This window comes from Streptomyces cinnamoneus, from assembly GCF_014650495.1.
Lineage (GTDB): Bacteria > Actinomycetota > Actinomycetes > Streptomycetales > Streptomycetaceae > Streptomyces > Streptomyces cinnamoneus.
The window spans coordinates 1-54,136 of the sequence record NZ_BMVB01000029.1 but is presented as its reverse complement, the minus strand read 5'-3'; the positions used below and the strand labels follow the sequence as shown (position 1 = coordinate 54,136).

The 54,136-nt window shown below is 72.7% G+C and carries 60 protein-coding genes (1 of these 60 cut by a window edge); 22 read left to right on the top strand and 38 right to left on the bottom strand.

What is annotated here, in order from left to right; all coding sequences use genetic code 11:
* The 9 genes from IE182_RS28020 to IE182_RS27980 all read right to left on the bottom strand — a co-directional run.
* Positions 1-294 carry the beginning of a hydroxymethylglutaryl-CoA lyase-like TIM-barrel protein gene (locus IE182_RS28020; RefSeq protein ID WP_190112755.1) on the bottom strand. The gene continues 636 nt to the left of window position 1, outside the view, so the window shows 294 of its 930 coding nt (coding positions 1-294); it begins with the start codon at positions 292-294; its stop codon lies off the left edge, out of view.
* Positions 295-337: 43 nt separating this feature from the next.
* Entirely contained in the window at positions 338-1,774 is a 1,437-nt protein-coding gene (locus IE182_RS28015; RefSeq protein WP_190112754.1) for an FAD-binding protein, read from the bottom strand.
* A gap of 60 nt (positions 1,775-1,834) precedes the next feature.
* The gene (locus tag IE182_RS28010) at positions 1,835-2,425 is read right to left on the bottom strand and encodes a YciI family protein (RefSeq protein WP_190112753.1); all 591 of its coding nucleotides are present in this window, start codon (positions 2,423-2,425) and stop codon (positions 1,835-1,837) included.
* A gap of 51 nt (positions 2,426-2,476) precedes the next feature.
* On the bottom strand, positions 2,477-3,472 hold the full coding sequence (locus IE182_RS28005) for an NAD(P)H-dependent flavin oxidoreductase (protein WP_190112752.1): 996 nt from the start codon (positions 3,470-3,472) through the stop codon (positions 2,477-2,479).
* Between the two features lie 245 nt (positions 3,473-3,717).
* Positions 3,718-4,680 (bottom strand): LysR family transcriptional regulator, encoded by a 963-nt coding sequence (locus tag IE182_RS28000; protein ID WP_190112751.1) that lies wholly within the window; start codon positions 4,678-4,680, stop codon positions 3,718-3,720.
* Positions 4,681-4,718: 38 nt separating this feature from the next.
* A complete protein-coding gene (locus IE182_RS27995; RefSeq protein WP_190112750.1) occupies positions 4,719-5,363 on the bottom strand; it encodes a TetR family transcriptional regulator in 645 nt (214 codons plus the stop codon).
* A 113-nt stretch (positions 5,364-5,476) separates the two neighbouring features.
* Complete coding sequence (locus tag IE182_RS27990; protein WP_190112749.1) at positions 5,477-6,238, bottom strand: HAD-IB family hydrolase; 762 nt, start codon at positions 6,236-6,238, stop codon at positions 5,477-5,479.
* The gene (locus tag IE182_RS27985; protein ID WP_229845178.1) at positions 6,235-7,398 is read right to left on the bottom strand and encodes an acyl-CoA dehydrogenase family protein; all 1,164 of its coding nucleotides are present in this window, start codon (positions 7,396-7,398) and stop codon (positions 6,235-6,237) included. Before IE182_RS27985 ends, IE182_RS27990 begins: the two co-directional genes overlap by 4 nt.
* Entirely contained in the window at positions 7,392-8,411 is a 1,020-nt protein-coding gene (locus IE182_RS27980; protein WP_190112748.1) for a ScbA/BarX family gamma-butyrolactone biosynthesis protein, read from the bottom strand. The genes IE182_RS27985 and IE182_RS27980 overlap by 7 nt, the downstream gene beginning before the upstream one ends.
* 173 nt (positions 8,412-8,584) lie before the next feature.
* Here IE182_RS27980 and IE182_RS27975 point away from each other — a divergent pair, with 173 nt between their 5' ends.
* Positions 8,585-9,235, top strand: a complete 651-nt coding sequence (locus IE182_RS27975; protein WP_190112747.1) for a ScbR family autoregulator-binding transcription factor — start codon at positions 8,585-8,587, stop codon at positions 9,233-9,235.
* 112 nt (positions 9,236-9,347) lie between these two features.
* On the opposite strand, the gene IE182_RS27970 is transcribed toward IE182_RS27975, so the two are convergent.
* Positions 9,348-10,193, bottom strand: coding sequence for a helix-turn-helix domain-containing protein (locus IE182_RS27970; RefSeq protein ID WP_229845177.1), 846 nt, complete (start codon positions 10,191-10,193; stop codon positions 9,348-9,350).
* Positions 10,194-10,822: 629 nt separating this feature from the next.
* Here IE182_RS27970 and IE182_RS27965 point away from each other — a divergent pair.
* On the top strand, positions 10,823-11,521 hold the full coding sequence (locus tag IE182_RS27965; protein ID WP_190112745.1) for a hypothetical protein: 699 nt from the start codon (positions 10,823-10,825) through the stop codon (positions 11,519-11,521).
* A gap of 28 nt (positions 11,522-11,549) precedes the next feature.
* Complete coding sequence (locus tag IE182_RS27960) at positions 11,550-12,170, top strand: hypothetical protein (protein WP_190112744.1); 621 nt, start codon at positions 11,550-11,552, stop codon at positions 12,168-12,170.
* A 492-nt stretch (positions 12,171-12,662) separates the two neighbouring features.
* Here IE182_RS27960 and IE182_RS27950 read toward each other — a convergent pair whose 3' ends face one another.
* The 5 genes from IE182_RS27950 to IE182_RS27930 form a co-directional block, all read right to left on the bottom strand.
* Positions 12,663-12,851, bottom strand: a complete 189-nt coding sequence (locus tag IE182_RS27950) for a hypothetical protein (protein WP_190112743.1) — start codon at positions 12,849-12,851, stop codon at positions 12,663-12,665.
* 61 nt (positions 12,852-12,912) lie between these two features.
* The gene (locus IE182_RS27945; protein ID WP_190112742.1) at positions 12,913-13,761 is read right to left on the bottom strand and encodes a helix-turn-helix domain-containing protein; all 849 of its coding nucleotides are present in this window, start codon (positions 13,759-13,761) and stop codon (positions 12,913-12,915) included.
* Between the two features lie 21 nt (positions 13,762-13,782).
* The gene (locus IE182_RS27940) at positions 13,783-14,301 is read right to left on the bottom strand and encodes a DUF6879 family protein (protein ID WP_190112741.1); all 519 of its coding nucleotides are present in this window, start codon (positions 14,299-14,301) and stop codon (positions 13,783-13,785) included.
* Positions 14,270-14,524, bottom strand: coding sequence for a hypothetical protein (locus IE182_RS27935; protein WP_190112740.1), 255 nt, complete (start codon positions 14,522-14,524; stop codon positions 14,270-14,272). The genes IE182_RS27940 and IE182_RS27935 overlap by 32 nt, the downstream gene beginning before the upstream one ends.
* Positions 14,525-14,722: 198 nt before the next feature.
* Entirely contained in the window at positions 14,723-15,886 is a 1,164-nt protein-coding gene (locus tag IE182_RS27930) for an MFS transporter (RefSeq protein ID WP_229845179.1), read from the bottom strand.
* 245 nt (positions 15,887-16,131) lie between these two features.
* Between IE182_RS27930 and IE182_RS27925 the strand changes: the two genes are divergently transcribed.
* Positions 16,132-16,515, top strand: a complete 384-nt coding sequence (locus IE182_RS27925; protein ID WP_190112739.1) for an ArsR/SmtB family transcription factor — start codon at positions 16,132-16,134, stop codon at positions 16,513-16,515.
* Positions 16,516-16,610: 95 nt separating this feature from the next.
* Entirely contained in the window at positions 16,611-17,750 is a 1,140-nt protein-coding gene (locus tag IE182_RS27920) for a competence/damage-inducible protein A (protein WP_190112738.1), read from the top strand.
* On the opposite strand, the gene IE182_RS27915 is transcribed toward IE182_RS27920, so the two are convergent.
* Positions 17,635-20,814, bottom strand: coding sequence for an ATP-binding protein (locus IE182_RS27915; RefSeq protein ID WP_190112737.1), 3,180 nt, complete (start codon positions 20,812-20,814; stop codon positions 17,635-17,637). The two genes, IE182_RS27920 and IE182_RS27915, sit on opposite strands and share 116 nt — an antisense overlap.
* A 107-nt stretch (positions 20,815-20,921) precedes the next feature.
* On the opposite strand from IE182_RS27915, the gene IE182_RS27910 reads away from it, so the two are divergent.
* Positions 20,922-21,686, top strand: a complete 765-nt coding sequence (locus IE182_RS27910; protein ID WP_190112736.1) for an SDR family oxidoreductase — start codon at positions 20,922-20,924, stop codon at positions 21,684-21,686.
* A gap of 37 nt (positions 21,687-21,723) precedes the next feature.
* Here the strand turns inward: IE182_RS27910 and IE182_RS27905 are convergent, their stop codons facing one another.
* The 4 genes from IE182_RS27905 to IE182_RS27890 all read right to left on the bottom strand — a co-directional run bounded on the left by IE182_RS27905 (position 21,724) and on the right by IE182_RS27890 (position 25,560).
* Positions 21,724-22,317, bottom strand: a complete 594-nt coding sequence (locus tag IE182_RS27905) for an NADPH-dependent FMN reductase (RefSeq protein WP_190112735.1) — start codon at positions 22,315-22,317, stop codon at positions 21,724-21,726.
* Positions 22,318-22,479: 162 nt separating this feature from the next.
* Entirely contained in the window at positions 22,480-23,727 is a 1,248-nt protein-coding gene (locus IE182_RS27900) for a GNAT family N-acetyltransferase (RefSeq protein WP_190112734.1), read from the bottom strand.
* 145 nt (positions 23,728-23,872) lie between these two features.
* Positions 23,873-24,877, bottom strand: coding sequence for an asparaginase (locus IE182_RS27895; protein WP_190112733.1), 1,005 nt, complete (start codon positions 24,875-24,877; stop codon positions 23,873-23,875).
* A 56-nt stretch (positions 24,878-24,933) separates the two neighbouring features.
* The gene (locus IE182_RS27890; protein ID WP_229845176.1) at positions 24,934-25,560 is read right to left on the bottom strand and encodes an RsiG family protein; all 627 of its coding nucleotides are present in this window, start codon (positions 25,558-25,560) and stop codon (positions 24,934-24,936) included.
* A 153-nt stretch (positions 25,561-25,713) separates the two neighbouring features.
* Between IE182_RS27890 and dtd the strand changes: the two genes are divergently transcribed.
* Positions 25,714-26,139, top strand: a complete 426-nt coding sequence (gene dtd / locus IE182_RS27885; protein ID WP_190112732.1) for a D-aminoacyl-tRNA deacylase — start codon at positions 25,714-25,716, stop codon at positions 26,137-26,139.
* A 7-nt stretch (positions 26,140-26,146) separates the two neighbouring features.
* On the opposite strand, the gene ygfZ is transcribed toward dtd, so the two are convergent.
* The 6 genes from ygfZ to IE182_RS27855 all read right to left on the bottom strand — a co-directional run bounded on the left by ygfZ (position 26,147) and on the right by IE182_RS27855 (position 31,391).
* The gene (ygfZ, locus tag IE182_RS27880; protein ID WP_190112731.1) at positions 26,147-27,127 is read right to left on the bottom strand and encodes a CAF17-like 4Fe-4S cluster assembly/insertion protein YgfZ; all 981 of its coding nucleotides are present in this window, start codon (positions 27,125-27,127) and stop codon (positions 26,147-26,149) included.
* Positions 27,128-27,178: 51 nt separating this feature from the next.
* Positions 27,179-27,625 (bottom strand): Fur family transcriptional regulator, encoded by a 447-nt coding sequence (locus IE182_RS27875; RefSeq protein ID WP_190112730.1) that lies wholly within the window; start codon positions 27,623-27,625, stop codon positions 27,179-27,181.
* 19 nt (positions 27,626-27,644) lie between these two features.
* The gene (locus IE182_RS27870) at positions 27,645-28,673 is read right to left on the bottom strand and encodes an ABC transporter substrate-binding protein (protein ID WP_190112729.1); all 1,029 of its coding nucleotides are present in this window, start codon (positions 28,671-28,673) and stop codon (positions 27,645-27,647) included.
* A gap of 8 nt (positions 28,674-28,681) precedes the next feature.
* Positions 28,682-29,449, bottom strand: coding sequence for an ABC transporter ATP-binding protein (locus tag IE182_RS27865; RefSeq protein ID WP_190112728.1), 768 nt, complete (start codon positions 29,447-29,449; stop codon positions 28,682-28,684).
* Complete coding sequence (locus IE182_RS27860; RefSeq protein WP_190112765.1) at positions 29,449-30,546, bottom strand: FecCD family ABC transporter permease; 1,098 nt, start codon at positions 30,544-30,546, stop codon at positions 29,449-29,451. The genes IE182_RS27865 and IE182_RS27860 overlap by 1 nt, the downstream gene beginning before the upstream one ends.
* Before the next feature lie 245 nt (positions 30,547-30,791).
* Complete coding sequence (locus tag IE182_RS27855) at positions 30,792-31,391, bottom strand: heme-binding beta-barrel domain-containing protein (RefSeq protein ID WP_190112727.1); 600 nt, start codon at positions 31,389-31,391, stop codon at positions 30,792-30,794.
* 246 nt (positions 31,392-31,637) lie between these two features.
* Here IE182_RS27855 and IE182_RS27850 point away from each other — a divergent pair, with 246 nt between their 5' ends.
* Positions 31,638-32,003, top strand: a complete 366-nt coding sequence (locus tag IE182_RS27850) for a DsrE family protein (protein ID WP_190112726.1) — start codon at positions 31,638-31,640, stop codon at positions 32,001-32,003.
* Positions 32,004-32,023: 20 nt separating this feature from the next.
* On the opposite strand, the gene IE182_RS27845 is transcribed toward IE182_RS27850, so the two are convergent.
* The 7 genes from IE182_RS27845 to IE182_RS27820 form a co-directional block, all read right to left on the bottom strand.
* On the bottom strand, positions 32,024-32,344 hold the full coding sequence (locus IE182_RS27845) for a DUF3099 domain-containing protein (protein ID WP_190112764.1): 321 nt from the start codon (positions 32,342-32,344) through the stop codon (positions 32,024-32,026).
* Between the two features lie 80 nt (positions 32,345-32,424).
* Positions 32,425-32,712 (bottom strand): DUF1416 domain-containing protein, encoded by a 288-nt coding sequence (locus tag IE182_RS27840; protein WP_190112725.1) that lies wholly within the window; start codon positions 32,710-32,712, stop codon positions 32,425-32,427.
* A 25-nt stretch (positions 32,713-32,737) separates the two neighbouring features.
* Positions 32,738-33,580 (bottom strand): sulfurtransferase, encoded by an 843-nt coding sequence (locus tag IE182_RS27835; RefSeq protein WP_190112724.1) that lies wholly within the window; start codon positions 33,578-33,580, stop codon positions 32,738-32,740.
* A gap of 156 nt (positions 33,581-33,736) precedes the next feature.
* Positions 33,737-33,817 carry a putative leader peptide gene (locus IE182_RS32880; RefSeq protein WP_359364022.1) on the bottom strand — a complete coding sequence of 27 codons (81 nt, stop codon included), beginning with the start codon at positions 33,815-33,817 and terminating at the stop codon, positions 33,737-33,739.
* 242 nt (positions 33,818-34,059) lie between these two features.
* A complete protein-coding gene (locus IE182_RS27830; protein WP_190112723.1) occupies positions 34,060-34,758 on the bottom strand; it encodes an LmeA family phospholipid-binding protein in 699 nt (232 codons plus the stop codon).
* A 178-nt stretch (positions 34,759-34,936) separates the two neighbouring features.
* The gene (locus IE182_RS27825) at positions 34,937-36,205 is read right to left on the bottom strand and encodes a hypothetical protein (protein ID WP_190112722.1); all 1,269 of its coding nucleotides are present in this window, start codon (positions 36,203-36,205) and stop codon (positions 34,937-34,939) included.
* Positions 36,206-36,215: 10 nt separating this feature from the next.
* A complete protein-coding gene (locus tag IE182_RS27820; protein WP_190112763.1) occupies positions 36,216-36,503 on the bottom strand; it encodes a MoaD/ThiS family protein in 288 nt (95 codons plus the stop codon).
* A gap of 166 nt (positions 36,504-36,669) precedes the next feature.
* Between IE182_RS27820 and IE182_RS27815 the strand changes: the two genes are divergently transcribed.
* From IE182_RS27815 to IE182_RS27775, 9 genes are all read left to right on the top strand, one after another.
* Positions 36,670-38,403 carry an ABC transporter ATP-binding protein gene (locus IE182_RS27815; protein WP_190112721.1) on the top strand — a complete coding sequence of 578 codons (1,734 nt, stop codon included), beginning with the start codon at positions 36,670-36,672 and terminating at the stop codon, positions 38,401-38,403.
* An 83-nt stretch (positions 38,404-38,486) separates the two neighbouring features.
* A complete protein-coding gene (locus tag IE182_RS27810) occupies positions 38,487-40,391 on the top strand; it encodes an ABC transporter ATP-binding protein (RefSeq protein ID WP_190112762.1) in 1,905 nt (634 codons plus the stop codon).
* 482 nt (positions 40,392-40,873) lie between these two features.
* Positions 40,874-41,674: a response regulator transcription factor gene (locus IE182_RS27805; RefSeq protein ID WP_190112720.1), complete on the top strand. Its 801-nt coding sequence runs from the start codon at positions 40,874-40,876 to the stop codon at positions 41,672-41,674.
* 24 nt (positions 41,675-41,698) lie between these two features.
* Positions 41,699-42,724 carry a LacI family DNA-binding transcriptional regulator gene (locus IE182_RS27800; RefSeq protein ID WP_190112719.1) on the top strand — a complete coding sequence of 342 codons (1,026 nt, stop codon included), beginning with the start codon at positions 41,699-41,701 and terminating at the stop codon, positions 42,722-42,724.
* A gap of 286 nt (positions 42,725-43,010) precedes the next feature.
* Positions 43,011-43,436, top strand: coding sequence for a hypothetical protein (locus IE182_RS27795; RefSeq protein WP_190112718.1), 426 nt, complete (start codon positions 43,011-43,013; stop codon positions 43,434-43,436).
* Between the two features lie 29 nt (positions 43,437-43,465).
* The gene (locus tag IE182_RS27790; protein ID WP_190112717.1) at positions 43,466-43,873 is read left to right on the top strand and encodes a hypothetical protein; all 408 of its coding nucleotides are present in this window, start codon (positions 43,466-43,468) and stop codon (positions 43,871-43,873) included.
* A 190-nt stretch (positions 43,874-44,063) separates the two neighbouring features.
* A complete protein-coding gene (locus IE182_RS27785) occupies positions 44,064-45,068 on the top strand; it encodes a trypsin-like peptidase domain-containing protein (RefSeq protein ID WP_190112716.1) in 1,005 nt (334 codons plus the stop codon).
* Between the two features lie 72 nt (positions 45,069-45,140).
* Positions 45,141-45,890: a response regulator transcription factor gene (locus IE182_RS27780; protein ID WP_190112715.1), complete on the top strand. Its 750-nt coding sequence runs from the start codon at positions 45,141-45,143 to the stop codon at positions 45,888-45,890.
* Positions 45,887-47,287, top strand: coding sequence for a sensor histidine kinase (locus tag IE182_RS27775; protein WP_190112714.1), 1,401 nt, complete (start codon positions 45,887-45,889; stop codon positions 47,285-47,287). Before IE182_RS27780 ends, IE182_RS27775 begins: the two co-directional genes overlap by 4 nt.
* A gap of 31 nt (positions 47,288-47,318) precedes the next feature.
* Here IE182_RS27775 and IE182_RS27770 read toward each other — a convergent pair whose 3' ends face one another.
* Both IE182_RS27770 and IE182_RS27765 read right to left on the bottom strand, forming a co-directional pair.
* Positions 47,319-48,629 carry an LmeA family phospholipid-binding protein gene (locus tag IE182_RS27770; protein ID WP_190112713.1) on the bottom strand — a complete coding sequence of 437 codons (1,311 nt, stop codon included), beginning with the start codon at positions 48,627-48,629 and terminating at the stop codon, positions 47,319-47,321.
* Positions 48,630-48,922: 293 nt separating this feature from the next.
* Complete coding sequence (locus tag IE182_RS27765) at positions 48,923-49,408, bottom strand: ATP-binding protein (protein ID WP_190112712.1); 486 nt, start codon at positions 49,406-49,408, stop codon at positions 48,923-48,925.
* A 226-nt stretch (positions 49,409-49,634) separates the two neighbouring features.
* On the opposite strand from IE182_RS27765, the gene IE182_RS27760 reads away from it, so the two are divergent.
* From IE182_RS27760 to IE182_RS27740, 4 genes are read left to right on the top strand one after another with little or no spacing between them, the layout of a single operon-like run.
* Positions 49,635-50,489, top strand: a complete 855-nt coding sequence (locus IE182_RS27760; RefSeq protein WP_190112711.1) for a helix-turn-helix domain-containing protein — start codon at positions 49,635-49,637, stop codon at positions 50,487-50,489.
* Between the two features lie 19 nt (positions 50,490-50,508).
* Positions 50,509-50,700 (top strand): DUF397 domain-containing protein, encoded by a 192-nt coding sequence (locus IE182_RS27755; protein ID WP_190112710.1) that lies wholly within the window; start codon positions 50,509-50,511, stop codon positions 50,698-50,700.
* Positions 50,694-51,068, top strand: a complete 375-nt coding sequence (locus IE182_RS32670; protein ID WP_308432174.1) for a DUF397 domain-containing protein — start codon at positions 50,694-50,696, stop codon at positions 51,066-51,068. The genes IE182_RS27755 and IE182_RS32670 overlap by 7 nt, the downstream gene beginning before the upstream one ends.
* Positions 51,065-51,259 carry a DUF397 domain-containing protein gene (locus IE182_RS27740; RefSeq protein ID WP_190112709.1) on the top strand — a complete coding sequence of 65 codons (195 nt, stop codon included), beginning with the start codon at positions 51,065-51,067 and terminating at the stop codon, positions 51,257-51,259. Before IE182_RS32670 ends, IE182_RS27740 begins: the two co-directional genes overlap by 4 nt.
* 36 nt (positions 51,260-51,295) lie before the next feature.
* Here the strand turns inward: IE182_RS27740 and IE182_RS27735 are convergent, their stop codons facing one another.
* Positions 51,296-51,814, bottom strand: a complete 519-nt coding sequence (locus IE182_RS27735) for a hypothetical protein (protein WP_190112708.1) — start codon at positions 51,812-51,814, stop codon at positions 51,296-51,298.
* On the opposite strand from IE182_RS27735, the gene IE182_RS27730 reads away from it, so the two are divergent.
* Positions 51,734-52,822 (top strand): GNAT family N-acetyltransferase, encoded by a 1,089-nt coding sequence (locus IE182_RS27730; RefSeq protein ID WP_373303628.1) that lies wholly within the window; start codon positions 51,734-51,736, stop codon positions 52,820-52,822. The two genes, IE182_RS27735 and IE182_RS27730, sit on opposite strands and share 81 nt — an antisense overlap.
* Here IE182_RS27730 and IE182_RS27725 read toward each other — a convergent pair.
* Both IE182_RS27725 and IE182_RS27720 read right to left on the bottom strand, forming a co-directional pair.
* Positions 52,816-53,352, bottom strand: coding sequence for a hypothetical protein (locus IE182_RS27725; RefSeq protein ID WP_190112706.1), 537 nt, complete (start codon positions 53,350-53,352; stop codon positions 52,816-52,818). The two genes, IE182_RS27730 and IE182_RS27725, sit on opposite strands and share 7 nt — an antisense overlap.
* 80 nt (positions 53,353-53,432) lie before the next feature.
* Positions 53,433-53,948 (bottom strand): GNAT family N-acetyltransferase, encoded by a 516-nt coding sequence (locus tag IE182_RS27720; RefSeq protein WP_190112705.1) that lies wholly within the window; start codon positions 53,946-53,948, stop codon positions 53,433-53,435.
* Between the last annotated feature and the right edge of the window lie 188 nt (positions 53,949-54,136).

The following is a 54,136-nucleotide window of genomic DNA, read 5'->3' as shown; positions in this document are numbered from 1 at the left end:
CCGGTACATGTCCGGGAGGTCGTCGTCGTTGATGTTCTTCGGGTGGAGGATCAGGGCGACCTTGTCGGCGCCGATCTCCTCCGCCACCGCCGCGATGTAGTCGTCCTCGCCGCGCCCGGTCAGGCCGAGGTCCGGGATCGGGGCGAACGAGCCCTTGCGGTAGCCGATCTCGACCCAGTCGAATCCCGACTCGACGCTCAGTTTCGCGTGCTTGAGGGCGTAGTCCAGCGGGAAGTTGAACCCGTTCCGGTATCCGCCGTCGCGCAGGGTGACGTCGATGTTGATGATGGACATGGTGTGTTTCCCCCTAGTGGAATGACGTGGCGGGCGGGCCGCTTCACGCGGTCTGCCGCGCCGCCGCGTGGGTGGCGGCGATCCGGCCGAAGACCAGCGAGCGCAGGACCGAGGTGGCCGGCGGGTAGGAGTGGTAGTAGAGGCCGGTGGCCTCGCCCGCGGCGTACAGGCCGGGGATGGGTGCGCCGGACGGGGTGACGACCCGGCCGTCGAGGTCGGTGCGGATGCCGCCATAGGTGAAGCAGACGGCGGAGGTCACGGGGACGCCGATGAACGGCGCGGTGTCCAGCGGCGTGGCCCAGTTGGACTTGGGCGGGGTGACGCCGGTCGTGCTCTTGCCGTCGAGGCGGGTGTGGTCGAACTCGCCGGGGCCGCAGGCGGCGTTGAACTCGGCGACGGACTTCTCCAGGCCCTCCGGGTCGACGCCCAGCTTCGCGGCGAGTTCGCCGAGGGTGCCGGCCTGCTCCGGCGGGACGTCGCTGAGCAGGGAGTTCATGATGCCGGGAATGGCCAGGGTCTTGGCGTCGGCGATCCAGTACGCCTCCTGGTCCTGGTTCTTCCAGATCTCGTAGCCGACGTGCTCGAAGGTGTTGTCCCAGGTGTCGCGGCCCTCGTCGAAGAAGCGCTCCAGCTTGCCGTTGAGGAAGATGCCGCAGGCGAAGCCGTAGAGGACGGCGTCGGCGGCCTTGGTGCGGCGGTCGACCGGCTCGGCGTGGATCATGTCGAACTGGCCGGCGGTGTCGGCGCCCAGCTCCATCGCCATGCGCAGCGCGTCGCCGCGGTTGTTGGCGATGCCCGACGCGATCAGCGGCAGGTCGCAGGCGCGCTCGCCGACGTAGCGGGTGAGGGCCTCGACGCTGCCCTGGAAGCCGCCGCAGGCCAGGACCACGGAGCGGCCGCGCAGCTGCTGGGTGCGGCCGTCGCGGCCGCGGACGACGACGCCGTCGACGGCGCCCTCGTCGGTCGTGGTCAGGCGCAGCGCCTCGGTCTCGTAGCGGATGTCGACGCGCGGGTCCCTCTCCAGGGCGGCGCCGAGGTGGGAGACGATCGAGGCGCCGCCGCCGAGCGGGCTGGCGGGCGGGGTCATCGACGGGACGCCGCCGTCGAACGTGTGCGGCAGCGGGAATGCGTCGTACGAGATCTCGACGCCGTGCCGTTCGACGAAGGCGAGGGTCTGCGGGGTCTCCTGGGCGAGCCGGGCGACGTAGGCGGTGTCGACCAGGCCCTTCGACTCGCGGGTGAGGTGGTCGGCGTAGTCGGTGTCGAGCTGCCGGTCCTCGTTGACGCGCAGGAAGGCTCCCGTCCAGCGGGTGGCGCCGCCGCGGTCCTCCTTCGCGGACCTCTCCAGCACCGCGATGCGCACGGGCGTCCCGCGGTCCGCGGTGGCCTCGGCGTAGGTGACGGCGGCGGACAGGCCGGCGGCGCCGAAGCCGATGACGATGAGGTCGTATTCCTCCGGCGTTGACGGCGTTGACGACATGGAAGTCTCCTGTGGGAAGAGTGTGCGAGAAGTCGAGGGGTGGGGGGTGGGGAGCGCGGGTCAGCGGGCGGGGGTGATGACCCGGCTGGTGCGGTAGAGGCGGTACTTGGCGCCCGTGGTGGTCTTGGCGAACGCCTGGTAGCGGGCGGTGAACTCCGGGTCCTCGAAGATCGCGTCGAATTCCTCCTGGCTCGACCAGGCCGCGAGGTTGACGATGGCGTCGCCCTCGACGCTGGTCAGCAGGCGGGAGCCGCGGAAGCCGGCGGCCGTGGCGGAGACGTGCTCGACGGCCTCGGCGAGCGCGTCGACGGACTCGCCGGCGGAGTCGGTGGTGGCGACGTTGATGAGGTAGACGGAGTCGTCCGGCGTGGGGGAGAGGGTGACGCCGGGGGACGCGAACCGGGCCTCGAAGGCGGCGGTCTCGTACGAGGCGATGCCCCGCTCGTGCCAGGGGTCGCTCTCGATGAGCGCGGTGACCTGCTCCTCGTCGAGGTCGGCGGTGACGATCACCGCGCCGCCCCCGGCCTTCGGGCCGCTGAGCAGGATGCGGCCCTGGTCGGCGTGGGTGCGCAGCCACTCCTTGTGCCCGGCCATGTGGGCGTCCACGACGTCGCGGGGCTGGAGGTAGGTCAGGGTCAGGACGTGAATCATCGTTTCCTCTTCGGGGTGGGTGCTCGGTGGGGGAGGGGGGTGCCGGGGCCGTCAGGCGCCGGCGGGGGCCGTGATGCCGTGGACGAGGCGGCCGAGGGCGTCTTCGGCCTCGGTCACCAGGGAGCGGACGACGTCGCCGGCGGGGCGGATGTCGTGGACGAGGTCGAGCACTTCGCCCGCGAACATGGCGCGCTGCGTGGTGTCGTCGCGGGCCACGGCGGCGAGCCAGGCCGGCTCCACCTCGGCGCGGCGCTCGGCCAGTTCCTCGTCGCGCCCCTCCCAGGTGCGGGTGAAGTCGTTGGCGACGGTCCGGGCCGTGTAGACGGCGTCCCAGGGGATGCCGCGGACGACGTCGAAGGCGCGGCTGTCGACGGTGTCGGCCGTACGGGCGCTCACCATCGTGGACTTGAAGCCGGCCGAGGCCAGCGACTCCTCGGTGGCGGCGAAGCGGGTGCCCACCATGGCGCCGTCGGCGCCCAGGGCGAGGGCGGCCGCGAGGCCCCGGCCGTCGGCGATGCCGCCGGTGGCGACGACGGGCACGGCGCCCTGGACGATGTCGAGGACGGCGGGGACCAGCGGCAGCGTGGCCAGCCGGCGCTTGTGGTGACCGCCCGCCTCGGCGCCCTGGACGACGATGACACCGGCGCCGGCCCGCAGCGCGACGGCCGCCTGCTCGGGGTCGTGGACCTGCACCACCACGTGCGAGCCCGCCTCGCGGGCCCGGCCCACGTAGCGGTGGACCTGCTCCTCGTCGCCGAAGGAGAGGGCGACCACCGGGGGTGCGTAGCCCATGACCTGCTCCCACAGGCCGGGGCGCTCGTCGAACGTGAACATCACGCAGCCGACGCCCCAGACGCCGCCGGCCTGCGCCGCCTGCTCCACGTGCTCGTCGATGAAGGCCGCGTCGCCGTAGCTGACGCCGACCAGGCCCAGTCCGCCGGCCGCGGTGACGGCGGAGGCCAGCCGGCCGCCGGCCACCGACCCCATCGGTGCGCTGATCACCGGGTGGTCGATGCCGAGCAATTCGGTCAGCTTTGTCTTGATCACGCATTCCCCCTGGGAGATGAGCACGGGCGGACTGGAAGTCCGCGACGCTGCGGAGCAATTCCGGGAATTCGGCGGCCGTTTGTCGTTCAAGCGCCGTGGACACCACGCTAGTTGGCTTGTTCGGACTGCGTCCAAGACGAAAAAGATGTAGCCGCCATGCTGTATTTCCTATGGCTGCAGGACGGTCATAAGCAAAAAAGGATGGCGGCAATAGCCGCCATCCTTCGGTCCGTTGCCGCCCCGGGTCAGTGGCCGACCGGCCAGTAGCGCGCGGCCGCCACCCGGCGCAGGGTGCGGGCGTGCGGGCCGCCGTCGAGCGCGGCCAGCGCGAGCCGCTCGCGGGGTGCGCCGTGCGGGGGCAGCGGACGCCAGGTGAGCTGCGGGTAGCCGTGCACGGAGGGCTGGGGACGCAGGGCCACCAGGTCGGGGGTGGACTGCAGGGCGTGGACGAACAGGGCCTGCTGGTCGTGGTCCATCGGGTGCACCTCCGGCTGCCAGCCGAGCGCCGCGAGCTGGGACAGCACGGCCTCGGCGTAGCCCGGCGCGCACCCGGTGTCGAACCACAGCAGCCGCTGGGCGGCGAGATCGGCCCAGGTCAGCGCCGGCCGGGCGGCGAGCGGGTGGCCGGAGTGCAGGACGACGCCGAGGGGCTCGTCCCAGACGGTGGCCAGGACGAGCCCCGGGGCGTCGATGGGGATCCGTACGACGCCGAAGGCGAGCTCCCCGTGCTGCAGCAGCTCCAGCTGGCTCGCCGAGTGCACGCTGCGCATCGTCAGCCGCGGCGCCGGGCCGCCCTCCGCGCCGTCGGGCCGGGCGCTGCGGCCGGTGAGCCCGCACTGGATCTCGGCGAGCACCTCGGCGGGCACGCCGTGGCAGACGCCGACCGGGAGGTCGGCGGGGGCGGGCGCCGCCGCCGCGATGGCCGACCTGAGCCGGCCGGGGATGTCCCGGACGCCGTGGAGGAACGCCCGCCCGCCGGCGGTGAGTTCGACACCGCGTGAGCTGCGGTGGAACAGCGGGGCGCCGACGCGCCGTTCCAGCCGGCGGATCTGCTGGCTCAGGCTGGGCTGGGAGATGTGCAGCTCCTGTGCCGCCGCGGAGACCGTGCCGGCGCGCACGACCGCGAGGAAGTAGCGAAGGTGGCGCATGTCGACGTCGTCGACGTCGTCCGTGCCGGGCGCGGGCTGGAACTCGTCTACCACGGTCATCTGATGTCCTCCGTTGTCGTGGTGCCGGGCGGTGGCGGTCAGGATTCCTTCGGGAAGGTATGTTTTTGGGTGCGGCTTCCGGCGCGTTCCTTGCCGGCGTGTTCCTTCACGGAAAGCGCCTCGATCAGAACCCGCCACGCCTCCTCCCATCCCGGCAGCGGTTCGTCCTGTGCCCCGTGCCGCGAGGCGTGCAGGGTGCCGTAGACGAAGACCAGCAGCAACTGGGCGAGCACCTCCGGCGGATGGGGCCGCACCGCGCCCTCGTGCTGGGCCCGGTGGACGAGGGCGATCAGGCACTGCCGGGCGTCCTCGAAGACGTCCGGGACGTCCGCGTCGTGCGGGCGCCGGTCCGCGGTCAGCCGCAGCGCCGCCCGGAAGCGGACGTCCGTGCACAGCCGGTCGGCCAGGCCAAGGGCGAGCGCTTCGAGGGCCGCCGCGGCCGTGCGGTCCGGCGCCTCGCAGTGCCGGCGCAGCGCCCGCCACGCCTCCAGCGCCTGCTGCACGAGCGCGCCGGCGATGTGTTCCTTCGAGGGGAAGTGCCCGTAGAGCGCCCCCTTCGTCATGTCGGTGCGCGCGACGACCGCGTGCAGGGTGGTGTCCGCGTAGCCCCGCAGGGCGAACTCCTCGGCCGCCGCGTCCAGGAAGAGCTCGCGCGTACGCCGGGCTCTCTCTTGCTGTGCCACCTCTTCCCCTTCCGTCCCGTCGGAGGATGATCACTGCGCACAACATACCTTCTGAAAGGTATGTTTTTCTGTCCGGGAGGGGCCGGGCCCTGGGGCCCGGCCTGCGGAGCGTCCTACCCGACGGCCGCGGCCCGCGCGGTGCGGGGCCCGGCGGTCGCGGGGAGGACGGGCCAGCCGTGGCGGCGCGCCTGCGCCAGCAGGGCCGGGTCCCCGCCGACCACCGCCGGCCGGCCCACGGCCCGCAGCATGGCCAGGTCGCTGGTGTGGTCGCCGTAGCCGAAGCAGTCCTCCGCGGCCGCCGGCAGCTGTGCGAGCAGCGCGGTCACGGCCCGGGCCTTGGCCTCGCCGATCATCGGGTGGTGCACCTCGCCGGTGAGGACGCCGTCCGGCCCGGTGATCTGCTCGGTGCACAGCACCAGGTCGGCGCCCACGTCCCGGGCGAGGGGAGCGAGCAGCGCGTGCGTCGAGCCGGAGACCAGCACCACGCCGTGGCCCGCGTCGCGGTGCCGGTCCAGCGCTGCGAGGCCGGCGGTCACGAAGGCCGCCCGGTTGCGGCGGTAGGCGGCGTACCACTGTTCGCCGGCCCGCTGCAGCCGGGCGAGGGGGACACCGGCGAACCGGCGGTAGTAGGCGCGGTTCCGCTCGGCCCGGTCGGCGCCGGCCGGCAGCGCCCGTGCCGCGGGGCCCGGGTGGCCCCCGTCGCTCAGGAAGCCGCCGGGCTCGGACTCCAGCGTCCAGTAGCTCCAGAAGTCGAGCATGCTCTTGGCCGCGAGCACCGTCTCGTCGACGTCGAAGAAGGCGATGTGCCCTGCGCGGGCGAGCCGTTCGGGCGGGGAGTGCGGGCCCGCCGTCCGCTCGACGGCGGGCGCGGTCATGCGTGCCCCCCGTAGGCCGCACCGGCGTACGCGGCGGACGCCGCCTCGAAGCCCAGGGCGGCGTGGCCGGCGGCGGCGCCGACGTCGCGCCACCGGCGCTGCAGCGAGTCGCTCTCCATCTGGCCGCGGATGCCGGAGGTGCGGAAGAGCCGGTCGACGGCCTCCACGCACAGGTCGGCGGCCATGGCCGCGTCCCGCTGGTTCTCGGCCGTGCTCAGGGGCGTGACGGCGCCGCCGTCCGCGCGCTGCGCGGCCTGCAGGAGGAGCAGCCGGGCGGCCTCGATCTGTGCGGAGGAACGGGCCAGCACCTGCTGGGCGGAGGGCGTCTCGCGGGCCGGGCGGCCGTCGACGCGCCGTCGCACCGCCGTCGCCTCCCGCCACTCGCGCAGGGCGCCGCGCGCACCGCCGAGCACGGGCGCGGCGAACATCAGCGCGGCGACCATCGGGTACGGCACCTGGTGGCAGCGCGCTGCACCGGGCTGGGCGGGCAGCAGGTCGGCGAGGGTGAACGAGCGGTGCGCGGGGACGTGGACGCCCTCGCAGGTGACGGAGTTGCTGCCGGTGCCGCGCAGCCCGAGCGTGTGCCAGGTGTCCAGCACGGTGACGTCCGCGCGGGGGACGGCGAAGATGCGGTGCTCGCGGGGGTCGGCGCCCGTGGGGCGGCTCGCGAGGAGCACCCAGTCGGCGTGGTCGATGCCGCTGGCGAAGGACCACTGCCCGTCGATGCGCCAGCCGTCGCCCTCGGCCACGGCCGTGCCCTGGGGCGGGACGATCGAGGCGGCGATCCGCACGTCGGGGCCGTCGGCCCACAGGTCGCGCTGGCCGGCCTCGGGCAGGTACGCGGCCAGCCGGCCGTGCGCGGCGTAGAGCGTCGCGCACCAGGCGGCCGACGCGCAGGTCTCCGCGATCTGCACGGCGCTCTCCAGCAGGGCGGTGAACGTGCCGGCGCTGCCGCCCCAGCGGCGGGGGACGAAGTGGCGCGCGAAGCCCGACTCGCCGATCTCCGCGGCGAGTTCCGGCGTCAGGCGCCGGCCCTCCTCCACGGCGGCGGCGTCCCGTCCGGCGAGCGCGGCGACCTGTTCGGCGGCGACGGCCAGCGGGGAGAGCTCGGGCATGCCGGGCGGCGGGGTCGGGGGGGTGGAGGGTGCGGTGCTCAGCATGCCGTGCTGCCTTCCGTGCCGGGGAGGGCCGGCCGTACCAGCGCGGAGGCCAGGGTCCGGTCCTGCTGTGCGGCGGTGACGTTCAGGTAGGGGCCCGCCCGGAAGACGGGCTGGGCGGAGATGGTGACGGGGGCGTCGAGTTCGCCGAAGGAGTGGAAGGCGGTGCTCGCCGAGGCGAGGGACACGGGGCGGTGCGCTCCGGCGCCGGCGTCGTGGGCCGCGAGGACGTGCGCGGCCTGGCGGAACGCCTCCATGAGGACCATGCCGGGGATGTGGTCCGAGGCGTGGTCGAAGAGGACGGGGTGGTTCTGGTCCATCCGCAGCTGCCACGTGCGGTGCCCGGCCGTGGCGGCGGTGCCCGGCACGGTGGCCAGCAGGACGTCCGAGGTCCGCTGGTAGCCGACGGCCGCGGGGTGCAGGGGAGTTGCGTGCTCCCACGCGCCGGGAGCGGCGGGGGAGACGGGGTGGCGGTACCGGATCCGGTCGTACCGCTCGGGGGTCACCGCCTGCCAGCTCTGGCACGCCGTACCCAGGCGCCGTTCCCCGTGGTGGACGGTGGCCTGCAGCCGCATCCCGAAGCGTCCGGGACCGGTGGCCGTGGGCGCGAGGGAGACGTCGAGGGTCAGGGGTAACGGGCTGCCGTCCCCGGACGGCAGCGGCTCGTCGAGGTCGAAGCCGAGGTCGCACAGGACGAAGGGGCGGTCGGCCGGGACGCCGTAGAAGCGGTGCGACAGGAAGATGGTGGTCTGCCGGACGGTCTCGACGAGGAGCATCGGGTCGGCGTGGCCCCCGCTCCCGCGGTGGGTCAGGAACCGGTCGCGCGGCCACAGCGCGGCGACGGCGAAGCGGTCCTCGGCCAGCCGCCGGGCGTCGGTCAGGAGCACTTCGGTCGCAGCGGCCTTGTGGACGGTGTGGCGCGGGACGCGATGGGTGTGGCTGAGCCCCCGCCCCAAGCCCGGCAGCGGGCTCCCGGCCCAGGTGGACGACGGCGAGGATGCAGTGGTGGCAGGCATGTACGAACTCTCTCCCCCAAGGAGCCGACAGCTGTCCGGCAAGGCCCGGACCTGCGGTTCCCATGATCAGTATGACCGCAAATCGAAAATATACCGTCGGGAAGGTATATTGCAATGGCCTTCCGGAGTCCCCTCGCGCGGAAGGGCAGGTCAGGGAAGAGACGGAGACCCAGATGGCGAACGAGGCACCACCGACGTCCGCGTTCTCGGCGAAACCCATCGCCGTCACCCGGGGGCCCGCCCCCAAGCAGGACCGCTCGATCCGGACCAAGGCCCTCGTCCTGCGGGCCGCCGCGGAGCTCTTCGCGGCGCAGGGCTTCCGGCGGACCTCGGTCAAGGACGTCGCCGACCGGGTGGGCATGACCAAGGGGGCGGTGTACTTCCACTACCCCTCCAAGGAGGTGCTGGCGGTCGCCGTCGTCGAGCACCTCTACGCCCGCTGGCCCGTCCTGCTGGAGGAGATCCGGGCGGAGGGCCTCGGCCCGCTGGAGACCGCCGAGGAGATGCTCAGCCGGGCGGCCCTCGCCTTCCGCGACGACGTCATCGTCCAGGCGGGCGCCCGGCTGCAGATCGAACGCCCGGAGATCGACGCCGAGGTGCCCACCCCGTACGTCGACTGGACGCAGCTGCTCACCGAGCTGCTGACGGCCGCGGCCGCGGACGGGCTACTGCGGCCCGGCGTGGTGCCCGAGGCCGCGGCCCGGTCGCTCGTCGCCGGGTTCTTCGGCATGCAGCACATCTCCGACGTGCTGGAGCACCGCGCGGACATCGCCGAGCGCTGGCGGGAGCTCAGCGACCTGCTGTTCCTCGCCGTCCGTGCGTAGAGCCTGCCCGTACGTGGGACAGCGCGCCGCGGGCGGGTGCCGCGTCGCCACCCGGCGGCTCGGTGGCTCGGCGGGCGCGTGCCGGGCGCGTTGATCGCGGACTCCCCTGGGGTCAGGCGGCTGTGCCGGCCGCCGGTGGTCCGTCGCGGCAGTCGCGGCACAGGCCGGGCCGGGGGGCCCGGAAGGCCCGTTCGCAGCCGTCGCAGGTCTGGAACGGCAGTGGACGTCCAGGGCTCTCGGGGGCGGCGGACGGACGATGTCCGACCGGCCGTGTCGGCAGGGCGGGTGGCAGCCACGTGGACAGCCGGTGGGCGAGCAGACGGGCGGGCCAGACGATGGGGTCGACGGGCAGATCGGCGGTCAGTGTCCTGGTGACCTGCGCGGGCCCCACGTCCCGGTCGAGCCACGTACGGACGGCGGGGGCGAGACGCCGCACGTCCGCCTCGGAGAGCAGCAGCCTCGGGTCCCTGCGCCGCAGCCCGGCGAGCAGCTCGGCGGCGGGCCGGTCGACCGGCCCGCCCGCCGGTGACGGCTTCGCCGATGGTGGCTCCACAGGTGACGGCGGGCGCACGATGGTCCGTTCACGCTTCGGCGCCCGTGCGGGCGGCTCGGGCGCGCGTACGGGCGCGGGGCGCCGCTTCACGAGGTCGACCGGCGGGGGCGGGGCGCCGGGACGCTCGAACCAGCGCGTCCGCGTGGAGACCCGTCCGTCGCCGCTGCGGACGCGTCGGCGCTCCAGATAACCGGCATCCTCCAGCTCCTTGAGGGCGCGGCCGATGACGAGCTCGCCTTCACGGAAGCGGCGGGTCAGATCCTTGATGCCGACGCACGCCCCGTCGGGCAGCGACTGGATGTGGACGCCGATGCCGATCGCGACGAGGGAGAGATCGGGGTGCTGGGCGAGGTGATTGCCGACGACGGTGAAGTGGGCGTCGTGCCGGTGCCGGATGTGGATCACTCCGGCTCGCGGAGGTTCCGTGCGCGCGGACGCGTGCGCGCTAGACTGCGCTTCAGTCATTGGGAAGGTTGCTGCTTCCTGGATGATCAGGCCCTCGATCGGGATGCCAGTCCCGGCCGGGGGCCGTCGTCTGTCTGGGGTTGTCGGCGCGACCGTACCGCGCCGTTCTCCGCATCCGCCATGAGTGTCACCTGATGGGGTGACGCATGCGCGGTTGGGTGGGTATTGGTTCTTTCCCAGTTCTTTGACTGGACGTCGCGAGCGCCCGGTTGGCGGCCCACCGGGTCCCGTGGACCCCGATCCGGTGCGGCGTGCGGAAGCCTTGGCTCGCCCTGGAGGCGGCCACTGCCTGAGCGTGGCCAAAACGTTTCGGTCACATTGCGGGCCCCGGCCTGCTGAAAATGGAACCACCCCCCGGTCCGCGACCCCCGGCGCGTGAGCTGTGCGGCACGCAACTCCCCTGTTGCAAATGGTGATTGCTGACGACAGCGATCGAGGCTGGCCGATTCGCCCCCGCAGGGGTCGACGCGTCGCGCATGGTCTCCCTAGCTTGCTGGTGGCCGGATCGCATCGTGAGGATCCGGCAACGGAAGGACACGGCAGTCACCTCAAGGGGGACCATGCGTAAGGTGAATGCATCCCGGTACGCCGTCGCCTCGGCGGCCCTCGGCCTCGCGGCCGGGCTGTTCGCAGCGGCACCGGCGTCCGCAATGGCAGCAGCGCCCTCCGCCCGGGGCCCGTCCGGAGACGTGGAGTTCTCCCTCTTCGACAACGGGTCCGGAATTCCGCGGAATTCCTCGTTCTCGCTGGCCGACCTCGGTCGGCACGGGATCCCGGATTCCGCGGTGAAGCAGCTCGGCGCCGGGAAGGCGCCCAGTACCGCCGGGGAGGAGAGCGCGGCGCTCAGCGGGCCCGACGACCTGGTGGGGCAGTGGAAGGAACGTGACGGCTGGACCGTCTATATGCGACGGGGGTACTACGACCCCCGCCGGGACAAGGGCTTCGGGCTCGCCAAGATAGAACAGAAGCACAACCTCACCATGAAGGCCGTCCGGGCCACCACGCAGTACCCGCGGCCGGGAGCCGCGGGGAAGCAGAAGTTCGCCGGATATCCGGACACCTGGAACTACTTCACCGACGTGCTGCACGTGAAGTGCAGCGGCTGGTGGATCTTCAGGACATGCCGCGTCGACAAGGTCCAGCCCGTCCGTGCGGGAGTAGACTTCAGCATCAAAATCCCGCAACTGCCCAAGGGCGTCATCACCGCCTACTGCGAGGGCGTTCAGGGGCGTTGTCCCGACTGGGTCAAGAACGCCATCAACATCTGATCCACCCCGCGCCAGGAGGGTGACCCCGATGAGCCGACAGCCTGTCCGGCCGTCCCGCACACTGCCCGCGGCCGAATGGTGGGCGCCGTTGCTCGTCGATCTGGGTGCCGTGCAGCGCGGGAGTGCCGGACTCGGCCTGTGCGTCCGGAGCGTCGACCTCACCTCCGGCCGTGCGCGGGTGGCCGTGCGATGGCCCGGCGTCCCCGCCACCACCCTCATGCCCGACCCCGAGGCCGGCCGCGACGCGCTCCTGCAGTCGATCGCCGCGGTCGGCCCCGCCCGGCTCGCCGACGACGAGCCGGCCGACTCCACGTCCTCACCGCTCGCCGGCCACGGCTGGCTGCTCGACGAACTCGGCCGGCGAAGCGACGCCTGGTACGCGTATCTCGCCGAACCGGTCGAGCTGCTCCGGGTGGAGACCGACGGCCACCGGACCACGGAAGTCGCCGTGGGGCGCACCTCGCGCGGCGACGTGGTGGAGGTCCGTGTCCCCGTGGCCGGGCTGGGGGCCGACGGCATGGACGTCGGTCTCGCCTACACCATCGTCGAACGCGCCGTGACCGTCGCAGCCCACGCCCTCCGGCCGACCGGCCCGGTGCAGGGCCGTCCCACCTTCTCCACCGGCCTTCCGGGCGAGGAGCCGGGCTAGGCGGTTGCCCGCTCAGACCGGGCCGATGCCGGCCTGAGCCTTGATCGTGTCCACGGCTTCCTGCGTGAGCAACCGCAGGGGGACGACGGTCCAGCGGTCCTTTTTGCGTATGATCACGGCTTGCCCGTCCTCGGTGCGGCCGACGTGGACGAACCCGTGATCGCGCCGCAGGTCCTTGCCAGGTTCTCGCCGTGGATCACCGCGCGGGTACCTCGCCCCGTCCGGGGGCCCAACCCATCTCGGACACTGGACCAGCCTGCTCTTTGCCGCGCCTTGCGCTCTCGCAACTGCCCCTCGATCAACGAGTCAGCCAGCTTGTCGGCAGCCTGCAGGGAGAGCGCTCCCACCACCACGCGGGAATATCCGGAGGCAGTTACTGTTCCCCGGATATCCCGAACGTCCGCCTCTCGAACCCCAAGGCTCTTGAGCGCCTCGCGCAAGAGCCGGGCGGTGTCATCGGCTCGCTTCCTCGCGGCCTTGTAGGTCGACATCTCAGTCATGAGCAACGGCCTTCCAGTGGGCCTCTGCGAGGTGTTCGCGTGCCTCGGCCATGGCGCTGGCGACCTTGGTGCGGTCGAGCGTCTCCCTCGCCTGCCGCATCCGCTCCCTGAGCCATGGGCACGTCATGCAGCCCTCCTCGCCGCTGAGGCGGGACCGGGAGGCTCCGGTGTCCTTCGTCATGACCAGACGCTAGAGATGCGGACCGGCTGGGAGCCATGAAGTTGCAGTCTGTTGCAGCGCTTCACCGCAGGGCGCGAATGGCCTCCCTGATCAGTGCCCGTGCGTTCGGCCCGTATACGGCCAGTTGTTGCAGTTCGGCGTAGGCTCGCGAGTACAGGTCGATCTCGCCGGGGGCGGTGACCGTGATCGCGGCGGACACCAGCTCCACGGTCACCCGGTCTTCATCGAAGATCGAAAATGTCTCCACCGGCCACATGTGACGATCGGCCGTGAAGGGGATGACGCCGAAGGACACGCGTGGCAATGACATGATCGTGAGGAGGTACTCAAGCTGTCCTCGCATCGTCGCGGCGTTCCCCATGCGGTGTCGTAGTACTTCCTCTTCAACGAGCAGACCGAATCGGTGATTGCCTTCCTCGACGACGCGGGAGCGGGCAAGGCGCGCTGCCACGGCTTCGGTGACGTCGTCGGGGGTTCCCCGGAACGCGGTGATCGCGGACAGCAGGGCCGTCGCGTACGCCTCCGTCTGTAGAAGGCCCGGGATGACGTTCGCGCAGTAGATCCGGAAGAGTCGTGTCCGCTCGTACAGGGGTACACGGCTTTCCTGGCTCCGGCGCAGGCCGGTCCGGTGGAGCCTGCGCCACTCCACATACATCGAGTCGGCGCTGCGGGACGCGGCGATGAGGTCGGCGGCCTGGTCGTCGACTCCACACGCGGCGCACCATGCACGGATGTCGGCAACGGAAGGCAGCGTCTTCGTGTTCTCGATGCGCGACGACTTCGACTTGTGCCACCCGCACCGGTCCGCCAGGGACTCCACGGTCAGTCCAGCGTCCAGCCGCATCTCCCGCAAGCGGGCCGCGATGGTCTCACGGGCTCTCTGGACGCTGGACGACGGCGAGGTGGGCATGGTTCTCGTGATGCCGATGGCTCAGACTTCGTAGGCGACGTGCGGAGTGGCGCGCTCCCACACCGACTCGAACGCCGAAGAGAGCTGCTTGGTGAGTTCCGGGTCCGAGCTGAGCTCGTCGACGACATGGGAGCCGTCACCGGCGAAGTGATGGATGCGTGTCAGCCGCTCATCGAACACCCAGAAATCGTTGGGCGGGAGCAGGAGGTCCGTCGCCAGCCGTCTCGGCAGCCAGCGAACCTCTTCGCCTGCCTCCACGTTGCTGCGTGTGACGTAGTGCTCCCACTGGATGTACTCCGACACCGGTTCACTGATGACGCGGGCACGGCGCACGGCCACCCCGCGACGCACGGCCTGGGCGATGTGCTCATGGAAGCCCTGCCACCACGACGCCCGGTCGTCCCAGTCCGTGCGGTGGCCCTCTCGCCAGGCGGCGAAGCGCGGGTTGTCGCCGTACGCGTCCCGCAGCTCCAAGTGGACAGCGCTTCTCTGTGCGGATGCCAGTAGCTCAGCGAAGCTGGGAAGCTCGTTCTGCGGCATCGCATGCCTCCCTGATCAGTGGCACCATCCGTGCCGGAATGCGGATGACGGCTTCCGTGTCGGGCTTGGGGCTGTTCTCGGAGCACTCGGCCTGTGTCGCTTCGTCGGCCAGCCACCCTTGCACGATCAGATGAGCTTCCGGTTTCGCTTCGGCGTCGACCCACACCGCCGGGCAGTGCTCCTGGTCCGTGTCGGGGTCGATGCCGATGAACCGTAGTGCCATGACTGCCTTCGTCGCCGAGCCAGTTGCGCTTGGTTGCACGACCCTGGTCCTCGGCGGGCGGCGCCGTCAAGAGGGCATGCCGGGCGAGGGCGCGTCCTCCCACCCACAACGCGACAGCGCACCGCGTCGGGGGTCGCGGTGCGCTGCAGAGGGCGGGGGTTCCCTCTTCTCGTGGGAGCTCGTGGGGCTGGTGCTTCCTTACGCGGCCCCGGCCGTCCGGCGCCGGCCGGTGAGGACGACGAGGCCGCCGGCGACCGCGAGGCCGATCAGGACCACCGCGAAGGTGGTGGCGCCGCTGGTCAGGCCGATCGCGTCGCTGAGGTAGCCGGCCGAGACGGGCAGCGCACCGGCGGGGAGGTAACCGCCCACGTTCAGCGCCGCGTTGGCCTCGGCGAGGCGGGCGCCGGGGACGGAGGAGTTCAGCAGGGAGAGCCCGCCGAGCTGGCCCATGCCCTGTCCGGCGCCCGCCAGGACGGCGGCGACGACCAGGAAGGCGACCGAGGAGGTGTGCACGGCGGCCATCAGGGCGGCCATGCTCACCACGATGCTGGCCGCACCGCCGAGCAGGATCGTCCGCACCGCGAGCTGCTTGACCGCGAACTGCACGCCCGTGGCGGCGAGGAACATCACGAAGGCCATCGCGCCGGCCACGATGCGGCTGGTCGTGCCCAGCAGGCCGGAGAGCAGGGACGGGCCGAGCGAGAGCACGAACGACGTCGAGGTGATGCCGGGGGCGAAGACCGCCACGCCGAGCAGGAGCTGGCCGCCGTTGCCCTGCGGGACCTTGGACAGCCGGATCCAGGCACCCTTGCCGACGACGGCGGGACGACGCACCGGCATGCGCAGGACGGTCACGAACGCCAGGGCCAGCAGGGCGAGTTCGACGAGGAAGACGGTGACGGTCGGGGCGGGCAGCGTCTCGGAGAGCACGCCGGCCAGCAGCGGGCCCAGGCCCGCGCCGAGGACCATCGCGCAGGAGGCCAGCAGCGCGCCGAGCCGCTTGCGGTCGGGCCCGGCGACGTCCGTCACCGCGGCCATGCCTGCGGAGACCACGGCGCCGACGGCGATGCCGGTGAACAGCCGGGCCACGATCAGGGCGGCCACCGAGGTGGCCGTGGCGAAGATGCCGCAGGCCAGCGCCGCGAGCACCAGCGCCGGTATCAGGACGGGCTTGCGGCCGACCCGGTCCGAGACCACGCCCGACACCAGCAGCGAACCGATCAGCCCGACGATGTAGAAGGCGAAGACGACGGTCAGCGTGCCCTTGGAGAAGCCGATGTCGCGCTGCCAGAGCCCGTACAGCGGGGTCGCCGCGTTGGAGAGGATGAACACCGCCGTCACCGGCCAGGCCGCCAGCCAGATCCACCACCGCGGAGCGAGCGCGGGGGCGGCGGCCTCCGTCGGTGCGGGTGCCGCCGTGCGGGCGCCGGCCCGGCGGGTCGCGGCTTGCTCGTCGGTCTTGTCCGTACCAGGCTCCGCAACAGCGGGCGCAGGGCGGGTGAACGTCACGGGGGTCTCCTTGGGCGAGCTCCATTACGAGTTGAGTCGAACATAGCATGTAGTACGATTGAACTCGTACATAGGAATTGCGTTATAAGGGGGCGCCAATGGCACCGACAGCCGCTACCCGGGCGACCATCAAGGTCCTTCCCGTACCCGACGACCTGCCCGAACCCCTGCCGGAGCCGGCGGTGGAGGACATCCGCCTGGAGGCGGTGATGGGTGCGCTGAGCGACCCGCTGCGCATGGGCATCGTCCGCAAACTCCTCCTGGAATCCGAGCGGTTCGACCACCCGTGCGGCTGGTTCGGACTGGACCGGCCCAAGTCCTCGCTCACTCACCACTTCAAGGCCCTGCGCGAGGCCGGCGTCACCCGGCAGCGCCAGTACGGGCTCGAACGACGCAGCCACGTCCGCGTCGACGACCTCGACGCCCGCTTCCCCGGGCTGCTCGCACTCGTCGCCGACTGGACGCCGCCCCAGGCGTCCTGACGCACCGGCAGCGGCGCCGGCCGCCCGCACGCGGCCCGCGCCGCCGCACGTCAACTCCCCCGTCCGCCCCCACCGTTCCACCAGGAAGCCGTCGCATGAGCATCGAAGAGATCGTTCCGGCACCGGTGCCGGAACCCACGGCCGCCGTCCTCACCGTCGGCGACGAACTGCTGTCCGGAGAGGTGGCCGACACCAACAGCGCCGCCGCGAGCATCGCCCTGCGGGGCCGCGGCTACCGCGTGGCCGAGCACCGCACGGTCGGGGACTCGCTCGGCGCCGTCTCCGCCGCCGTCCGCTCCCTGCTCCACGCCGACGCCGTCGTCGTCATCGGCGGGCTGGGCCCCACCTCCGACGACGTCACCCGCTTCGGCCTCGCCGACGCCCTCGGCCGCGAGCTCGAACACCGCGCCGAGGCGTGGGACGCCGTCGTCGAGCGGCTCACCCGCTTCGGCCTCGCCGTGCACGAGAGCAACCGCCGCCAGGCCCTCTTCCCCGTGGGCAGCGAACTGCTGCCCAACGCCAACGGCACCGCCTGGGGCGCCCTGCTGACCGCCGGCGACACCCGCGTCGTCCTGCTGCCCGGCCCGCCCAAGGAATGCCGGCCGATGCTCACCGACGCCCTGGACCGCTTCGCGGCCGCCGCCCGGCCCACCGACCGCGCCCGCTGGCGCACCCTCGGCCTCATCGAGGGTGACGTGGCCGCCGCCGTCGACGAGGCCGTGGCCGGCAGCGGCACCGGCGTGACGCCCTCGTACCGCTGGCACTACCCCTTCGTCGACATCGGCCTGTCCTGCCCGCCCGGCGCCCACCCCGCGCTCGAAGCGCACATCGACGGCATCCTCGACGGCCATGTCGTCAGCCGTGCCGGGCGCACCGCCTTCGAGGAGCTCGCCCTCGCCGCCGAGGACGCGGCCCTGACCCTCGACGACCGGCTCACCGAGGGCCTGCTCGCCGAGCGCCTCGGCCGGCTCGTAGCGCCCGCCCCCACCGGGGCCGGCACCCCCGTCGAGGTCGACGCCTGGGCCGAGGAGCCCGGCCCGGACGCGGCGCAGCAGCACGCCGGCACCTGGGACCTGCGCTGCGCCGTCCGGACGGCGGCCGGCAGCCGCGCCTTCGCCCTCACCGTCCCCCGGCGGGGGCCGGAAGTGCTGGAGTACGCGGCGGAGTTCGTGGCGTGGAGCGTTCTGCGAGCCCTCCGGGCCCCTGCGCCGCACCCTGCGCGAACGCCTTCCTGAACGCCGCCGCGCCCAGTGCCGCCCGCGCCGCCGCGGTGATCCGGTCGACGTCGCCGCGCTCGGCCGGCGGCAGCGGCGCGCCCGCCGTGGCGCGGGCCGCCGCCGCGGCGCCCAGCAGGAAGGCTGCCCGGCCGGGGTCCCCGGACAGGGCCGCGGCCCCTGCGAGGCCCTCCACGGGCAGCGCCACCGCCCGTGGGTCGCCCAGCACGCCGGCCGCCCGGAGGGCCTGCTCGTGCCAGGCGTGGGCGGTCGCTGCGTCGCCGCGCAGCTCGGCGACGAAGCCCAGCTCGGCCAGGACCAGCGGGTTGCCGCACTCCGAGGAGACCTCGGCGTACCAGTCGCGGATGCGCAGCAGCAGGGCCTCGGCGGCGGCGAGGTCGCCCTCGCGGCGGGCGGCCAGGGCCTGGCCCAGCTCCGCGTGGATCTCCCCGAACGTGAAGCCCTGCTCGGCGGCGCCGCGCCGGGCCCGTTCGTGCAGCTCGCGGGCGCGCGGGCCGTCGCCGGTCAGCAGGGCGACGCGGCCCAGACGGGAGAGGACGGTGCAGACCTCCGTCGCCAGCCGCAGCTCCTCCGCGATCACCAGCGCGTCGCGCAGCAGCCGCTCGGCGCGGGCGTAGTCGCCGCCGATCTCGGCGAGCGTGGCGAGCGGCCCGACGCTCTGCAGCTCTCCCCAGCGGTCGCCCAGGTCGCGGAAGAGCGCCGCGCTCCGCTCGCCGTCCCGCTCCAGGGCGGTCAGGTCGCCACGGATCATCTCGTGGGTCGCCCGCAGGGCGAGGGCCGCCGCGACGCCCCACCGGTCGCCGTGCGCCCGGAAGCCGGCCAGGGCGCGCCCGGTGAGCTCTTCGCTGGCCGCCACATCGCCGGTGTTGAACAGGGCGTAGGCCCGGAACCAGCGCGTCCTGGCCCGGACGGCCGGATCCGCGGCCTCCGGATACTCCACGGGCGTGGCACGGTGGCCGGTCAGCAGCGCGAAACCGTCGTGCAGCGCGCGGACTTCACCGGTCGCCGCCCCGTCGCCGGCGACCTCCAGCGCGGCCCGCGCGCTGCGGCGGCCCTCGCCCAGCCGGCCGCGCAGCAGCCAGTACCAGGACAGCGCCGCCACCAGCCGCAGCGCCTCCTCCGCCGCGCCGTCGCGCACCGCCGTGTCGAGCGCGGCCCGCAGATTGCCGCTCTCCGCGTCGAGCTCCCGCAACGCCTCGCTCTGGCCCGGTCCGTACAGCCGCGGGCGCGCCCCCTCGGCCAGCTCCGTGTAGTGGCGCAGGTGCCGCCGGCGGACGCGGGCGGCGTCCTCCATCTCGTGCAGCCGCTCCGTCGCATAGGCGGCGACCGACTCCAGCAGGCGGTACCGGGGGCCCTGCGGGCCGTCCGCCATGACGACCAGGGAACGGTCGACCAGGCGGGCCAGCAGGTCGAGCACGTCCGCGCCGGCCACGCCCTCGCCCGCGCAGACGGCCTCCGCCGCGCGCAGCGTGCAGCCGTCGGTGTGCGCGGCCAGGCGGCGCAGCACGATGCGCTCCGGGGCCGACAGCAGCTCCCAGCTCCAGTCGATGACCGCCCGCAGCGTCTGCTGGCGCGCCGGGACGCCCCGGCGGCCGCCGGCCAGGACGCGGAAGCGGTCGTCCAGCCGCGCCGCCAGCTCCCGCACGCCCAGCGCCCGTACACGGGTGGCCGCCAGCTCCAGGGCCAGCGGCAGCCCGTCGAGCCGCCGGCAGATCACCTCGGCGGCCTCCCGGGTGCTGCCGTCCAGGACGAAACCGGGCGCCGCGGCCGCCGCCCGGGCCGCGAACAGCAGCACCGCGTCCCGGGGCGGCAGCGGGCCGACCGCGTGCACCGCCTCCGCGGGCAGCCCGAGCGGCTCCTGGCTCGTGGCCAGGACGTGCAGGCCGGGCGCGGCCCGCAGCAGCCGGTCCGTGAGGACGGCGGCCGCCTCGACGACGTGCTCGCAGTTGTCCAGCACCAGCAGGGCCGTGCGGTCGCGCAGCGCCGCCGCGAGCCGCTCGCCGGCGGGCACGGGGGCCGTGCCCGGCGCGCCGTCGTCGCGCACGCCCAGCACGCCGGCGATCACCTCGGCGAGCGCGTCGGCGTCGCCGTGCCGGCCGGCCAGCTCCACCAGCCACACCCCGTCGGGCCACGCGTCCGTGCTGCGGGCCGCCGCCTCGCCCGCCAGGACGGTCTTGCCGACCCCGCCGGGGCCGGTCAGCGTCACCAGCCGGCCCGCCCGCAGCAGCGCCCCGACCTCGGCCACGGCCCGTTCCCTGCCGACGAGTTCGGTCAGCGGCGCGGGCAGGTTCGTGCGCGGGGCGGCGGCGGGGGAGCCGGCCGCCAGCTGCGGGGCCTGGGTGAGGATCGCCTGGTGGAGCGCGGCCAGCTCGGGGCCCGGGTCCAGGCCCAGCTCCTCCGCGAGCCGCTCGCGCAGCTCGGCGTACGAGGCGAGGGCCTCGCTCTGCCGGCCCGCCCGGTACAGGGCGCGCAGCTGGACGGCGCGCAGTCGCTCGCGCAGCGGGTAGCGGGCCACGAGCGCGGTGAGCTCACCGGCCAGGCGGCCGTGCTCGCCCAGCTCCAGGCGTGCCTCGGCCTGCTCCTCCAGCGCGGCCAGCCGCAGCTCCTCCAGGCGCAGCGCGGCCGCGCGCACGGCATCCCGCCCGGCCTCCCCGTCGGTGAAGTCGGCGTACGCCGGGCCGCGCCACAGCCCGAGCGCCTCGGCCAGCAGCCCGGCCCGCTCCCGGGGGCCGGCGGTGGCGCGCGCCCGCGCCAGCAGGGCCTGGAAGCGGTCGGCGTCGCTCTCGCCGGCGGACAGGCGCAGGCGGTAGCCGGACGGCTGGTGCAGGACGCGGTCGCGGCCGAGGACGCGGCGCAGCTGGGAGACCTTGGACTGCAGGGCGTTGGCGGGGCGGCCGGGCAGCGCCTCGCCCCACAGCTCGTCGAGGAGCCGGCCCGCGGGCACCGGCCGTCCTTCGCGCACCAGGAGCAGGGCCAGCAGCGCCCGGACCTTCGCCTCGCGCACCCTGACCGGATCCCCCGCCTCGTCCCACACCGTCAGTGGACCGAGCACCCCGAACCGCATGGCACGACCGTAACCCAGGCCACCGACAGCGCACCGTCAGGCCGCCCGCAACGGACCGTCAGCCGACCGGAAGTGAACCGTCAGCGCCGCTCGGCAGAGTGCGGGGCATGACGAAATACGCGAACAAGAAGGCCGTGATCACCGGCGGCACCATCGGCATGGGCCTCGCCATCGCCAAGCGCCTCGTCGAGGGCGGCGCCGAGGTGCTGCTGACGGGCCGCAACGAGAAGAACCTGCAGGACGCGCAGAACGAACTGGGCGCCGCCGCCCACGTGGTGCGCTCCGACACCGCCAGCCTGACGGACATCGCCGCCCTCGGCGCCACCGTGGAGGAGACGCTCGGCCACGTCGACTACCTCTTCATCAACGCCGGCGTCTCGGAGCTGGGTCCGGTGGCGGAGGTCACCGAGGAGTCCTACGACGCCCAGTTCTCCGTCAACACCAAGGGCGCCTTCTTCACGGTGCAGCGGATGCTGCCGCTGCTCCGCGAGGGCGGTTCCATCGTCTTCACGACCTCCGTCGCGGACGAGACGGGCCACCCCGGGATGGCGGTCTACTCGGGGACGAAGGCGGCCCTGTGGTCGTTCGCGCAAGTACTGGCGTCCGAGCTGGTCGGGCAGGGCATCCGCGTCAACGCGGTCAGCCCCGGCTTCATCGACACCCCGACGATGGGCGTCGCCGGCTTCACCCCCGAGGAGCAGGCGTACTTCCGGGCGATCGGTGACGCCAGAACTCCGATGAAGCGGCACGGCACCAGCGACGAGGTGGCCCGCGCGGCGCTCTTCCTCGCGGCCGACGCCACGTTCACCACCGGTGTGAAGCTCCCCGTCGACGGCGGCCTCGCGCAGCACGTGGCCGCACCGGCGGAGTAGGCCGGGCCTGCCCGTCGTACGGCGAGCGGGACGGGGGCTACTTGCCGTACGGGCGGGTGCCGCGCGCCTCGCGCAGGGCCACGGCCCACCAGCTGAGCTGGTCGAGCAGCGCCTTCGCGGCACCGGCCGCGGAGGTGCCCGCCTCCTCGTCGAGGTGGCGGCCGGTCTCGTCCAGCTTGCCCCAGGGGCTGTGGAAGCTGACGGTCTCCCGGATGGTGACGGCGTGCAGTTCGGCGAAGACCGGCCGCAGGTGCTCGACCGCCCGCAGGCCGCCGGAGAGCCCGCCGTAGGAGACGAAAGCCACCGGCTTGGCCTGCCACTGGGTGTAGTGCCAGTCGATGAGGTTCTTCAGGGCCGCCGGGTAACTGTGGTTGTACTCGGGGGTGACGACGATGAAGGCGTCCGCCTCGGCCAGCCGGGGGGTGACGGCGGCGAGGGCGGCGGCGTCCTCGGGGCCCGGCTCGCGGCTGAGGTGCAGCGGCAGCGGGTGGTCGGCGAGGTCGATGACGTCGACCACCATGTCGTCGCGGCGCGAGGTCTGTTCGGCGAGCCAGTTGGCGATGGTGGGGCCGAAGCGGCCCTCGCGGGTGGAGGCGACGACGACGGCGAGGCGGTACGGGCTGTTCGACATGGCGGCAGGTCTCTTCTCAACGGGCGTGACGGCACTGGGCTTCAGCGTCCCGGGGCGGTGGGCCCCGGGGGCTGTTGAGAAGAAGCCTCTTACCTCAACCTAGCTTGAGGTCAAGCCCTGATTTTTTTCAGCCGCGTACGAGGGTCTGGGGCACGGGGGTGCTCAGAACTTGTCGAGGCACCACGGCCGGCGTGCCGTGCGCAGCATGAGCTCGGCCCGCTGCGCCGCGCCGGCCCGCTCCTCGTCGAGCCGGCCGAGGGCGGCGAGCCGCACGGGGGACTCGTCGCCCAGGCAGAGGGAGGCCAGTTCGGCGACGCCCAGGGAGAGTTCGGCCGGCTGCCTCGTGGGCGTGCAGCTCGCGCCCCCGGGGCCGGCCTCCAGCAGGAAGCGCCCGCCGGCCGGGCCCGCCGGGTCGGAGACGTCGAGGACGAGCGAGCCGGGGCAGGCGTACGTGCGGGCCGCCAGCAGGGCCGGCACGTCCAGCGGCCGCAGCCACAGGAAGTCGGCCTGCAGCGAGACCTTGGCCGCGCGCGGGTCGGGCAGCAGCAAGGGCAGGAGGTCGTCGGGCGGCAGGTGGCCGGTTTCGGCCCTGGTGATCCAGTCGACCGACAACAGGAAGTACCACAGGGCCCGTTCGGCCTCGGGCGTCATCGCGAGGAAGCCGCGCACGACGGCGGTGTTCTTCGGCCGCGCGCCGTCCCAGAGCTCGTCGACGGTGTAGGTCAGCAGGCCGTCCACAGCGCCGCCGGGGGAGCGGTACAGCACGTAGTGGGGCTCGGTCCAGGGCGGGAAGCCGGGCGGGAGCGGGATGTCGCCCGTGGCCAGCCGCCACCAGCGCTCGCTGCGGTCCACGACGCCGTGCCGCACGGCGCGCAGCCGCTCGTGCAGGGCGGGCCCGAGCCGCCGTACGGTCGCGCCGTCCGTGAAGTCCACGCGGCCGCCGTCCCCGGGGCCCGCGTAGCGCCTGTCCAGGCCGGCGCGGGCCACCTCCACCTCCCAGTCGGTGACCCAGGCGGCGGGGCCGAAGCCGAACCGGCCGTAGATGAGCCACTCGGAGGCGACGAGCGTCACGGCGGCGTCGCCGCGCTCCTTCGCCGCGTGCAGCTCGCGCTCCATCATGCGGCTCAGCAGTCCGCGGCGGCGGTGCGTGGGCGAGACGGTGACGTTGGAGACGGCACTCACCGCGACCGGCGACCCGCCGGGCACGGTGAGCTGCTGGGCGAAGCTGCGGAACGTGCCCACGCACTGCTCCGCGTCGAAGGCCCCCTGCGCCCGCGCGAGGTCCGTGCCCGCGCGGCGGATCTCTATCTCCTCCTTCGTCACCACGGGAGGCTGCAGGAAGCCGACGCGCATCGCGCGGATCCAGTCGGGGAGGTCGCCTTCATCGATCGTGCGCACGTCGAGGCTCATGTCAGCACGCTAGGGGCGTGGCCCCCGCGGACGCATGCCATTTCTGACGCACGTCAGCGTCCGGTGCGCGCGGGGCGCGCACGTACGTCACGGGCCCGGCACACGCCGCACGCGCCCCACCCGGGGCGGTGACCGGACGTGCCGGCTAGAACGCGACGCGTATCTCGCCGACCCGCCGGCCGCCGCCCAGCAGCGGCTCGTCGGCGATGCGGGCGATGACCGGGGACTCGACGCCCATGATCTCCAGGGCGCGCGCCAGCACGGGGCCCAGGGCCCGCAGGGCACCGTCGTTGATCTTGAAGGCGAGGGCGCGGCCGTCCGGCAGGGCCAGCGCCTGGACGGCCTCGGCGCCCATCTTCGACAGCGCCCCCGGTACCTCGCGCATGATCCAGGTGTCGGGGCGGCGCGTGCCGGCGACGTACTCGGGGTGGGCCCGCATCGCGTCGGCCACCCGGCGCTCGGGCGTGCCCGGCGCGGCCAGCACGAAGCTGCGGAAGGCCCGGGCCAGGCCGGTCAGGGACAGCGCCATCAGGGGCGCGCCGCAGCCGTCCGTACCGACGTGGACCACGGACTCGCCGCTCGCCTCCTCCACGGTCCGCAGCACGAGCCGCTGCAGCGGGTGGGCGGGGTCGAGGTAGTCGTCCACGGACCAGCCGTTGGCCACGCAGACGGCGATCATGGCGGCGTGCTTGCCCGAGCAGTTCATGGTCACCCGGTCGCGGACCTGGCCGGACGCCAGGTACGCCTCGGCCTCGACGGGGTCGAGCGGCAGGTCGGGCGGGGTCTGCAGACCGTCCTCGGGGATGCCGAAGTCGGCGAGCATCTTCCGCACGAGGTCGAGGTGGAACGTTTCACCGGAGTGGCTCGCGGAAGCCAGGGCCAGCCGCTCGCCGGAGAGCTCCAGCCCGGCCCGCAGCATGGCGGCCGCCTGCATCGGCTTGTTGGCGGAGCGCGGGTAGACCGGGGCCGCCGGGTCGCCGAGCGCGAAGTCGACGGTGCCGTCGGCCGCCAGGATCACCAGCGAGCCGCGGTGCCGGCCCTCGACGAAGCCCGAACGCACGACCTCCGCGAGGACCGGGGGTATGCCGGCGCCGTCGGACGGAGTGCCGTTCGCGGGCGATGCAGGCGATGCAGGGGTCGAGGAGGTCATCGTCGGCCTTCCGGAGGGGGGTGGTGCGAGACCCGCCTACGGCGCCCGGCGGGCGCTCACGTGAGGAGGTCGTCTACTTGTGCTTCCCCTTCACGGTACCTTCGGGCCATCTCCGCACTGCAATCGTCGGCCGTGCGCTGCAGCCCCTGTCGCCGGACGGAGACCTGCCGCTCGTACGCCTCCAGGCGCCCCATGCCCTCGCGCAGCTCGCGGTCCGTGCGCGCCCCCAGGTCCGACAGCCCGACCTCCGAGAGCATGTCCTCCGCCAGCCGCCGGTACTCCTCGCCGTGCGGGGTCCCCAGCGTCACGTGGCGGGCGGAGGAGCGGTGCGTGGAGGGCCCGTCGGAGAGGATCTCCGTCAGCCGGTCGACCAGCAGCCGCTCCACCGCCGGGGCCTCCGGCGCCGCCCGGCGCGCCAGCTCGGCCCGGAGGATGTCGATGCGGCCCTGCAGGAGCCGGCGCACATAGCTGAGGTCGGCCTCGTCGCGCCGGGCCTCGCGGCGCATCGCCCGCAGCTCCGGGAGGCTCAGCTCGTTCGTGGCGCGGCCGGGGACGTCAGCCAGCCGCCCTGAGCGCTGGGTCGGGGGTCTGGCGTGCAACGGTTCACCTCCGCCTGCGCGGAGCTTCACGGCCGTCCGGTCCGCCGCCGCGAGCTTACTGCCGTCCTCGGTGGGTGTGGTCATGCGGTTCCGTCCCCTCGGGCGGTGTGCGGCCGGATCACCTTGCCCATGCCCGCATCGGGCACCGCCTGCACGCATCGTGCCATTCGGTGCGCCCCGGGCGCAGGGTCTCTCCACCCGAACGGCCCTGAAGGACCGCAGGGCATCATGGTCCGTATGCGTGCAGTGGTGCAGAGGGTGAACGGTGCGAGCGTCGCCGTGGACGGTCGGGTCGTCGGCGAGATCGTCGGCGAGGGCCTGTGCGTGCTGGTCGGAGCGACACATGACGACACGGACGCGAAGGCGGCGCAGCTGGCCCGCAAGCTCTGGTCGCTGCGGGTGCTGCAGGACGAGAAGTCGTGCTCGGACGTGGGGGCGCCGCTGCTGGTGATCTCCCAGTTCACCCTCTACGGTGACGCCCGCAAGGGGCGGCGGCCCACGTGGAACGCCGCCGCGCCCGGCCCGGTGGCCGAGCCGCTCGTCGACGAGGTCGTCGCACAGCTGCGGGCACTGGGCGCGCGGGTGGAGACGGGCCGGTTCGGGGCGGACATGAAGGTCTCGCTCACCAACGACGGCCCGTTCACGGTGCTGCTGGAGGTCTGAGCCGGGGCTACGGCTCGACGACGGTCTCCTGGGCGGCCGCGGTGGCCTCGCCGACCAGCAGCGGGGCGTCCACGGGAACGTTCCGCTTCACCAGGGCCAGGGCGATCGGGCCCAGCTCGTGGTGGCGGGCGGCGGTCGTGACGAAGCCCAGCTGGCGGCCCTCCGGGCCGTCCGCAGCCAGCCGCACCGGCGCTCCGTGCGCCGGCAGCGACACCTCGCTGCCGTCCAGGTGCAGGAACACCAGGCGGCGCGGCGGCTTCCCCAGGTTGTGGACGCGCGCGACGGTCTCCTGCCCCCGGTAGCAGCCCTTCTGCAGGTGTACGGCGACGCCGATCAGGCCCAGCTCGTGCGGGATCGTCCGGTGGTCGGTCTCCAGGCCGAGCCGCGGCCGGTGGCCCTCGACGCGCAGGGCCTCGTGGGCCAGCACGCCCGCCGCCGGGCCGTGCGCGGCGGCGAACTCCGCCAGCTGCGCGCGCGGCAGGAACAGGTCGCGGCCGTACGCCGTCTCGCGCACCACGACGCCCTCGGGCACCTCCGCGATCGAGCCCGCCGGCAGGTACGTCACCGCGATGTCGCCGGTGCGGTCGGTGACGTCGACCTTGTAGAAGAACTTCATGCTCTCCAGGTAGGCGATCAGCGCCTCCCGGGTGCCGGGCTCCACGTGCGCCCAGGTCGTCTCGCCGTCGTCCACCAGGTACAGCGCGTGCTCGATGTGGCCGTGCGGGGAGAGGATCAGCGCCTCCGTCGCCCGGCCGGGCGGCAGCTCGCTGACGTGCTGGGTGAGCAGCAGGTGCAGCCAGCTCAGCCGGTCGGGGCCGGTGACGGCGATGACGCCCCGGTGCGAGAGGTCCACGAAACCGGATCCGCCGGCGAGCGCGCGCTGCTCGCGGAACGGGTCGCCGTAGTGCGCGGCGACGCCCTCGTCCGGGCCCTCGGCGGCGACGGCACCGGGCAGCGACAGCAGCGGGCTTGGCGTGTGAGGCAGCATGCGGACAAGCCTACGGGGCGCCGGCCGGCGCGTTCGAGGACGGCTTGCGGCTCAGGGCTCCGGGGACTCCTCGGCGGCGGGCTCCGCGGAGCACCCGGCGCACCGGCCGAAGATCGCGAAGTGCTTCATGTCGGTCTCGAAGCCGAAGTCCCGGCGCAGCTGCGCGGTGAAGTCCGCCGCCACCGACAGGTCGGCCTCGATCACGCCCGTGCAGTCCCGGCAGACCAGGTGTATGTGGTGGTGCCGGTCCGCGAGGTGATAGGTGGGGGCGCCGTGCCCCAGATGGGCATGGCTGACCAGGCCCAGTTCCTCCAGCAGCTCCAGCGTCCGGTAGACCGTCGAGATGTTCACCCCGCCCGCGGTCCTGCGGACCTCGGTCAGGATGTCGTCCGGCGTCGCGTGCTCAAGGCGGTCGACCGCCTCCAGGACGAGCTGGCGCTGCGGGGTCAGCCGGTAGCCGCGCTTACGGAGGTCGCTCTGCCAGTCGGTGTCCACCACGCTCCCAGTCTAGGCAGGCTCAGCGCTCGCGTACCCCCTTCAGGTACGCGGCCAGGGCGGCGATCGCCGCGGGGTTGCGGGGACTCTCGACGAGATCGACGTAGTCGAGGACGAAGACGCGGTCGTTCTTGACGGCGGACACGTTCGCGAGCGGCGGGTAGGACATGAGGAACTTCTTCTTCTCCTCCGCGCCGACCTCCCCGTAGTTGTTGATGACGATGACCTCGGGGTCGCGGTCGACGACGGTCTCCCAGCCGACCGTCACCCACGAGTCCTTCAGGTCCTTCATCACGTGGTCGCCGCCGGCCTTGGTGATGATGTCGTGCGGTCCGGCGAAGGCCCCGGCGGTCAGCGGCTTGTCCTTGCCGTCGTCGTAGAGGAAGACGCGGGGCGCCCGGCCGTCCCCGGGAACCTGCGCCTGCGCGTCGGCGACGCGCTTCTTGAAGCCCTCGACGAGCTTCGCCGCCCGGTCCTCGACGTCGAAGACCTTCCCCAGCGTCTCCAGGTCGGTGTAGAGCGCCTCCAGCGGCGGCATGACGCCCCGCGCCTTGCTCGTGGTCCCGTTGTGGCAGGACTCGGTGAGGACGTACGAGCCGACGCCGAGCTTCTTGAGGGCCTCGGGCGTGAAGCCGTTGCCCTCGCCGAAGCCGTAGTTCCAGCCCGCGAAGACGAGGTCCGCCTTCGCGTCCAGCACCAGCTCCTTGTTGATCTCCTTCTTGGACAGCCACTTCACCTTGCCGTAGCCGCTCTTCCACGGTGCTTCGCCCTTGTCGTCCCGGCTGGAGCGGTAGTCCGGCGCCACATAGCCGGCCATGCGGTCCTCCAGGCCGAGCGCGAACATGATCTCGGCGATGCCGACGTCGTTGGTCACCACCCGCTGCGGCGCCTTGTCGTACGTCGTCCGCACGCCGCAGTTCTCGATGGTCACGGGGTAGTGGCCGCCGGCGGCCTTGCTCTCTTTGCCGTCGGGGGCGTCCGAAACCTTCGCACCGCACCCCGTGAGGGTGAGCGCGGCGAGCAGGGCGGTGACGGTGCGGGCGGTGCGCATGGGAGTCCTTACGGCAGGCGGTCGAAGAGGAGTTGCGGGGCGCCGGAGGCCGGGTGCGGCACGCGGTGCGCGCGGACGCCGAAGACCTCGGCGAGCAGACCGGCGGTCAGCACCGCGTGCGGCGGGCCGGACGCGACGATGCGGCCGCCCGCGATGACGTACAGCTCGTCGCAGTGGGTGGCGGCGAGGTTGAGGTCGTGCAGGGCGGCGAGCACCGTCAGCCCCGAGCCGCGCACCAGCGCGAGGACCTCCAGCTGCTGGGCGATGTCCAGGTGGTTCGTGGGCTCGTCCAGCACCAGCACCTGCGGCTGCTGGGCCAGCGCCCGGGCGATGAGCACCCGCTGCTTCTCGCCCCCCGACAGGGTCAGGAAGCCCCGCCCGGCCAGGTGCGCCGCGCCCACCTGCTCCAGCGCCGCCGCACAGACCCCGGTGTCCTCCGCCGTGACCCGCCCGGCCGCACCCCGGTGCGGCAGCCGGCCCATGGCCACGACCTCGGCGACGGTGAAGTCGAACTCGCTGGAGGACTCCTGGGGCAGCGCCGCCAGCCGGCGGGCCCCCTCGCGCGCACCGAGGGCGTGCAGGTCGTCCCCGTCCAGCAGGACCCGTCCCGCGGCCGGCCGCAGGGCGCGGTAGACACAGCGCAGCAGCGTGGACTTGCCGCTGCCGTTGGGGCCCACGAGCCCCACGACCTGCCCGCTGCCGGCCCGCAGGCCGATGTCCTCGACCAGCCGCGCCCCGGCGATCTCCACCGACAGGCCCTCGACGTCCACCCGCATCAGGCACCCCCGAAGACGTAGCCGCGCCGCCGCATCAGCAGCACGAAGCACGGCACGCCGATGAGCGCCGTGATCACCCCGACCGGCAGCTCCACCGGCGCCAGCAGCAGCCGGGAGACGAGGTCCACCCACAGCAGCAGCACCGCGCCCAGCAGCGGCGCCACGGCCAGCACCCGGCGGTGGTCGGCGCCGACGAGCATGCGGGTGACGTGCGGGACCATCAGCCCCACGAAGCCGATCGCGCCGCTGACGGCGACCACGGCCCCGGTCACGGCGGCCGTGACGAGGAACAGCCCCTTGCGCAGCCGCTCGGCGTCCACGCCCAGCGCGGCGGCGGTCTCGTCGCCCATGGCGAGCGCGTTCAGGCTGCGGGCCGACCACAGCAGGTAGCCGATCCCGGCCAGGACGACGGCGGCGGCGATCGGCACCGACGACCAGGTGGCGCCGCCCAGGCTGCCGAGCAGCCACATCATCGCCGAGCGGCCGGCCTCGCCCCGGTCGGCGCTGAAGACCATGAGCGTGGTGACGGCGGAGAAGCCGTAGTACATGGCGCTGCCGGTCAGCACCAGCCGCAGCGGCGTCAGCCCGTGCGGGGTGCGGGCCGCCGCGTACACGAGCACCATGGCGACGAGCGCGGAGCAGAAGGCGGCGCTGGACAGCGCCCACACCCCCAGCGAGCCGAACGCCCCGAAGAGCAGCACGGCGTTCGCGCCGACGGCGGCGCCGGAGGAGATGCCGAGGGTGAAGGGATCGGCGAGCGCGTTGCGCACCATGGCCTGCGCGCCCACCCCGAGGGCGGACAGCCCCGCCCCGACGACGGCGGCCAGCAGGGCGCGCGGGAAGCGCAGCTCCCAGATGATCGTGTACGCGGAGAGCTCGTCCGGGCCGATCGTCCCGCCGCTCAGCCCCGCCCACAGGTAGCGCAGGGCCCCGCCCCAGCCGGCCCCGGACGCACCGAGCGCGGTGCAGCACAGCAGCGACAGCAGCAGGGCGACGGACAGGCCGGCCAGCAGGGGCGGCAGGGGAAGCCGTCGCGACGGCGACCGCCCCGACGGTCCGGGCGCGCCGGGCGCGGGGCCCGTCGCCGGTCGGCTCACGGCCGGGAAGTCTGTCGCCACGGGGGTACGCCTTCGGCTCGGGCCGTGGCGCGCGCGGGTGCACGTACGCGTCGGGCGTACGTGCCGGTGCCCTCTCGCAGTCCACGGCGAGTCGTGCAGGAGCGGTACGCCGCCGCGGGTGATCGGGCTTGTGAAGGCCCCCCGAGGGGGCCTTCACCTACCGTTGCGGGTCAGCGCCGGACTCTCACCGGACTTCCCCCGCGGGGCGCGAAAGTGCTGTCAGCTCAGGGCTGCTCGGGGTGGTACGGCGTGCCGTCCTCGCGGAAGAACGAGACGCCGTCCGGCAGGTCCTCGGGGAGGTTGCGCGCCCACGTCTCCAGGTCCTGGGGGACCTTCTTGAGCTGCGCCGACATGTACGGCCGCAGCGGCACCTCGGGGGTCGCCTTCTCGCCGACCCACATCAGGTCGCCCTTGACGTAGCCGTACAGGCGCTTGCCGCCGGAGTACGGGCCGGAGGCGGCCGTCCGGGCGACGGCGTCCGTGGCGATGTCGATCTGCGGCTTCTTGTCGGCCAGCTCGCCGTACCAGACCTCGACGACGCCGGAGTCGCGGATCATGACGACCTCGACCTGGCGGTTCTCGTCGACGCGCCAGTAACCGGATTCGGTCTCCAGCGGCTTGACCGGCTTGCCGTCGGCGTCCAGCACCCAGGAGTGCGAGACGTACTCCAGGAAGTCCCGGCCGTCATGGGTGAAGACGACTTCCTGCCCGAAGTTGCACTTCTCGGCACCGGGGAAGTCGGCGACGCCCGCGCCCTCCCACTTGCCGAGGAGGAAGACCAGGGGCACGAGGCTGGGGTGAAGGTCGGACGGAATCTCGATCATGAGCTCAGGCGATCTGTAGAGGGTGCGAACGAATGGGTCAGCGCTGGCCCTGGTACAGCTTCTTCCAGGTCAGGCCCGCGAAGGCGAGAACGCCTACGGCGACCAGGACGAGCAGGGTGGTGAAGACTGCCTCAAGCACGAGCGCGCTCCTCGGTCGGTGGTGAGGGTGTTACGTGTACGGACCGGGCACGAGTCTAGTCGGCCGTCCCGCGGGTGGCGCTGTGAGGTGGATCTAGCATGGCGCGTATGGCGAAGAAGCTCGTGATCAAGGTGACGGCGGGCGCGGACGCGCCCGAGCGGTGCTCGCAGGCGTTCACGGTGGCGGCGGTTGCCGCGGCCAGTGGCGTCGAGGTGTCGCTGTGGCTGACCGGGGAGTCGTCGTGGTTCGCGCTGCCGGGACGGGCGGCGGAGTTCGAGCTGCCGCACGCGGCGCCGCTGCCGGACCTCATCGAGGGGATCCGGGCGGCCGGCGGGATGATCACGGTGTGCACGCAGTGCGCGGCGCGCCGGGACATCGAGGAGAAGGACCTGATCGAGGGCGCGCGCATCGCGGGTGCGCAGGTCTTCGTCAGCGAGGCCATGGCGGACGGCGTGCAGGCGCTCGTCTACTGACCCATCCATCCGGACACGCCCTACGGGTCGCGGGGCTCCCGGTGGTCCCACGACCCGGGGCGGCGCTTGCCGTCCAGCTCGTCCCACCACTCGTCCGACTTCGGGTCGCCCGACGGATCGTCCCACCAGCGGTCGTCGGGCCCGCGGCGGTTGGCGACGACGGCCGCGACCGGCGGGATGACCATGGCGAACAGGCACATGCCGACCGCCGCCGGGACCGACCACAGGCGCACCACGGCCCACGCCAGGACGAACATGCCGATGCAGGTGCCCATCATGGCGAAGTAGAGATGGCGTCGCCGCGCGTACACAGTTTCACGGTACGACCGGAACGCGGTCAGCGCGAAGGGCCGTACCCCCCAGCAAGGCGTCCAACCCCGGGGTACGGCCCTCCGGCCGTTCTGTTGTCCGACGCCTGGCGTCAGACGGCGATGGCGACGTCCGCCAGCGCGCCCTTCTGTGCGACGACCTTGCGGTCGGCGCTGCCGCCCGGCACGAGCGCGCGCAGCGTCCACGTGCCCTCGGCGGCGTAGAAGCGGAACTGCCCGGTCGCGGACGTGGGCACCTCGGCGGTGAACTCGCCGGTCGAGTCCAGCAGCCGCACGTAGCCGGCCACGGGCTCGCCGTTGCGGGTCACGTAGCCCTGGATGGTGGTCTCACCGGGCTTGGCGGTCGAGGCGTCGGGGCCGCCGGCCTTTGCTCCACACATGTGCGTTCCTTTCGTTGCCGTCGGCTCAGTTGGCGCCGAGTTCGATCGGCACGCCGACGAGCGAGCCGTACTCGGTCCAGGAGCCGTCGTAGTTGCGGACGTTCTGCTGGCCGAGCAGCTCGTGCAGCACGAACCAGGTGTGCGCGGAGCGCTCGCCGATGCGGCAGTAGGCGATGGTGTCCTTGCCCAGGTCCACGCCGGCGCCCTCGTAGAGCTCCTTGAGCTCGCCGTCGGACTTGAACGTGCCGTCGTCGTTGGCCGACTTCGACCAGGGGATGTTGCGGGCGGTCGGCACGTGGCCGGGGCGCTGCGACTGCTCCTGCGGCAGGTGCGCGGGGGCGAGCAGCTTGCCGCTGAACTCGTCGGGGGAGCGCACGTCGATCAGGTTGAGCGAGCCGATGGCGGCCACGACGTCGTCGCGGAAGGCGCGGATCGAGGCGTCCTGCGGCGTGGCGGTGTACGTGGTGCGGGCGCGCTTCGGCACCTCGGCGACGAGGTCGCGGGAGTCGAGCTCCCACTTCTTGCGGCCGCCGTCGAGGAGACGCACGTCCTGGTGGCCGTAGAGCTTGAAGTACCAGTAGGCGTACGCCGCGAACCAGTTGTTGTTGCCGCCGTAGAGGACGACGGTGTCGTCGTTGGCGATGCCCTTCGCGGACAGCAGCTCCTCGAAGCCGGCCTGGTCGACGAAGTCGCGGCGGACCGGGTCCTGGAGGTCGGACTTCCAGTCGATGCGGATCGCGGTCTTGATGTGGTTCTTGTCGTACGCGGAGGTGTCCTCGTCGACCTCGACGATGACGGTCTTGGGGTCGGCTGCGTCGATGCGGGCCTGGACCCAGTCGGCGTCCACCAGGACGTCACTGCGGCTCATGCTGTTCTCCTCCGGGGCAGGTGCGGAAATGCGCCAGCGTGTGCGGATGCGGCGCGGCCGGCGTCCTGTCGTCAGGGCGTGCCGCGCGGCGGGGGGAGCGGTGGTGCGGGGAGGCGGCCGGAAGACGGCCGAAGGGGGAGCCGGATGCGGTCCCCGTCAGGCATGGCGACACAGCATGGCGGCCACGCGGCACAGGTCCACTGCCCGCCGCTTGGTGAGATCCGCCTGTCGCTTCATAGGGGCGATCGTAGGGAGGGACGGGGAGCCCTGTCACCAGGACGCCGAATAGTGAGACAAGTTGTCTCGAAAAATGAGATGAGCGGCGTGATCATTGCGCCCCGGACCCCCGCCGGGGGCCCGCACGGCCCCGCGGCCGCCCGCGCGGACTGCCGTACGGACGTGCGCGTCTCGTAGCGTGGGACGGATGCGGGGAGGGGGCGGGCGCCGGGGCGGGCGCGGGACGGGCGTGGGGCGGCCGCTCAGCCGGCCAGGTTGACGTCGGTGCCGGTCAGCGTGATGTCGACGCCGGTCGGCGTCGCGACGACCTTGTCGAGCTTGATGCCCTTGGGCAGGCCCGCGATCTGCCGGTCGAAGTCCGTCTTCTCGCGGATCTTCTTCTCCAGGCCCGGGATGCCCTGGGTCGGGACCTCCTCGGCGCGCACCCGGATGGTGGTGCCGTCCACCACGGTCACCGTGGAGATGACGCTGCGCTCGACCGGCTGGCCCATGACCGACACCTTGCCGGTGACCTTGACCTGGCCGGGGCCCTGGCCCGCATGGGCGACGGAGACGTTGGGATCGCCGGCGGCCTTGGTGAGCTCCTCGTAGGAGAGGTGGGCGGTGCCCGTGGCCCGGCCCGCGACGGCGGAGGAGAAGCTGCTGTCGATGCGGACGTCGTGCAGCTGGGCGTCGAAGCTGCTGACCTTGACCGAGCGGTCGCCCGCACCGGCGGTGACGCCGTCGAGCTTGACGTCGACCTCGTCCAGCTTGGAGGAGGCGACCTGGGTCAGGAAGGGGAAGCCCTTGATCGAGACGTCGGGGGTGCCGGAGAGGCCCTGGCTGCTGCGGATCTTCTCCGCGGCCTGGTTCTCGGCGTAGTAGACCGCCGCCCGGTCCGCGGCCACGAAGAGGGCCCCCAGGATCACGGCGACGATCAGGAGCGTGCGTATGGCGCGCATCGGCTGTCGAACCCCCAGCTGCTAGGTCGGGCCGGTCCGGCCTCGGTCGGATCAGGCCCCCTGGCCTGCTTCTCCGTGAGCCTAACCGGCCCGGCCCGGCCCACACCCGGGTGGGCTGTAACCGATTTGTAACCGATGTGCCGCCCCGGCACCGTTCGTGCCGGGGCGGCGGCGTTCGTCAGCCCAGCGCGCGCCCGAGCACGTAGACGGCCGGGGCGGCGAGCGCCAGCGGCAGGGCCACGCCCGCGGTCATGTGGACGAACCGGGACGGGTAGTCGTAGCTCGCCACCCGCAGGCCCACCAGCGCACAGACGCCGGCCGCGAGGCCCAGCAGCGCGGCCGCGCCGCCCATGTCCGTCAGCTGGCCGCCCGCGACGCCCGCGCCGGCCGCCGCGATCACGGCGACGACGGGGGCGGCGACCGACGGCAGCGGCAGGGCCCGCGCCAGCACGGCCGCGGCCACGCCGAGCGCGCCGACCACGACCGCGTCGGGGTCCGCCGCGAGGTGGCCGCCCGCCATGACCGCCAGCGCCGCGGAGGCGGTGGCCGCCGTCAGCCCGTACAGCCGCTCGTCGGGCGAGGCGTGGCTGCGCAGCTGCAGGACGACGACCAGCAGAATCCATACGCCCAGCGTGCCCAGCATGACGGTGGGCGCCTTGTCGGCGCCCGCGGCCAGCAGCGCGACGTCGGCGACCACGCCGCCGAGGAACGCCAGCGCGATGCCCTGCCGGGCCGGCCACATGCCGTTCAGCCGGAACCAGCCGGCCGCGGTGACCGCCTGCAGCAGCACCACGGGCACGGCCAGCGCGGGCCGCGCCAGCGGCGCCGCGCCCGCCAGCAGCAGCGCCAGCCCCGCGGTGATCAGCGCCGGGAGCATCCCGGGCGAGACGATCTGCGGCCGGCCCTCGGCCTTCGCCTTCTCGGCGGCGGTCATCGGCCGCCCGGCCTCCGCCGGCACCGCTGCCGCCGGCACCCCGGCCTCCGGCCGCACGTCCGGCAGCCGGTCGTCCGCGAAGGACACCTGCGCCGCGGGCACCGCGGCGGGGGCGGCCGCGTGCGGCGCCTGGTGCTGCTGCCGGCCCCCGGCGCCGCCCTCGCCCTGCCACGGCGTCCCGTAGGCCGGCTCGGCGGCCGGTGCAGGGGCAGGCTGCTGCTGCCAGCCGCGGGCGTCCCAGGACTGGGTCTGCCAGGTCTGGGTCACCGGCTCGTCCTGCGCCGGGTAGTCGTGCTGCGGCCAGGCCGCGGGAACCTGCGGCTGCTGTTGCTGCTGCGCGGAGTGCGGGGCGGGCGCCTGCTGGTCGTACGGGTAGGCGTACGCCTGCTGGTCCGGCGCGTCCTGCGGCGCGGTCCGCGGCTCGTACGGGGCGTACGGCTCGTACGGCCGGTGCGGCTCGTAGGGCCCGTCGTACGGCTGCTCGTATGGATTGTGGTGGTGCTGATCGCTCATGCTGCCGGGGTCACCCTCCTGCGAAGGGCGGGAGCACCTCGACCGTGCCGCCCTCGGCCAGTTGGACCGTCGAGTGGTCGCGTGTGCCGACGGGGTCGCCGTCCACGAGGAACGAGCAGCGCGCGAGCACGCGCGCGAACTCGGGCTCGTCCTCGTGCCGTCGCCGGGCCGTGGCCAGCGCGTCCGCGAGCGTCCGCGCCGTGTACGGCTCCTCGGCCGTGCCGGCGGCGGCCTTCGCCGCGGCCCAGTACCGGATCGTGCCGGCCGGAGGTTCCGGCGGGCCCGGCTGTGCCGGCAGCTGTGCCGGCCGTGCCGGTCGTGCCGGGTGTGTCGTCGCCACGGCGACCCCTTCAGTTTCTTGCCGGTGTCTTACCGCCCCCCATGATGACGGGTGCCGGGCCGGGCGCCGTCCACAGCCGGTAAAGGAGGGGCCGTGTGGAGGGGTGCTCGCATAGGCTTCCTGTGTGTTGGTACGACTTCTCCGGGCTCATTTGCGGCCCCATTCCCGAGCCATCGCGGTGGTCGTGCTCCTGCAGCTCGTGCAGACGCTCGCGACGCTCTATCTGCCCACCCTCAATGCGGACATCATCGACAAAGGCGTCGTCAAGGGCGACGCCGGCTACATCCTGACCACCGGCGGGCTGATGCTCGCCGTGACCCTCCTGCAGGTCCTGTGTGCCGTCGGCGCGGTGTACTACGGCGCCCGCACGGCCATGGCGGTCGGCCGGGACCTGCGCGGCGCGGTCTTCGACCGCGTGCAGTCCTTCTCGTCGCGCGAGATGGGGCACTTCGGCGCGCCCTCGCTGATCACCCGTACCACCAATGACGTCCAGCAGGTCCAGATGCTGACCCTGATGACGTTCACGCTCATGGTGTCCGCGCCCATCATGTGCGTCGGCGGCATCGTGATGGCGCTCAACCAGGACGTCCCGCTGTCCGCGCTGCTGCTGGCCATCGTCCCCGCGCTGGGCCTGATCGTGACGCTGATCGTCTGGCGCATGCGGCCGCTGTTCCGGGGGGTGCAGGAGCGCATCGACACCGTGAACCGGGTGCTGCGCGAGCAGATCACCGGCATCCGCGTCATCCGCGCCTTCGTCCGGGACACGCACGAGCGGAAACGATTCCGGGCCGCCAACGACGACTTGATGGACGTCTCGCTGCGGGCCGGCCGGCTGATGTCGCTGATGTTCCCGTCCGTGATGCTGGTCGTGAACGTCTCGTCCGTCGCCGTCGTGTGGTTCGGCGGCCACCGCATCGACGGCGGGGGGATGCAGATCGGCGCGCTGACGGCGTTCCTCAGCTACCTGATGCAGATCCTCATGGCCATCATGATGGCCACCTTCATGTTCATGATGGTGCCGCGCGCCGAGGTCTGCGCCGAGCGCATCCAGGAGGTGCTGGCCACCGAGTCCAGCGTGGTGCTCCCGGCGGCGCCGGTCACCGAGCTGGGCCGGCGCGGCCATCTGGAGCTGCGCTCGGTGGAGTTCGGCTACCCGGGCGCCGAGGAGCCGGTCCTGCGGGACGTCTCGCTCGTCGCGCGCCCCGGTGAGACCACGGCCGTCATCGGCTCCACGGGCAGCGGCAAGTCGACGCTGCTGGGCCTGGTCCCACGCCTGTTCGACGCCACCGGCGGCACGGTCCTCGTCGACGGCGTGGACGTGCGCGACCTCGACCCGGTCACCATGGCCGAGGCCGTCGGGCTCGTACCGCAGAAGCCCTACCTCTTCTCCGGGACCGTCGCCTCGAACCTGCGCTACGGGCGGCCCGACGCCAGCGACGACGAGCTGTGGCAGGCGCTGGAGACCGCGCAGGCCCGCGAGTTCGTCCAGGCGATGGAGGGCGGCCTGGACGCGCCCATCGCCCAGGGCGGCTCCAACGTCTCCGGCGGCCAGCGCCAGCGCCTGGCGATCGCCCGCGCCCTGGTGCGCAAGCCGGAGATCTACCTGTTCGACGACTCCTTCTCCGCACTCGACTACGCCACCGACGCCCGGCTGCGGGCGGCGCTGGCGCGCGAGACGGGCGACGCGACGGTCCTCATCGTCGCCCAGCGCGTGTCGACCATCCGGGACGCCGACCGCATCGTGGTCCTCGACGAGGGCCGGGTCGTCGGATCGGGCACCCACACCGAACTGATGGGGACGAACGAGACCTACCGGGAGATCGTGCTCTCCCAGCTCACCGAGGAGGAGGCGGCGTGACGTCCCCCGCGAAGCCCGGCGGCCCGGCCGCCGGGACCGAACGGCGCAGAGGCCCGGCGCCCGCCGCCGGCATCGGCCGCTTCATGGGCGGCCAGCCCACCGAGAAGTCCATGGACTTCGGCGGGTCCAGCCGCCGCCTGCTGGCGCAGCTGCGCCCCGAGCGGGCCGTCGTCGGCGTCGCCCTGCTGCTCGGCGTCGCCAGCGTGGCGCTGAGCGTCATAGGCCCGAAGATCCTGGGCCGCGCCACCGACCTGATCTTCGCCGGCGTCGTCGGGCAGCAGCTGCCCGCCGGCACCACGAAGGCCGAGGCCTTGGCGCACCTGCGCGAGAAGGGCGACGGCCGGATCGCCGACGTCCTGTCCGGCGTCGACTTCACGCCCGGTCAGGGCATCGACTTCGACGCGGTCGGCACGGTCCTGCTGTGGGTGCTGCTGATCTACGTCGGCGCGTCGCTGTTCATGTTCGTCCAGGCCCGCATCGCCACCAACGTCGTCCAGCGGGCCGTCTTCCGGATGCGCGAGGACGTGGAGGCGAAGCTCGGACGACTGCCGCTGAGCTACTTCGACAAGCAGCAGCGCGGCGAGGTCCTCTCCCGCGCCACGAACGACATCGACAACATCGCCCAGACGCTGCAGCAGACCCTGGGCCAGATCATGGCCTCGGTGCTGACCATCGTCGGCGTGCTGGCGATGATGTTCTGGATCTCCTGGCTGCTGGCCCTGGTCGCACTGATCACCGTGCCGGTCTCGGTCGTCGTCGCGACGAAGGTGGGCAAGCGCGCCCAGCCGCAGTTCGTCGCGCAGTGGAAGTCCACCGGCCGGCTCAACGCCCACATCGAGGAGATGTACACCGGCCACTCGCTGGTGAAGGTCTTCGGCCGGCAGAAGGAGTCTGCCGAGACGTTCCGCAAGGAGAACGAGGAGCTGTACGTCGCCGGCTTCAAGGCGCAGTTCATCTCCGGCCTGATCCAGCCCGCGATGATGTTCATCGGCAACCTCAACTACGTGCTCGTCGCCGTGGTCGGCGGTCTGCGGGTGGCCAGCGGCTCGCTGTCGATCGGTGACGTGCAGGCGTTCGTCCAGTACTCGCGCCAGTTCAGCCAGCCGCTCACCCAGGTGGCGTCCATGGCCAACCTGGTGCAGTCCGGCGTCGCCTCCGCCGAGCGGGTCTTCGAGCTGCTCGACGCCGAGGAGCAGTCCCCGGACGCGGCCGACGCGCCGCGGCCCGAGCGGGTGAGCGGCCACGTGTCCTTCGAGAAGGTCTCGTTCCGCTACGAGCCGGACAAGCCGCTCATCGAGGATCTGTCCCTGACGGTGCGGCCCGGCCAGACCGTCGCCATCGTCGGCCCCACCGGCGCGGGCAAGACCACCCTGGTCAACCTGCTCATGCGGTTCTACGAGACGCACGGCGGCCGCATCACCCTCGACGGCACCGACATCGCGGCCATGTCCCGGGAGGATCTGCGCTCCCACATCGGCATGGTGCTCCAGGACACCTGGCTCTTCGGCGGCACCATCGCCGACAACATCGCCTACGGGGCCCCGGCGGGCACGTCCATGGACAAGATCGTCGAGGCGGCGAAGGCCACGCACGTGGACCGCTTCGTGCGCACCCTGCCGGACGGCTACGACACCGTCATCGACGAGGAGGGGGGCAACGTCAGCGTCGGCGAGAAGCAGCTGATCACCATTGCCCGCGCCTTCCTCGCCGAGCCCCAGATCCTCGTCCTCGACGAGGCCACCAGCTCCGTCGACACCCGGACGGAGGTGCTCATCCAGCACGCCATGGGGCAGCTGCGCACGGGCCGCACCAGCTTCGTGATCGCCCACCGCCTCTCCACCATCCGGGACGCCGACGTCATCCTCGTGATGGAGGCCGGCCGGATCGTCGAGCAGGGCGACCACGAGTCGCTGCTGGCCGCGGACGGCGCGTACGCCCGGCTGTACGCGGCACAGTTCGCGCAGCCGGTGGCCGTGGAGGAGGCGTGACGGTGCGGAACGGGCGTCCGGACGGGCGGCCGAACGGGCAGGCATAGCGGCCGGACGCCGGGGTACGTGCGCTCCCACGCGTGCCCCGGTGCGCCCCCCGTGCTGCGTCGCGCCGCCCGGGCGGGCGCCGGGGGCGGCAGACTGGACCGTAAAAGGTGCTGCGCGGCCCCCGGCCGTACGCCGTCCGCTGTCAAGGGTGCGGCCCGATGACCACTCGAAGTGACCGACGAAACACAAGCTCGTGCAAAATCGTCCGCCGCTGGGAAAGTCATCTGGGTTATTCTGCTCGGCAGAGAGGATCCGGGCAGAGTGGCCCCCGGGTCCTTTTGTGCATTCGGACGACGAGCAGTGCCCCACCGTCCTCGCAGGGACCGAGGAGGAACCGACGCAATGGGCGAGCGAAGCGCACGAGAGAAGACCGAGAGCCGGACGAGGCGTATGAGCAGGACGAGGCGGCCGGCGGCCGGCGCGGGAGGCAGCCGATGAGTTCCCTGCTGCTCCTGACCAATGCCCTCCAGCCGTCGACCGAGGTGCTGCCCGCGCTCGGTCTGCTGCTGCACAGCGTGCGCGTCGCCCCCGCCGAGGGCCCGGCCCTCGTGGACACCCCCGGGGCCGACGTCATACTGATCGACGGCCGCCGTGACCTGCCCCACGTCCGCAGCCTGTGCCAGCTGTTGCGCTCCACCGGCCCCGGCTGCCCGCTGCTCCTCGTCGTCACCGAGGGCGGCCTCGCCGCCGTCACCGCCGACTGGGGCGTGGACGACGTCCTGCTCGACACCGCCGGCCCGGCCGAGGTCGAGGCCCGGCTGCGGCTGGCCATGGGCCGCCAGCAGATCTCCATGGACGACAGCCCCATGGAGATCCGCACCGGCGACCTCTCCGTCGACGAGGCGACCTACAGCGCCAAGCTCAAGGGCCGGGTCCTGGACCTGACCTTCAAGGAGTTCGAGCTGCTGAAGTACCTCGCCCAGCACCCCGGCCGCGTCTTCACCCGGGCCCAGCTGCTCCAGGAGGTCTGGGGCTACGACTACTTCGGCGGCACCCGCACCGTGGACGTCCACGTGCGGCGGCTGCGCGCCAAGCTCGGCCCCGAGCACGAGTCCCTCATCGGCACCGTCCGCAACGTCGGCTACCGCTTCGTGCTGCCGGAGAAGCCGGAGAAGAGCGAACGCCCGGCGGAGGAGACCAAGGCCAAGGAGGCGGCGGAGCCGTCCGGCAAGCGCTCACGGAAGGAGCAGCCGCACGCCGTCGAAGCCGATGCAGCACGCCCGGTGAAACGGTAGGTGGACCCGCGTAGACTGCCGCGCGTGGCCAAGGTGACGCGGGACGATGTGGCGAGGCTTGCGGGGACGTCGACCGCGGTCGTCAGCTACGTCATCAACAATGGACCGCGCCCGGTGGCACCGGCGACGCGGGAGCGAGTGCTGGCCGCGATCAAGGAGCTGGGGTACCGGCCCGACCGGGTCGCCCAGGCGATGGCGTCACGACGGACGGACCTCATAGGTCTGATCGTCCCGGACGCGCGCCAGCCCTTCTTCGCGGAGATGGCGCACGCGGTCGAGCAGGCCGCGGCCGAGCGCGGGAAGATGGTCCTCGTCGGGAACTCCGACTACCTCGACGAGCGCGAAGTGCACTACCTGCGCGCTTTCCTGGGCATGCGGGTCTCCGGCCTCATCCTGATCAGTCAGGGCCCGAGCGAGACCGCCGCGACGGAGATCGACGCCTGGGACGCCCGCGTCGTGCTGATGCACCGCAGGCCCGACGCCATCGACGACGTGGCCGTCGTCACGGACGACGTGGGCGGCGCCCAGCTCGCCACCCGCCACCTCCTGGAGCACGGCCACCCCTACGTGGCCTGCCTCGGCGGCACGGAGGAGACGCCGGTCATAGGGGACCCGGTCACCGACCACGTCGAGGGCTGGCGGCGCGCCATGCGCGAGGCCGGCAAGTCCATCGAGGGCCGGCTCTTCCCGGCGCCGTACAACCGCTACGACGCCTACAAGGTCGCCCTGGAGCTGCTCGCCGGCCCCAACCGCCCCCCGGCCCTGATGTGCGCGACGGACGACCAGGCCATCGGCGTCCTGCGCGCCGCCCGCGAGCTGCGCATCGACGTGCCGGGCGAGCTGGCCGTGGCCGCCTTCGACGACGTCAAGGAGGCGGCCCTGACGGACCCGCCCCTGACGACGGTCGCCTCGGACCGCCAGGCGATGGCCCGCTCGGCCGTGGACCTCGTCCTGGACGAGGGCCTGCGCGTCGCCGGCTCGCGCCGCGAGCGCCTGAAGCAGTTCCCCTCCCGCCTGGTGGTCCGCCGCTCCTGCGGCTGCGGAGGCTGACACCACCGCTCCCCGGGGCTCCGCCCGCCCCTCGCCCCGCACTGCCCGGGCCTGTACGGAATTTGGACGTCCGCCGCCGGGCCGGACTGATCAACTGTTTGCACCCTCCGTGGTGGCGCTCACATGAAGCGTCGCGCAGCCTGCCTGACCTGCGTCGTCGGGCGCGCCGACGCTCCCGGCAGGTACCTGCCAGAGTGATCGATTGACGTGTGTCGGCCCCGGCCGCTGGGCTCTTCGGGTAACCGGTCCCCCCGACCGGCAACCGACGAGACGAGGGAACACCACCATGCGTTCACGCAAGCTCGCCTACGGCGCCGCCGCTCTGGGCTCCGCCGCTCTCCTCTGCCTTTCGCAGCAGTCCGCGTCGGCCGCCACGCCCGTCGCATGGTCGGCACAGTACGGCGGGGCCTCCGCCTCCGGCACGCGCTGGCTGGAGTCGGCCGGCACCGGCACCCAGCTGAAGATCCAGGGCGAGGTCAAGAACACCGACAGCGGCTGTTACTCGGTCTGGACCACCTGGCACTACGACTTCACGACTCTGCCGTCGCAGAAGCTCGCGTCCCTCTGCGGCCCCGGCACGAAGTCGTTCACCGGTTCCCAGCGGTACAACATGCTCACGACCGGCTCGCTCGCCGTCTGCAAGGGCGACGACATGAAGGACTGCGGCCCGTCGGTCACCATGACCAGCTGGCCGGTCAAGAGCGCCCGCTGACGCAACCGACGAGACGAGGGAACGCCGCCATGCGTTTACCCAAGCTTGCCTACGGGGCCGCCGCGCTGGGCTCCGCCGCTCTCCTGTGCCTCACGCAGCAGTCCGCGTCGGCCGCCACCCCGGTCGCGTGGTCGGCGCAGTACGGCGGGGCCTCCGCCTCCGGCACGCGCTGGACGGAGGGCGACAGCATGCACCCTTCGCTGAAGATCCAGGGTGAGGTCAAGAACGCCGACAGCGGATGCTATTCGGTGTGGGTCACTTGGAATTTCGACATGACGCCGTGGGGGGTGAAGAAGGTCGCGTCCCTGTGCGGTCCTGGGACGAAGGCGTTCACTGACAGCGAGCGCATCCTCAGCCCAGGCGACTCAGGGCGGCTCGCCATCTGCAGAGGCGACGAGAGGAAGGAGTGCGGGACGCCGGTCCACGTGATGGGCTGACCGGTCACGCCGACCCGCGGGCCCCGGGCCGGGAGTCCGGCATGCGGGCGGAGGGCTGCTCCCTCCGCCCGGGCCGGCAGGCGGGCGGAGGTAGTCGGGCCGTCCTTCTTACACGGACCGAACGCGCTTCTGCACCCGTTCTCAGTGCGTCCTCAGACTGTTCTCATCTGTACGGAGCACAGTCATAGACATGACGGAGACTCCCCGCCCGGCCGGCGGCCCCCAGGACCCTGCCCACTATCCGGCGCCCCCGGCCTACTCGCCGTACGCCCACTTCGAGGAGCAGGCCCCGGCGGCACCCCCGAGCCACCGTGCCGAGCGCCCGCGCGGGCGGCGCCCGGCCGCGCTGCTCGCCGCGTGCGCCCTCGTCGCCGCCCTCGTCGGCGGCGGCTCCGCCGCCCTGGTCGGCGAGCTGACCAACGGCAAGCACGACACCTCCCAGGGCACCCCGGTGCAGAACGTCTCCACCAAGGGCACCGGCGTCGCGGCGGTGGCGGGGGCGGTCAGCCCCAGCGTCGTGGAGATCAAGGCGGCGACCTCCTCGGGCCAGTCCACCGGCTCCGGCGTGATCATCACGGCCGACGGCGAGGTCGTCACCAACAACCACGTCGTCGCCGGCTCCGACACCGTCCAGGTCGCGCTGAGTGACGGCACCACCAAGACCGCCAAGGTCGTCGGCACCGACCCCGGCAAGGACCTCGCCCTCATCAAGATCCAGGGCGCCAAGGGCCTGAAGGCCGCCGCCCTCGGCGACTCCGGCAAGGTCAGGGTCGGCGACCAGGTCGTCGCCATCGGCTCGCCCGAGGGCCTCACCGGCACCGTCACCAGCGGCATCGTCTCCGCCCTCAACCGCGACGTGACCGTCTCCAAGGAACAGGGCCGCGGCCAGCAGCAGCGCGGCGTCCCGCAGTGGCCGTTCGAGTTCGGCGGCAACCAGTACAACGGCGACACGGGCTCGTCCAAGACCACGTACAAGGCCCTCCAGACCGACGCCTCGCTCAACCCCGGCAACTCCGGCGGTGCGCTCATCAACATGAGCGGCCAGATCATCGGCATCAACTCGGCCATGTACGCGGCCGGTTCGGGCGGCGGTTCGGGGGACTCGGCCGGCAGCGTCGGCCTCGGCTTCGCCATCCCCGTCGACACCGTCAAGGCCGACCTCGCCAAGCTGCGGGCCGGCGGCAGTGACAGCTGACGGGCCCGCCCGGCCCGCCGTGCGAGGCTGAGAGGGCCCACCGCCACCGATGCACCCCCGTGAGGTAAGACGATGAGCCCCGCCGAGCACGGCGACCAGCCCGCCCGCATCCTGATCGTGGACGACGAGCCCGCCGTCCGCGAGGCGCTGCGCCGCAGCCTCGCCTTCGAGGGGTACGACACCGAGCTGGCCGTCGACGGGCTGGACGCGCTCGGCAAGGTCGGCTCGTACGACCCCGAGCTGATCGTCCTCGACGTGCTGATGCCCCGCATGGACGGCCTCACCGCCGCCCGGCGGCTGCGCGCCTCCGGCGTGACCGTACCGATCCTCATGCTGACCGCCCGCGACACCGTCGGCGACCGGGTGACCGGCCTCGACGCCGGCGCGGACGACTACCTCGTCAAGCCCTTCGAGCTGGACGAGCTGCTGGCCCGCCTGCGCGCCCTGCTGCGCCGCAGCTCCTACACGACCGCGGCCACGACCGCCCCGGCCGACGACCGGACCCTGTCCTACGGCGACCTGCGCATGGACCTCGCGACGCGCGAGGTGACGCGCGGCGCGCGCCGTGTGGAGCTGACGCGCACGGAGTTCACCCTGCTGGAGCTGTTCATGGCCCACCCGCGCCAGGTGCTGACGAGGGAGCAGATCCTCAAGTCCGTCTGGGGCTTCGACTTCGAGCCGTCGTCCAACTCCCTGGACGTGTACGTGATGTACCTGCGCCGCAAGACCGAGGCGGGCGGCGAGCCGCGCCTGGTGCACACGGTGCGCGGCGTCGGCTACGTCCTGCGGGCCGGCGACGGGACGGGCGGCGGCACCGAATGATCAGCAGATACCGCAGGCTGCCGCTGCGCTCGCGGCTGGCGCTGCTGACGGCCGCGGCCGTCGCGGTGGCGGTCGCGGTGGCGGCGGGCGCGTGCTGGTTCGTCACCAAGCAGCAGCTGGGCCACCAGCGGGACACGACCCTGACCAGCCAGCGCGTCGACGACCGTTCGGTGCAGGGCCTCGTGCAGACCTGCGGCACCAACCCCTCCGGCCTGCCGCCCGCCCCCGGTTCGTACACCATCCAGGTCGTCACGGCCGGCGGCCTGGTGTGCACCACTCCCGGCAAGTCCCCCATCAGGGTGACCGAGGACGACGTGGCGGTCGCGACGGGCCGCGCGGACGAGGTGCTGCACGACAGCCGGGCGGCGGACGGGCAGGAGATGCGCGTCGCGACGTACCGCAGCGAGCGGCTGCCGAACACGGCCGTGTCCATCGCCCAGCCCGTCAGCGAGGTCGACAAGCCCCTCAACGCGCTCGCGCTGGTCCTGGTGATCACCGCCGGGATCGGGGTGCTGGGCGCGGCGACCGCCGGCCTGTGGATCGCGCGGGCGGCACTGCGGCCGGTGGACCGGCTGACGGGTGCCGTCGAGCACATCGCCCGCACCGAGGACCTGGCGGTGCGCATCCCCGTGGAGGGCGACGACGAGATCGCCCGCCTGTCGCGCTCGTTCAACTCGATGACCGCCGCGCTCGCCTCCTCGCGCGACCGGCAGCAGCAGCTCATCGCCGACGCGGGCCACGAGCTGCGCACCCCGCTGACCTCGCTGCGCACCAACATCGACCTGCTGGTGCGCAGCGAGGAGACGGGCCGGGCGATCCCGCCGGAGGACCGCAGGGAGCTGCTGGCGAGCGTGCGGGCGCAGATGGCCGAGCTGGCGGCGCTCATCGGCGACCTGCAGGAGCTCTCCCGCCCCGACGGTCCCGTCGGCGGCGGCCCGCTGCAGGTGATCGCGCTGCACGAGGCCGTGGAACGGGCGGTGGGGCGCGCGCGGCTGCGGGCCGCCGGAGCGGGCCTGTCGATCGATGCCGAGATCGACCCCTGGTACGTGCGGGCCGAGCCGGCCGCCCTGGAGCGGGCGGTGGTGAACCTGCTCGACAACGCCGTGAAGTTCAGCCCTGCGGGTGGTGTGATCGAGGTCCGTCTGGTGAAGGGCGAACTGACCGTCCGGGACCACGGGCCGGGCATCCCGGCCGATGAACTGCCGCACGTCTTCGACCGTTTCTGGCGTTCGCCGACGGCGCGCAGCCTGCCGGGCAGCGGGCTGGGCCTGTCGATCGTCGCCCACACCGTCCAGCAGGCGGGTGGCGAGGTGGCCCTGCAGGCGGCGGAGGGCGGCGGCACGGTGGCCGCGGTCCGCCTGCCGGGGGCGGCGACCCAGCCGCCGCCCCTCTCCTGACGGCTCTCTCTCGACCGCTGTCTTCCGACCGCTATCTCTTGACCGTTCCGGGCAGGGACAGACCGGCGGCGGTCAGCTCCACCCGGATGCCGTCCCGCTGGACCGTGACCTCGCGCAGGTGCAGGTCCTCGGCCTGCGGGGGGAGGCGGAAGGAGAGCGCCAGCCGGTCGGTGAGGTCGGGCGGCTGCAGGTGGGTGAGGGCCGTGAGCACCGCGGGGTCGATGCCGAGCCGCTGCAGCAGCCAGGGGTGTTCGGTGACGACGTCGACGAGGTTGATGCGCGTCAGCGCCTCGACGAACCGGGGCGAGCCGGTGAGCTCGCGCAGCCGGTCCTCGCTGCGGAGGGCAGCGTCGAGCCCGTCCGCGTCCACCCCGAGCCGGGCGGCGACGGCCGGCACGGAGAACAGGGCCTTCGCGCGTTCGGCGTCGCGGCTGATGCGGCCGGCCGCCTCGGGGTGCAGAGTGAGGCTCCGGCCGGTGTGTGCGTCGCCGGGCCGGTAGGTGGCGACGCGGGGGATGTCCAGGCTGACGCCGTCGACCTCCGTGGACAGCGCGCGGTCGCCGTCGCGGCGCAGCCGCGCCTGTGCGCGCAGCTGCAGCTCCTGCCCGGCGACGGGCAGTCGGCCCTCGGCGCCGATGGCGTTGCCGCCGCGGTCGCTGAACCGTATCTGCGAGGCGCCCAGTTCCCGGCGCATGTCCTCGAAGGACAGCAGAACGTTCCCGTCGAGGTCCCCGACGACGGCACCGCGGATGCCGTCCGTCAGGCTGCCGTCGAGCCGCACGTCACGGGCGCTCGCCCGCACCTTCGCCAGCGACACGCGGTCGGCGGCGACGTCGGGGACGGTGACGTCGACCTGCTGCAGCCGCTTGGTGAGCACCTGCGTGAGGAACGGGAACCCGTGGATGTCCACCTGCGGCTCCGCCTCCAGGTGCAGCGCCTGCTGCAGCTCGTGCTGGGCCTTCTTCTCGGCGTACATGGCGGCGCAGCGGTCGGCGAGGACGAGGAAGGCGGCGGCGGAGAGGAGGAGGAACAGCCAGGTGGCGGCGCGCCGGTAGGTGCGGAGGGGGCTGGGGGGCCGGCGGCGGGTGCGCGGGCCGCGGTTGCCGCGGCGGCGGCCGGGACGAGGGGGTCGGCGGGGGCGGCGGTGGTCGGGCGGGGCCCAGGGGGTTGTGTCGTCGACGGGGGTGGCGCCGGCGGGTATGAGGGGCGGCTCGTCGGGCTCCTGACTGCCGGGCCCGTGGTCATGCGGGTGGTCGTGCGGGCGGGGCGCCGGGTCCGCGAGTGACGCGAGTTCGTCGTAGGGGTTGGGGGGACGGGGATGTATGCGTGTGGGGGTGCGCATCGCCCCATCCCACCATGCGTGCCGCCCCCGGGCGCAAGGGCTTCCCCGAGGACCCGACGAATTCCTGACGCGCGCTTCGAACGGGAGTCTTAGCACCAATACGCGCACGGGACGGGACGGTTTTCGGACGTTGTGCAGGGTCCGCGCACGGTGGCCGGGTCGGCGCCCTAGCGTTGACCGCATGAAACGCACTCGGGGGAGTCGCGACGATCACGCGACGTGTGTACCGGCAGGTGAACGAACGGGGGGAAGGGGCGGTTCGCAGCACCGCCCCTTCGACTCCTGCGCCTTCTTCACGCCGCCATGTGGAGGGCCCGGCGCCCCGATTCACGGTTGAGCTCGCACCACAGCAGCTTCCCGGTCACGCCGGGGAACTCCTCGCCGACGGACCAGCTGCCCCAGCTGGCGGCGCACTGCCGCACGATGAGCAGACCGGTGTCGGGGCTGTTCGCGACGTCCACGTCGCTGCCGGGCTTGCGCCGGGGGAGACGTGCGGGGCGGTCGAACGGGGCGGGAATCTCAGGCGACTTGTCCCAGAGGCTGATGCGCACCCTGTCGGCGGCCACTTGCTTGAGCCGTACCTCGGCGGGGCCGTCGGTGCTCAGGTAGGAGCTGGTGACGAGCTCGCTCGCGATGAGCGTGGTGACGTCGGCGAGTTCGTCCATGCCGTGGTTTTCCAGCATGCCGCGCAGGGTGATGCGCGCGACGCGCGCGGAGCGCGGGTCATGCGGAAGGGTGAGCGAGTAGGACCAGCGGTTCTCCGGCGATACGGTTGCCATGTGTGGCTCCTTACGGGGAGGTTGTCGCGTTGCCGCGCGGTGTCATTGCCGGCCCTGGGCAGGGCGGTGCGCTTCCGCGGATGCGGCAGGGCCGCGGTGGGAGTGGCCTGGTTCTGACCGTAGGGCCGCCGCTCGTATAGCTAACAGTGGTTCTCTCGTAGAGCTACGAATTACCGCTCGTGTGGGTGACAGAGCCGCGCGCGGGGGCGGCCCTACAGTGGGCGCCATGCCACCGAGCCCTCCCCCAACACTGAGGCAGCGCCGCCTGGGCGCGGAGCTGCGCAAGCTCCGCGAGCGCGCCGGACTCTCGTCAACTGCGGCAGCCGCGAGGTTCGGCTTCCAGCAGGCGCGCATGAGCATGATCGAAGCGGGCCGCCACGCGGTGAGCGCGGACCGGGTGCGGGCGATGGCCCGCAGCTACTCGTGCACGGACGACAAGCTCATCGACGCCCTGGCCGACATGACGGGCGGGCGCACGCGTGGCTGGTGGGACGAGTATCGGGAGCACTTGCCCGCTGGATTCGCCGACCTGGCCGAGGTGGAGCACCACGCCTGTGGGATCCACGCGTGCCTGGTGATCCACATTCCGGGCCTCCTCCAGACGCTCGATCACGCTCGTGCCGTGTTCCTGGATGCTGCGCCGCCGCTGCGTGCCTATGAGGTGGAGCACCGGCTGTCACACCGCATGAAGAGGCAGGCGGTCCTCCACCGCAGCAACCCTCTTCCGTACACCGCAGTCATTCACGAGGCCGCATTGCGCATGGAGTTCGGTGGCATGTCCACGGTCCGAGCGCAGCTCCAGCACCTCATCGAGATGAGCGAGATGGACAACATCACCATCCGGGTTGTCCCGTTCGCTGGAGGCGGTACGTTTCCTGGCACGGGCCAGTCGTTCGACTATGCCTTCGGGCCCGTGCCACAGCTCGATACGGTTCAGCTCGATGTTGCTCCCGGCTGCCAGTTCGCCGATGCTGATGCCGAGTTGGCCAAGTACAGGGCCGTCGCAGACCGGATGGAGGCCGCCTCGCTCGACCCGATCGCGTCGCGGGACTTCATCCACGGCCTTTTGCGCGGTGTGTGAAGAGGTGAGAAGTGTGGTCATGCGCCAGTGGCAGAAGTCTTCCTTCAGTGCTGATGCGGGCAACTGCATCAACGTCGCGGTTGCGCGCAACGGAACGATTCGCTTGCGCGAGAGCGACGATCCGGGCACGGTCTTGGCCGTCACGCCTGCGGCGTTACGCGCCCTGATGGCGGCCGCGAAGGCCGAGCTGATACCCAGAGGCGGGTGGTGACGTTGACCGACTGGCAGCAGTCGTCCTACTGCGGCGATTCATCGAACTGCCTCAACGTCGCCGCCGCAGGCAACGGCGCCGTCCACCTCCGCGAAAGCGATGACCCGGGCACGGTCTTGGCCATTCGGCCCGCGGCGTTGCGCGCCCTGATGGCGGCTGCCCAGGCGGATCTGTTGCCCATCTGGTGGCAGAAGTCTTCGTACAGCCACGAAGGGGCGAACTGCGTCAACGTAGCTGTTGCAGATGACGGGTCCGTCCGCCTGCGCGAGAGCGATGACCCGGGCACGGTCTTGACCGTTGCACCCACGGCCCTACGTGCCATGATCGCTGCCGCCAAGGCCGAACTGGTACCGGCGGGCAGGCGGTGACGTTGGCCGTGTGGCAGAAGTCGAGCTACTGCAGTGAAGGCAACGCGTGCCTCAACGTCGCCGCCGCAGGCAACGGCACCGTCCGCCTCCGCGAGAGCGAAGCCCCCGGCGCCGTCCTCACCCTCAAGCGCGCCGCGCTGCACGGCCTGATACGGGCCCTCAAAGCAGAGGGCAACCGCAACAGGCCGTAGCAGCGAGGTCAAGCGGCCAACGGCCAAAGGCCAAGGTCAGGCGCCCTCCACCGTCAGGTGGTACGTCGTGTCGACCCAGAAGCCACCCGTCGTCCGCGCCTTGATCTCCAGGACGTACTGGCCCGGGGCCAGCGGGGCCAGCCCCGCCCACAGGCCCCACGCGACACGGCGACGGCCAAGGGCGCGGAACGGCTGGGACGTGAAGACCTCAAGCGGCAGCTCCAGGCCGTTGAGGAAGGCCCGCGCCTCGTCGACCTCCATGATCATGGGGTCCTTCTTGAACCACGTCACGGGGCGCTGCGTGTTGAAGACCGGGAAGAACACCGGCTGCCCTGCCGGTATCGAACAGCGGCGCACCACGCGCCCGCCGTACGTGCCGGCGAGGAACCACAGGTCGTCCGGCTGCTCCCAGTCGGCGAACTCGCCGGTCTTGTCCCGGACGGGGCTCTCGTCGTCGGGCGCCGAGAGGGCCCACTGCCACCAGCGTGCGGCGAGGGCGCCGCCCTCCTTCGGGCTCAGCTTCCACACGCTGCCGCTCGGCACCGTCTCGCTCACGTACACCACTCCTTCGTCGCACGCCCCTCTCACCAGGGCCTTCGGCTGAACGAGCGGACTTTACCCGCACCCCTCCACCGGCCCGGCAGGGGTTGCGGGCGGCCGAATCGGCACGAAGACTCGCGGAAGGGGCAGAACGGGAGAAGTGGCATGGACGTCAGGCTGCGACCGGGAACGCCCGAGGACGCCGAGGCGTGCGGGCGGATCTGCTACGAAGCGTTCCGCCACATCACGGCCGAGCACGCCTTCCCCGTCGACTTCCCGGACGCGGAGACGGCGACCAGTGCAGTGTCAGCAATGCTCAGCCACCCCGGCTTCTACTCGGTGGTCGCCGAGCAGGACGGCAGGGTCGTGGCCAGCAACTTCCTGGACGAGCGCTCACAGGTTGCGGGCGTGGGCCCGATCACCGTCGACCCCGGCCTGCAGGAGCGCGGTGTGGGGCGGGCGCTGATGCTGGACGTGATGCGTCGCGCCGAGGACCGCGGCTTTCCCGGCGTGCGGCTGCTGCAGGCGGGCTACAACACGGGCTCGCTCTCCCTGTACGCCAAACTCGGCTTCGAGGTGCGCGACGTGCTCGCCTGCATGCAGGGCACTCCGCCCGGCGGTGAGATCCCGGGCCACCGCGTGCGGCCGGCCACCGGGGAGGACGCCGACGCCTGCAACGCCCTGTGCCGGCGGGTCCACGGGCACGACCGGGCGGGGGAGCTGGCCGACGCCATCGGCCAGGGCACCGCGCTGGTGGCCGAGCATGCGGGACGCATCAGCGGCTACGCCACCGACCTCGCCTTCTTCGCCCATGCGGTCGGCGAGGGCAACGAGGACGTCAAGGCGCTGATCTCGGCGGCCCGGGCCTTCGCCGGTACCGGCATCCTCGTGCCGATGATGAACGCGGACCTCTTCCGGTGGTGCCTGGGGCAGGGGCTGCGCGTGCAGGCGACCTTCACCCTCATGACCACCGGTCTCCACGGCCCGCCCCAAGGGGCCTATCTGCCCTCGATCCTCTACTGAGTGGCCGCGACCGGGCCGTGGCAGCGGCGACGGTAGTACGCCCAGGTCATGGCCAGCACCATCGGGCCCCAGAGGAGGAACAGGCCACTGACGACGTTCGCCAGGAGCCGCCACCATCCGTTGTCGTACGGGACGGTGGCGAAGCCACCGATCTCGAACACGGACAGCAGGTCTTCGACCAGCAGGCCGACGAACAGCAGACCCGCGACGGTCGCCGGCACGATCACCAGCATCGGGGGGATCCGCCGGCCCCCGGCGAACGGCACCCACTGCGGCACCGTCTCGCCCCACCACCGCACCAGCCCGAGACAGGCGAGCGCGAACGCCTCCGACAGCACGCTGAGCGCGAAGACGTACACGGTGAACCACAGCGAGTCCGGCTGGGGGTCGTTGCTGTTCATGCCCATCTGGAAGCCGAAGCCGATGGGCAGCCGCCACAGGCACACCGGCAGTCCGACGAGGGGCATGAGGTGGGCCAGGCGTTCCGCCCAGGCGGGGACGGGCTGCTCGGTGCGCTTGATCGTCGCCATGGGGACATCGTCGCGGACGGGGTGCGGCGTGTGGATCATGCTCGGGTATGACGGGCTCCGCCGCGCGGCGGAGGCGGCCGTCAGACCAGCCGCTTCTCCAGCCAGGCGACGTCCCAGTAGGAGTCGAACTTCCGGCCCACGCCCTCGAACACACCCACCGGGCGGAAGCCGAAGCGTTCGTGCAGGCGCATGGAAGCGGCGTTGGGCTGGGTGACGCCGGCGTAGGCGCGGTGGACGTCCTCGCCGGCCAGGGCGTCGAAGAGGGCGCCGTACAGGAGGGCGCCGAGGCCGCGGCCCGTGGCGTGCGGGGCGAGGTAGACGCTGGTCTCCACCGACGTCTCGTACGCCTGTTTGTCGCGGAAGGGGCCGCTGGAGGCGTAGCCGAGCACCGTGCCGGCCTCCTCGGCCACGAGCAGCCGGTGCCGGCCCGTGGCGGGGCGGGCTTCGAGCCAGGCGCGCCGTGCGTCGGCCGTCACGGGCTCGATGTCGAAGGTGATCGGAGTGTGGACCACGTAGTGGTTGTAGATCTCGGTGAGCTCGCCCAGATCGCCGGCCGCCGCCGGCCGGATCCGCACCCCCGCTGTGCTGTCGCGCATCGGCACTCCCTTCCTGCTGGCCGGGAGGCTAACCCGCCCACCGGCCGCCCGGCGGCTGCGCCCGCATGCTGGGACGCCGGGCGAGCCGAGCCGGTGCGCCCGCGTCGTCACAGGCTGCGGGCGGTGATGTTGCCGTAGGCGGTGGTTGCGTGGATGGTCAGGTGGGGGGTGGGGCCGTCGGTGTTGTT

What these genes read in the sequence shown, in the direction of transcription:
- IE182_RS27870 (WP_190112729.1), bottom strand. Translation starts at nt 28,673, where the DNA reads ATGCGCACCGCCCGCACCGTCACCGCCCTGCTCGCCGCGCTCACCCTC.
- IE182_RS27945 (WP_190112742.1), bottom strand. Translation starts at nt 13,761, where the DNA reads ATGCCCACCTCGCCGTCGTCCAGCGTCCAGAGAGCCCGTGAGACCATC.
- IE182_RS27830 (WP_190112723.1), bottom strand. Translation starts at nt 34,758, where the DNA reads ATGCGCGCCATACGCACGCTCCTGATCGTCGCCGTGATCCTGGGGGCC.
- IE182_RS27850 (WP_190112726.1), top strand. Translation starts at nt 31,638, where the DNA reads ATGGCGAAGAAGCTCGTGATCAAGGTGACGGCGGGCGCGGACGCGCCC.
- IE182_RS28000 (WP_190112751.1), bottom strand. Translation starts at nt 4,680, where the DNA reads ATGACCGTGGTAGACGAGTTCCAGCCCGCGCCCGGCACGGACGACGTC.
- IE182_RS27895 (WP_190112733.1), bottom strand. Translation starts at nt 24,877, where the DNA reads ATGACCTCCTCGACCCCTGCATCGCCTGCATCGCCCGCGAACGGCACT.
- IE182_RS27795 (WP_190112718.1), top strand. Translation starts at nt 43,011, where the DNA reads ATGCGTTCACGCAAGCTCGCCTACGGCGCCGCCGCTCTGGGCTCCGCC.
- IE182_RS27765 (WP_190112712.1), bottom strand. Translation starts at nt 49,408, where the DNA reads ATGGCAACCGTATCGCCGGAGAACCGCTGGTCCTACTCGCTCACCCTT.
- IE182_RS27835 (WP_190112724.1), bottom strand. Translation starts at nt 33,580, where the DNA reads ATGAGCCGCAGTGACGTCCTGGTGGACGCCGACTGGGTCCAGGCCCGC.
- IE182_RS27810 (WP_190112762.1), top strand. Translation starts at nt 38,487, where the DNA reads ATGGGCGGCCAGCCCACCGAGAAGTCCATGGACTTCGGCGGGTCCAGC.
- IE182_RS27865 (WP_190112728.1), bottom strand. Translation starts at nt 29,449, where the DNA reads ATGCGGGTGGACGTCGAGGGCCTGTCGGTGGAGATCGCCGGGGCGCGG.
- IE182_RS27855 (WP_190112727.1), bottom strand. Translation starts at nt 31,391, where the DNA reads ATGATCGAGATTCCGTCCGACCTTCACCCCAGCCTCGTGCCCCTGGTC.
- IE182_RS27915 (WP_190112737.1), bottom strand. Translation starts at nt 20,814, where the DNA reads ATGCGGTTCGGGGTGCTCGGTCCACTGACGGTGTGGGACGAGGCGGGG.
- IE182_RS27785 (WP_190112716.1), top strand. Translation starts at nt 44,064, where the DNA reads ATGACGGAGACTCCCCGCCCGGCCGGCGGCCCCCAGGACCCTGCCCAC.
- IE182_RS27950 (WP_190112743.1), bottom strand. Translation starts at nt 12,851, where the DNA reads ATGACGAAGGACACCGGAGCCTCCCGGTCCCGCCTCAGCGGCGAGGAG.
- IE182_RS27990 (WP_190112749.1), bottom strand. Translation starts at nt 6,238, where the DNA reads ATGACCGCGCCCGCCGTCGAGCGGACGGCGGGCCCGCACTCCCCGCCC.
- IE182_RS28015 (WP_190112754.1), bottom strand. Translation starts at nt 1,774, where the DNA reads ATGTCGTCAACGCCGTCAACGCCGGAGGAATACGACCTCATCGTCATC.
- IE182_RS27920 (WP_190112738.1), top strand. Translation starts at nt 16,611, where the DNA reads ATGAGCATCGAAGAGATCGTTCCGGCACCGGTGCCGGAACCCACGGCC.
- IE182_RS27755 (WP_190112710.1), top strand. Translation starts at nt 50,509, where the DNA reads ATGCGCCAGTGGCAGAAGTCTTCCTTCAGTGCTGATGCGGGCAACTGC.
- IE182_RS27960 (WP_190112744.1), top strand. Translation starts at nt 11,550, where the DNA reads ATGAGCCGACAGCCTGTCCGGCCGTCCCGCACACTGCCCGCGGCCGAA.
- IE182_RS28010 (WP_190112753.1), bottom strand. Translation starts at nt 2,425, where the DNA reads ATGATTCACGTCCTGACCCTGACCTACCTCCAGCCCCGCGACGTCGTG.
- IE182_RS27900 (WP_190112734.1), bottom strand. Translation starts at nt 23,727, where the DNA reads ATGAGCCTCGACGTGCGCACGATCGATGAAGGCGACCTCCCCGACTGG.
- IE182_RS27985 (WP_229845178.1), bottom strand. Translation starts at nt 7,398, where the DNA reads ATGCTGAGCACCGCACCCTCCACCCCCCCGACCCCGCCGCCCGGCATG.
- IE182_RS27775 (WP_190112714.1), top strand. Translation starts at nt 45,887, where the DNA reads ATGATCAGCAGATACCGCAGGCTGCCGCTGCGCTCGCGGCTGGCGCTG.
- IE182_RS27925 (WP_190112739.1), top strand. Translation starts at nt 16,132, where the DNA reads ATGGCACCGACAGCCGCTACCCGGGCGACCATCAAGGTCCTTCCCGTA.
- IE182_RS27725 (WP_190112706.1), bottom strand. Translation starts at nt 53,352, where the DNA reads ATGGCGACGATCAAGCGCACCGAGCAGCCCGTCCCCGCCTGGGCGGAA.
- IE182_RS27780 (WP_190112715.1), top strand. Translation starts at nt 45,141, where the DNA reads ATGAGCCCCGCCGAGCACGGCGACCAGCCCGCCCGCATCCTGATCGTG.
- IE182_RS27760 (WP_190112711.1), top strand. Translation starts at nt 49,635, where the DNA reads ATGCCACCGAGCCCTCCCCCAACACTGAGGCAGCGCCGCCTGGGCGCG.
- IE182_RS32880 (WP_359364022.1), bottom strand. Translation starts at nt 33,817, where the DNA reads ATGAAGCGACAGGCGGATCTCACCAAGCGGCGGGCAGTGGACCTGTGC.
- IE182_RS27805 (WP_190112720.1), top strand. Translation starts at nt 40,874, where the DNA reads ATGAGTTCCCTGCTGCTCCTGACCAATGCCCTCCAGCCGTCGACCGAG.
- ygfZ (WP_190112731.1), bottom strand. Translation starts at nt 27,127, where the DNA reads ATGCTGCCTCACACGCCAAGCCCGCTGCTGTCGCTGCCCGGTGCCGTC.
- IE182_RS27825 (WP_190112722.1), bottom strand. Translation starts at nt 36,205, where the DNA reads ATGAGCGATCAGCACCACCACAATCCATACGAGCAGCCGTACGACGGG.
- IE182_RS27890 (WP_229845176.1), bottom strand. Translation starts at nt 25,560, where the DNA reads ATGACCACACCCACCGAGGACGGCAGTAAGCTCGCGGCGGCGGACCGG.
- IE182_RS27980 (WP_190112748.1), bottom strand. Translation starts at nt 8,411, where the DNA reads ATGCCTGCCACCACTGCATCCTCGCCGTCGTCCACCTGGGCCGGGAGC.
- IE182_RS27770 (WP_190112713.1), bottom strand. Translation starts at nt 48,629, where the DNA reads ATGCGCACCCCCACACGCATACATCCCCGTCCCCCCAACCCCTACGAC.
- IE182_RS27720 (WP_190112705.1), bottom strand. Translation starts at nt 53,948, where the DNA reads ATGCGCGACAGCACAGCGGGGGTGCGGATCCGGCCGGCGGCGGCCGGC.
- IE182_RS27840 (WP_190112725.1), bottom strand. Translation starts at nt 32,712, where the DNA reads ATGTGTGGAGCAAAGGCCGGCGGCCCCGACGCCTCGACCGCCAAGCCC.
- IE182_RS27975 (WP_190112747.1), top strand. Translation starts at nt 8,585, where the DNA reads ATGGCGAACGAGGCACCACCGACGTCCGCGTTCTCGGCGAAACCCATC.
- IE182_RS27940 (WP_190112741.1), bottom strand. Translation starts at nt 14,301, where the DNA reads ATGCCGCAGAACGAGCTTCCCAGCTTCGCTGAGCTACTGGCATCCGCA.
- dtd (WP_190112732.1), top strand. Translation starts at nt 25,714, where the DNA reads ATGCGTGCAGTGGTGCAGAGGGTGAACGGTGCGAGCGTCGCCGTGGAC.
- IE182_RS27935 (WP_190112740.1), bottom strand. Translation starts at nt 14,524, where the DNA reads ATGGCACTACGGTTCATCGGCATCGACCCCGACACGGACCAGGAGCAC.
- IE182_RS27910 (WP_190112736.1), top strand. Translation starts at nt 20,922, where the DNA reads ATGACGAAATACGCGAACAAGAAGGCCGTGATCACCGGCGGCACCATC.
- IE182_RS27790 (WP_190112717.1), top strand. Translation starts at nt 43,466, where the DNA reads ATGCGTTTACCCAAGCTTGCCTACGGGGCCGCCGCGCTGGGCTCCGCC.
- IE182_RS27905 (WP_190112735.1), bottom strand. Translation starts at nt 22,317, where the DNA reads ATGTCGAACAGCCCGTACCGCCTCGCCGTCGTCGTCGCCTCCACCCGC.